This is a genomic window from Exiguobacterium sp. SH3S1, from assembly GCF_004337105.1.
Taxonomy (GTDB): Bacteria; Bacillota; Bacilli; order Exiguobacteriales; family Exiguobacteriaceae; genus Exiguobacterium; species Exiguobacterium aurantiacum_A.
This window is the reverse complement of record NZ_SJUW01000005.1, coordinates 112,991-168,236: the sequence shown is the minus strand read 5'-3', so window position 1 is coordinate 168,236 and position 55,246 is coordinate 112,991. Positions and strand designations below refer to the sequence as shown.

Annotated in this window: 63 protein-coding genes and 1 pseudogene (2 of these 64 cut by a window edge); 51 read left to right on the top strand and 13 right to left on the bottom strand. The window is 53.6% G+C overall.

From position 1 onward, the window contains the following. Both EVJ26_RS07660 and EVJ26_RS07655 read left to right on the top strand, forming a co-directional pair. Positions 1–279, top strand: the end of a protein-coding gene (locus EVJ26_RS07660; protein WP_131470191.1) for a metal-dependent hydrolase. Its footprint begins 396 nt before the window's first position; only the last 279 of its 675 coding nucleotides appear in the window; its start codon lies beyond the left edge, outside the window; its stop codon occupies positions 277–279. Next, positions 279–866: an HD domain-containing protein gene (locus EVJ26_RS07655; protein WP_131470199.1), complete on the top strand. Its 588-nt coding sequence runs from the start codon at positions 279–281 to the stop codon at positions 864–866. The genes EVJ26_RS07660 and EVJ26_RS07655 overlap by 1 nt, the downstream gene beginning before the upstream one ends. Before the next feature lie 33 nt (positions 867–899). Here EVJ26_RS07655 and fadH read toward each other — a convergent pair whose 3' ends face one another. Beyond that, entirely contained in the window at positions 900–1,670 is a 771-nt protein-coding gene (gene fadH, locus EVJ26_RS07650) for a 2,4-dienoyl-CoA reductase (protein WP_201738350.1), read from the bottom strand. An 88-nt stretch (positions 1,671–1,758) separates the two neighbouring features. Next, positions 1,759–2,841 (bottom strand): N-acetylglucosaminidase, encoded by a 1,083-nt coding sequence (locus EVJ26_RS07645; RefSeq protein ID WP_236635532.1) that lies wholly within the window; start codon positions 2,839–2,841, stop codon positions 1,759–1,761. A 67-nt stretch (positions 2,842–2,908) separates the two neighbouring features. Here EVJ26_RS07645 and EVJ26_RS07640 point away from each other — a divergent pair, with 67 nt between their 5' ends. Continuing rightward, a complete protein-coding gene (locus EVJ26_RS07640; protein ID WP_131467868.1) occupies positions 2,909–3,907 on the top strand; it encodes an aromatic acid exporter family protein in 999 nt (332 codons plus the stop codon). A 171-nt stretch (positions 3,908–4,078) separates the two neighbouring features. Then, positions 4,079–5,209, top strand: coding sequence for a M20/M25/M40 family metallo-hydrolase (locus EVJ26_RS07635; protein WP_131467870.1), 1,131 nt, complete (start codon positions 4,079–4,081; stop codon positions 5,207–5,209). Positions 5,210–5,254: 45 nt separating this feature from the next. On the opposite strand, the gene EVJ26_RS14470 is transcribed toward EVJ26_RS07635, so the two are convergent. Then, positions 5,255–5,428: a hypothetical protein gene (locus tag EVJ26_RS14470; RefSeq protein ID WP_173647369.1), complete on the bottom strand. Its 174-nt coding sequence runs from the start codon at positions 5,426–5,428 to the stop codon at positions 5,255–5,257. Between the two features lie 74 nt (positions 5,429–5,502). On the opposite strand from EVJ26_RS14470, the gene rnz reads away from it, so the two are divergent. From rnz to EVJ26_RS07600, 7 genes are read left to right on the top strand one after another with little or no spacing between them, the layout of a single operon-like run. Further along, on the top strand, positions 5,503–6,408 hold the full coding sequence (gene rnz, locus EVJ26_RS07630) for a ribonuclease Z (RefSeq protein WP_131467872.1): 906 nt from the start codon (positions 5,503–5,505) through the stop codon (positions 6,406–6,408). 1 nt (position 6,409) lies between these two features. After that, entirely contained in the window at positions 6,410–7,300 is an 891-nt protein-coding gene (locus EVJ26_RS07625; protein WP_131467874.1) for a hypothetical protein, read from the top strand. After that, positions 7,297–7,710, top strand: coding sequence for a DUF4430 domain-containing protein (locus EVJ26_RS07620; protein WP_131467876.1), 414 nt, complete (start codon positions 7,297–7,299; stop codon positions 7,708–7,710). Before EVJ26_RS07625 ends, EVJ26_RS07620 begins: the two co-directional genes overlap by 4 nt. A gap of 7 nt (positions 7,711–7,717) precedes the next feature. Next, positions 7,718–8,365 (top strand): hypothetical protein, encoded by a 648-nt coding sequence (locus EVJ26_RS07615; protein ID WP_236635530.1) that lies wholly within the window; start codon positions 7,718–7,720, stop codon positions 8,363–8,365. Continuing rightward, positions 8,325–9,287 carry an ATP-binding cassette domain-containing protein gene (locus EVJ26_RS07610; RefSeq protein ID WP_131467880.1) on the top strand — a complete coding sequence of 321 codons (963 nt, stop codon included), beginning with the start codon at positions 8,325–8,327 and terminating at the stop codon, positions 9,285–9,287. Before EVJ26_RS07615 ends, EVJ26_RS07610 begins: the two co-directional genes overlap by 41 nt. Beyond that, positions 9,260–9,805, top strand: coding sequence for a hypothetical protein (locus EVJ26_RS07605; protein ID WP_131458471.1), 546 nt, complete (start codon positions 9,260–9,262; stop codon positions 9,803–9,805). Before EVJ26_RS07610 ends, EVJ26_RS07605 begins: the two co-directional genes overlap by 28 nt. A gap of 2 nt (positions 9,806–9,807) precedes the next feature. Then, positions 9,808–10,164 carry a hypothetical protein gene (locus EVJ26_RS07600; protein WP_236635529.1) on the top strand — a complete coding sequence of 119 codons (357 nt, stop codon included), beginning with the start codon at positions 9,808–9,810 and terminating at the stop codon, positions 10,162–10,164. 59 nt (positions 10,165–10,223) lie between these two features. Here EVJ26_RS07600 and EVJ26_RS07595 read toward each other — a convergent pair whose 3' ends face one another. Next, positions 10,224–11,021, bottom strand: a complete 798-nt coding sequence (locus EVJ26_RS07595; protein ID WP_070327908.1) for an SDR family NAD(P)-dependent oxidoreductase — start codon at positions 11,019–11,021, stop codon at positions 10,224–10,226. A 146-nt stretch (positions 11,022–11,167) separates the two neighbouring features. Between EVJ26_RS07595 and EVJ26_RS07590 the strand changes: the two genes are divergently transcribed. The 3 genes from EVJ26_RS07590 (at position 11,168) to EVJ26_RS07580 (ending at position 14,804) form a co-directional block, all read left to right on the top strand. Continuing rightward, entirely contained in the window at positions 11,168–12,070 is a 903-nt protein-coding gene (locus EVJ26_RS07590) for a peptidase U32 family protein (RefSeq protein WP_131467883.1), read from the top strand. A 10-nt stretch (positions 12,071–12,080) separates the two neighbouring features. Continuing rightward, positions 12,081–13,334 (top strand): peptidase U32 family protein, encoded by a 1,254-nt coding sequence (locus EVJ26_RS07585; RefSeq protein ID WP_131467885.1) that lies wholly within the window; start codon positions 12,081–12,083, stop codon positions 13,332–13,334. 81 nt (positions 13,335–13,415) lie between these two features. Further along, positions 13,416–14,804, top strand: coding sequence for an MATE family efflux transporter (locus tag EVJ26_RS07580; protein WP_131458465.1), 1,389 nt, complete (start codon positions 13,416–13,418; stop codon positions 14,802–14,804). Here EVJ26_RS07580 and EVJ26_RS07575 read toward each other — a convergent pair. Beyond that, positions 14,799–15,668 (bottom strand): DMT family transporter, encoded by an 870-nt coding sequence (locus EVJ26_RS07575; RefSeq protein ID WP_236635528.1) that lies wholly within the window; start codon positions 15,666–15,668, stop codon positions 14,799–14,801. The two genes, EVJ26_RS07580 and EVJ26_RS07575, sit on opposite strands and share 6 nt — an antisense overlap. A 127-nt stretch (positions 15,669–15,795) precedes the next feature. On the opposite strand from EVJ26_RS07575, the gene EVJ26_RS07570 reads away from it, so the two are divergent. Then, on the top strand, positions 15,796–17,922 hold the full coding sequence (locus EVJ26_RS07570) for a DNA topoisomerase III (RefSeq protein WP_131467887.1): 2,127 nt from the start codon (positions 15,796–15,798) through the stop codon (positions 17,920–17,922). Positions 17,923–17,993: 71 nt separating this feature from the next. Here EVJ26_RS07570 and EVJ26_RS07565 read toward each other — a convergent pair. Together EVJ26_RS07565 and ytzI are read right to left on the bottom strand one after the other, a co-directional pair. After that, positions 17,994–18,830, bottom strand: a pseudogene (locus EVJ26_RS07565) (RNA-guided endonuclease TnpB family protein); the annotation flags it as partial. Between the two features lie 65 nt (positions 18,831–18,895). Next, positions 18,896–19,063 (bottom strand): YtzI protein, encoded by a 168-nt coding sequence (gene ytzI / locus EVJ26_RS07560; RefSeq protein WP_131458459.1) that lies wholly within the window; start codon positions 19,061–19,063, stop codon positions 18,896–18,898. A gap of 161 nt (positions 19,064–19,224) precedes the next feature. Here ytzI and EVJ26_RS07555 point away from each other — a divergent pair, with 161 nt between their 5' ends. Beyond that, a complete protein-coding gene (locus EVJ26_RS07555) occupies positions 19,225–20,337 on the top strand; it encodes a PP2C family protein-serine/threonine phosphatase (RefSeq protein WP_070327094.1) in 1,113 nt (370 codons plus the stop codon). A 47-nt stretch (positions 20,338–20,384) separates the two neighbouring features. Here EVJ26_RS07555 and EVJ26_RS07550 read toward each other — a convergent pair whose 3' ends face one another. Further along, on the bottom strand, positions 20,385–21,320 hold the full coding sequence (locus EVJ26_RS07550) for a magnesium transporter CorA family protein (protein ID WP_070327095.1): 936 nt from the start codon (positions 21,318–21,320) through the stop codon (positions 20,385–20,387). Positions 21,321–21,466: 146 nt separating this feature from the next. On the opposite strand from EVJ26_RS07550, the gene EVJ26_RS07545 reads away from it, so the two are divergent. Next, entirely contained in the window at positions 21,467–21,838 is a 372-nt protein-coding gene (locus EVJ26_RS07545) for an Hpt domain-containing protein (RefSeq protein ID WP_236634051.1), read from the top strand. Between the two features lie 37 nt (positions 21,839–21,875). Here the strand turns inward: EVJ26_RS07545 and EVJ26_RS07540 are convergent, their stop codons facing one another. Further along, positions 21,876–22,754 (bottom strand): chemotaxis protein CheV, encoded by an 879-nt coding sequence (locus EVJ26_RS07540; protein ID WP_131458499.1) that lies wholly within the window; start codon positions 22,752–22,754, stop codon positions 21,876–21,878. Positions 22,755–22,982: 228 nt separating this feature from the next. Here EVJ26_RS07540 and EVJ26_RS07535 point away from each other — a divergent pair, with 228 nt between their 5' ends. From EVJ26_RS07535 to EVJ26_RS07495, 9 genes are all read left to right on the top strand, one after another. Then, positions 22,983–24,419: an NADP-dependent glyceraldehyde-3-phosphate dehydrogenase gene (locus EVJ26_RS07535; RefSeq protein WP_131458497.1), complete on the top strand. Its 1,437-nt coding sequence runs from the start codon at positions 22,983–22,985 to the stop codon at positions 24,417–24,419. 101 nt (positions 24,420–24,520) lie between these two features. Then, positions 24,521–25,498, top strand: coding sequence for an MBL fold metallo-hydrolase (locus EVJ26_RS07530; protein ID WP_236634052.1), 978 nt, complete (start codon positions 24,521–24,523; stop codon positions 25,496–25,498). Then, a complete protein-coding gene (locus EVJ26_RS07525) occupies positions 25,495–26,241 on the top strand; it encodes an SDR family NAD(P)-dependent oxidoreductase (RefSeq protein WP_071397674.1) in 747 nt (248 codons plus the stop codon). Before EVJ26_RS07530 ends, EVJ26_RS07525 begins: the two co-directional genes overlap by 4 nt. A gap of 19 nt (positions 26,242–26,260) precedes the next feature. Beyond that, positions 26,261–27,433 (top strand): ABC transporter substrate-binding protein, encoded by a 1,173-nt coding sequence (locus tag EVJ26_RS07520; RefSeq protein WP_131470188.1) that lies wholly within the window; start codon positions 26,261–26,263, stop codon positions 27,431–27,433. Continuing rightward, a complete protein-coding gene (locus EVJ26_RS07515) occupies positions 27,420–28,196 on the top strand; it encodes an ABC transporter permease (protein ID WP_131470187.1) in 777 nt (258 codons plus the stop codon). Before EVJ26_RS07520 ends, EVJ26_RS07515 begins: the two co-directional genes overlap by 14 nt. Next, positions 28,193–28,894, top strand: a complete 702-nt coding sequence (locus tag EVJ26_RS07510) for an ABC transporter permease family protein (protein WP_131467893.1) — start codon at positions 28,193–28,195, stop codon at positions 28,892–28,894. The genes EVJ26_RS07515 and EVJ26_RS07510 overlap by 4 nt, the downstream gene beginning before the upstream one ends. Further along, a complete protein-coding gene (locus EVJ26_RS07505) occupies positions 28,891–29,775 on the top strand; it encodes an ABC transporter ATP-binding protein (RefSeq protein WP_131470186.1) in 885 nt (294 codons plus the stop codon). The genes EVJ26_RS07510 and EVJ26_RS07505 overlap by 4 nt, the downstream gene beginning before the upstream one ends. Then, positions 29,775–30,356, top strand: coding sequence for a CDP-alcohol phosphatidyltransferase family protein (locus EVJ26_RS07500; RefSeq protein ID WP_070327104.1), 582 nt, complete (start codon positions 29,775–29,777; stop codon positions 30,354–30,356). The genes EVJ26_RS07505 and EVJ26_RS07500 overlap by 1 nt, the downstream gene beginning before the upstream one ends. Then, complete coding sequence (locus tag EVJ26_RS07495; RefSeq protein WP_131470185.1) at positions 30,353–31,288, top strand: NAD(P)/FAD-dependent oxidoreductase; 936 nt, start codon at positions 30,353–30,355, stop codon at positions 31,286–31,288. Before EVJ26_RS07500 ends, EVJ26_RS07495 begins: the two co-directional genes overlap by 4 nt. Before the next feature lie 26 nt (positions 31,289–31,314). Here EVJ26_RS07495 and EVJ26_RS07490 read toward each other — a convergent pair whose 3' ends face one another. Beyond that, the gene (locus EVJ26_RS07490; protein WP_071397668.1) at positions 31,315–31,629 is read right to left on the bottom strand and encodes a thioredoxin family protein; all 315 of its coding nucleotides are present in this window, start codon (positions 31,627–31,629) and stop codon (positions 31,315–31,317) included. A gap of 126 nt (positions 31,630–31,755) precedes the next feature. Between EVJ26_RS07490 and EVJ26_RS07485 the strand changes: the two genes are divergently transcribed. Further along, the gene (locus tag EVJ26_RS07485) at positions 31,756–32,295 is read left to right on the top strand and encodes a PadR family transcriptional regulator (RefSeq protein ID WP_131458442.1); all 540 of its coding nucleotides are present in this window, start codon (positions 31,756–31,758) and stop codon (positions 32,293–32,295) included. Positions 32,296–32,298: 3 nt separating this feature from the next. On the opposite strand, the gene EVJ26_RS07480 is transcribed toward EVJ26_RS07485, so the two are convergent. Beyond that, positions 32,299–33,129, bottom strand: coding sequence for an aldo/keto reductase (locus EVJ26_RS07480; RefSeq protein WP_236635527.1), 831 nt, complete (start codon positions 33,127–33,129; stop codon positions 32,299–32,301). 77 nt (positions 33,130–33,206) lie between these two features. On the opposite strand from EVJ26_RS07480, the gene EVJ26_RS07475 reads away from it, so the two are divergent. Then, entirely contained in the window at positions 33,207–33,737 is a 531-nt protein-coding gene (locus EVJ26_RS07475; RefSeq protein WP_131458438.1) for an NUDIX domain-containing protein, read from the top strand. A 112-nt stretch (positions 33,738–33,849) separates the two neighbouring features. Then, positions 33,850–34,329, top strand: coding sequence for a ferric iron uptake transcriptional regulator (fur, locus tag EVJ26_RS07470; protein WP_016509373.1), 480 nt, complete (start codon positions 33,850–33,852; stop codon positions 34,327–34,329). A gap of 55 nt (positions 34,330–34,384) precedes the next feature. On the opposite strand, the gene EVJ26_RS07465 is transcribed toward fur, so the two are convergent. Then, a complete protein-coding gene (locus EVJ26_RS07465; protein WP_131458436.1) occupies positions 34,385–34,765 on the bottom strand; it encodes a VOC family protein in 381 nt (126 codons plus the stop codon). A 207-nt stretch (positions 34,766–34,972) separates the two neighbouring features. Between EVJ26_RS07465 and xerD the strand changes: the two genes are divergently transcribed. The 6 genes from xerD (at position 34,973) to EVJ26_RS07435 (ending at position 40,192) form a co-directional block, all read left to right on the top strand. Beyond that, positions 34,973–35,857, top strand: coding sequence for a site-specific tyrosine recombinase XerD (xerD, locus tag EVJ26_RS07460; protein ID WP_016509359.1), 885 nt, complete (start codon positions 34,973–34,975; stop codon positions 35,855–35,857). Between the two features lie 21 nt (positions 35,858–35,878). Further along, positions 35,879–37,045: a phosphopentomutase gene (gene deoB / locus EVJ26_RS07455; RefSeq protein WP_131467899.1), complete on the top strand. Its 1,167-nt coding sequence runs from the start codon at positions 35,879–35,881 to the stop codon at positions 37,043–37,045. Positions 37,046–37,058: 13 nt separating this feature from the next. Further along, complete coding sequence (locus tag EVJ26_RS07450; RefSeq protein WP_131458432.1) at positions 37,059–37,868, top strand: purine-nucleoside phosphorylase; 810 nt, start codon at positions 37,059–37,061, stop codon at positions 37,866–37,868. A gap of 28 nt (positions 37,869–37,896) precedes the next feature. Continuing rightward, a complete protein-coding gene (locus tag EVJ26_RS07445; protein ID WP_131439774.1) occupies positions 37,897–39,198 on the top strand; it encodes a pyrimidine-nucleoside phosphorylase in 1,302 nt (433 codons plus the stop codon). A gap of 107 nt (positions 39,199–39,305) precedes the next feature. Next, the gene (locus EVJ26_RS07440; protein ID WP_035386247.1) at positions 39,306–39,746 is read left to right on the top strand and encodes a peptidylprolyl isomerase; all 441 of its coding nucleotides are present in this window, start codon (positions 39,306–39,308) and stop codon (positions 39,744–39,746) included. Between the two features lie 89 nt (positions 39,747–39,835). Next, entirely contained in the window at positions 39,836–40,192 is a 357-nt protein-coding gene (locus EVJ26_RS07435) for a GCN5 family acetyltransferase (RefSeq protein WP_131458428.1), read from the top strand. Positions 40,193–40,202: 10 nt separating this feature from the next. Here the strand turns inward: EVJ26_RS07435 and EVJ26_RS07430 are convergent, their stop codons facing one another. Further along, positions 40,203–40,673: a DUF309 domain-containing protein gene (locus EVJ26_RS07430; protein WP_131458426.1), complete on the bottom strand. Its 471-nt coding sequence runs from the start codon at positions 40,671–40,673 to the stop codon at positions 40,203–40,205. Between the two features lie 79 nt (positions 40,674–40,752). On the opposite strand from EVJ26_RS07430, the gene EVJ26_RS07425 reads away from it, so the two are divergent. From EVJ26_RS07425 to EVJ26_RS07350, 16 genes are all read left to right on the top strand, one after another. After that, the gene (locus EVJ26_RS07425; RefSeq protein ID WP_070327115.1) at positions 40,753–41,520 is read left to right on the top strand and encodes a segregation and condensation protein A; all 768 of its coding nucleotides are present in this window, start codon (positions 40,753–40,755) and stop codon (positions 41,518–41,520) included. Continuing rightward, positions 41,498–42,091, top strand: a complete 594-nt coding sequence (gene scpB / locus EVJ26_RS07420) for an SMC-Scp complex subunit ScpB (protein WP_201738345.1) — start codon at positions 41,498–41,500, stop codon at positions 42,089–42,091. Before EVJ26_RS07425 ends, scpB begins: the two co-directional genes overlap by 23 nt. Continuing rightward, positions 42,092–42,850 carry a pseudouridine synthase gene (locus EVJ26_RS07415; RefSeq protein ID WP_071397662.1) on the top strand — a complete coding sequence of 253 codons (759 nt, stop codon included), beginning with the start codon at positions 42,092–42,094 and terminating at the stop codon, positions 42,848–42,850. Between the two features lie 136 nt (positions 42,851–42,986). Then, the gene (locus EVJ26_RS07410; protein ID WP_071397661.1) at positions 42,987–43,568 is read left to right on the top strand and encodes a redoxin domain-containing protein; all 582 of its coding nucleotides are present in this window, start codon (positions 42,987–42,989) and stop codon (positions 43,566–43,568) included. Positions 43,569–43,587: 19 nt separating this feature from the next. Then, entirely contained in the window at positions 43,588–45,135 is a 1,548-nt protein-coding gene (resB, locus tag EVJ26_RS07405; protein WP_236635526.1) for a cytochrome c biogenesis protein ResB, read from the top strand. Further along, positions 45,135–46,319 carry a c-type cytochrome biogenesis protein CcsB gene (gene ccsB / locus EVJ26_RS07400; protein ID WP_131470183.1) on the top strand — a complete coding sequence of 395 codons (1,185 nt, stop codon included), beginning with the start codon at positions 45,135–45,137 and terminating at the stop codon, positions 46,317–46,319. Before resB ends, ccsB begins: the two co-directional genes overlap by 1 nt. 160 nt (positions 46,320–46,479) lie before the next feature. Then, positions 46,480–47,196 (top strand): response regulator transcription factor, encoded by a 717-nt coding sequence (locus EVJ26_RS07395; RefSeq protein WP_070327120.1) that lies wholly within the window; start codon positions 46,480–46,482, stop codon positions 47,194–47,196. Further along, complete coding sequence (locus EVJ26_RS07390) at positions 47,196–48,899, top strand: ATP-binding protein (RefSeq protein WP_131470182.1); 1,704 nt, start codon at positions 47,196–47,198, stop codon at positions 48,897–48,899. Before EVJ26_RS07395 ends, EVJ26_RS07390 begins: the two co-directional genes overlap by 1 nt. Positions 48,900–48,952: 53 nt before the next feature. Further along, positions 48,953–49,504, top strand: a complete 552-nt coding sequence (locus EVJ26_RS07385; protein ID WP_131470181.1) for a cob(I)yrinic acid a,c-diamide adenosyltransferase — start codon at positions 48,953–48,955, stop codon at positions 49,502–49,504. A gap of 7 nt (positions 49,505–49,511) precedes the next feature. Beyond that, positions 49,512–50,750, top strand: coding sequence for an EF-P 5-aminopentanol modification-associated protein YfmF (yfmF, locus tag EVJ26_RS07380; RefSeq protein WP_131470180.1), 1,239 nt, complete (start codon positions 49,512–49,514; stop codon positions 50,748–50,750). Beyond that, the gene (gene yfmH / locus EVJ26_RS07375; protein WP_131470179.1) at positions 50,747–52,006 is read left to right on the top strand and encodes an EF-P 5-aminopentanol modification-associated protein YfmH; all 1,260 of its coding nucleotides are present in this window, start codon (positions 50,747–50,749) and stop codon (positions 52,004–52,006) included. Before yfmF ends, yfmH begins: the two co-directional genes overlap by 4 nt. Beyond that, positions 52,003–52,698: an elongation factor P 5-aminopentanone reductase gene (gene ymfI / locus EVJ26_RS07370; protein ID WP_131470178.1), complete on the top strand. Its 696-nt coding sequence runs from the start codon at positions 52,003–52,005 to the stop codon at positions 52,696–52,698. The genes yfmH and ymfI overlap by 4 nt, the downstream gene beginning before the upstream one ends. 99 nt (positions 52,699–52,797) lie before the next feature. Continuing rightward, positions 52,798–53,574: a DUF3388 domain-containing protein gene (locus tag EVJ26_RS07365; RefSeq protein ID WP_131458417.1), complete on the top strand. Its 777-nt coding sequence runs from the start codon at positions 52,798–52,800 to the stop codon at positions 53,572–53,574. Positions 53,575–53,622: 48 nt separating this feature from the next. Beyond that, positions 53,623–54,477, top strand: a complete 855-nt coding sequence (locus tag EVJ26_RS07360; RefSeq protein WP_236634057.1) for a helix-turn-helix domain-containing protein — start codon at positions 53,623–53,625, stop codon at positions 54,475–54,477. 29 nt (positions 54,478–54,506) lie between these two features. Next, the gene (gene pgsA, locus EVJ26_RS07355; protein ID WP_035386389.1) at positions 54,507–55,085 is read left to right on the top strand and encodes a CDP-diacylglycerol--glycerol-3-phosphate 3-phosphatidyltransferase; all 579 of its coding nucleotides are present in this window, start codon (positions 54,507–54,509) and stop codon (positions 55,083–55,085) included. Between the two features lie 62 nt (positions 55,086–55,147). Next, positions 55,148–55,246, top strand: the 5' end (the start) of a protein-coding gene (locus EVJ26_RS07350) for a competence/damage-inducible protein A (RefSeq protein WP_131458414.1). The gene runs 1,128 nt beyond the window's last position; 99 of the gene's 1,227 nt are visible here — the first part of the coding sequence; the start codon lies at positions 55,148–55,150; the stop codon falls past the right edge of the window.

Here is a 55,246-nt window from a genome sequence, read left to right as displayed (position 1 = left end):
TCGCTGACGCTTTATCATGCGGGTGATACGGCATTGTTCTCGGACATGAAACTGTACGGTGAACGGTTCGAGATCGACGTCGCCTTCCTGCCGATCGGGGACAACTTCACGATGGGGCCGGTTGACGCGCTCGATGCCGCCCATTGGCTGCAGGCGAAACGGATCGTCCCGATCCATTTCGATACGTTCCCACCGATCAAACAAGATGCACGTGCTTTCTGTGACCAGTTACATCAGCGCGGTCTGTTGATCGAACCGAACACGACGATCGAGATTTGATGACGCGTCAAGCGATTCAAGCTACTGAACGTTTCGTGACGAAGCTTCATACCGGGGATCATACCGGGCATGACATGAGTCATCTCGAACGGGTGCGTCGGCTCGCCGAACATCTCGCTGAAGGGATGGCGGTCGACCCGCTCGTCGTCACACTCGCGGCGCTGCTTCATGACGTCGAGGACGCGAAACTCGGTCGAGCCAAAGGGCTCGTCCGGCATCATCTCGAGACGATCGCCCTCAGTACAAGCCAGACGGACCACGTACTCGCCGTCATCGCGGAGACGTCGTTCTCGCAAGGCAGACTGCCGACGACGCTCGAGAGTGCGATCATTCAAGACGCGGACCGGCTCGATGCGGTCGGTGCGATCGGCATCGCCAGGACGTTCCAGTATGCCGGATCACGTGGCACACCGCTCTATGATCCGGACGACCCGTCGAGCGCCATCGCGCATTTTAGTGACAAGCTGCTCTTGCTCGCGGACGGGATGCATACGGACCGGGCGAAAGCGATCGCCCGCGACCGTCACGCGTTCATGACGTCTTTCTTGAAGCGGTTCGAGGCGGAATGGGTTGGCGAAGATATGTAAAACGGCCGAGGAGGGATCCTCGGCCGTTTGGCGTTAAAATGGATGTTTATTGAGCCAATGCCCGCCGTCGAGCGAGATGCATTCACCGTTCAAGTAACGCATCTCATCCGACGTCATCCAGAAAGCGAGGTCGGCGATCTCTTCCGGTGTCCCGAAGCGGCCGAGCGGGACGTTGCGGCGGATGCGTTCGACTTCTTTGACGTGGACGGCGAGTTTGTCGGCCCCGCCGGTCCGTTCGATCGGCCCCGGGCTGATCGCGTTCACGCGGGCCCCGAACTGATAGCCCCATTCGACGGCGAGCGTCCGGGTCAAGTTCAGGACGCCTGCTTTAGCGGCGGCGCTTGGTGCGACACCAGCACCCGCCTGCCACGCGTACGACGCGACCATGTTGATGATCGAGCCGTCACGTAGTTGTTCGCGCTCCCAGTGCTTTCCGAGGACGTGCGTACAGTTGAACGTGCCGTTCAAGACGATGTCGATGACACTCGTCCAACCGTTCGGTGTCAAATCGAGCATCGGACAGACGAAATTGCCGGCGGCGTTATTGACGAGCGCATGCACCGGACCGAATCGTTCGACAATCTGATCGAGCGCTTGGGCGCACGCCTCGTAATCGCGGACGTCGTGTTGGACGGGTAACGCTTGTCCCGCACCGATCGCCTCGAGTTCAGCCATCGTTTCTTGCAGGCGCTCCTCGTTACGGCCGCTGATGGCGACGTTCCAGCCTTCGCTTTTAAATTTTAGCGCCATCGCTTTCCCCATGCCGGACGAGCCGCCGGTAATCCAAATCGTTTTCAAATGAATCTCCCCCTTTGAATGAATGGTCGTTCATTTTTAGTATTCGGGTTTGACTCTAGGGATTCCTGCAAAAAAAACGACGGCCGTTTGGCCGTCACTGGAGCTGTTTCAAATAGTTTAATCCGAGCTCGCGGTCGATGCGATACATCGTCCCGGCGACTTTCTCGCCCCAATACGGATCCGAGGCGTAGAAGACGTTGACACCTTCCTGTTTGTTGCCGGGGAACGGGCCGCGGTCGTACGATCCGGTCACATACTTCTCGGCGAACAAGCGGGCCGCAGCATCGACACTCGCCTCGACTGAAGCGAACGTCGAGGCGTTTCCGCTCGGGTCGTCATCCGTCGCTTTGAACCCGAAGAGATTATTTTTATCGCGGGCGATCGCGGACGTCCCGTATCCCGATTCGTGACCGGCGACGGCGAGTAAGAACAGGGCGTTAATACCGAACGCGGCTTCAGCGTCCTTGAACGCATCACCTTTTCCGGTGAGCGGACTGTCACCGAGCGTGGCAAGAAATTGATCGAGTTCGCGGGCCGAGTACGGGGATTTGGACTGAATCGAGGCGAATTGGTACGGTGAATCGAAGACGTCCCGGACGTTTTCTGTATAAAACCGGTCCGACGCTTCCTGCGGGGCCGGTCCGACCAAAAACGTCCCAGCCAAGTTCCCGTTCGCTTCGACGGTATGGAGTACTTGTCCGTCCCGCATCTCGTAATAGCCGCGTTTCTCGACGACGGCGTCCGGGTAGAGCGTCATGTCGGCCAGCGGTACGTACACGTCGGCACCGGAGATGGTGACTCGCAAATGGTCGGAACCCTTTCCGACGAGCCTAAGCCGGGTGCCGCCGGCGACGTACGACTGCCGCTCCTTGAACTCGGCATCTTTATACAGGTTCGTGACCCGGTCGGTCGGCGTGACGGCGATCCCGGTACCGGTAAAGTCGATGACTTCGCCGGACGGGCCGAGCAAGGCGCGATTGTCGCCGCGTTCCATGTAGGTGCGGGCTTCAGCGAGCGACTCGAAGTGACGGGACGAGACGTCACCATCAGCGAACGTCTCGACGGTGTACGTCCCATTGCCCCGCTCTTGTAACCAAAGAAAGCCGAAGATGGCAAGTGCTAAGGTGAGCAGGGCGGGCAAGAGCCGGCGTCGTTGTTTTTTCTTCAATAGGATCACTTCCAAACTTGAGGATTGCCAAACAGAGAAAACTAGTAAACAATTTTGTATGAGAGGAGGGAATGATATGAAAATTGGTACACGTACGTTAAAGACGGCGGTCGCGGCGGGGATCGCGATGCTCATCGCTGAGACGATCGATCTCGATTACTACGTCTTCGCGGCCATCATCGCCATCCTCAGCATCCAAGAGACGCGCAAGAAGTCATTCCGGGCCTCATATGAACGTGTCATGGCAAGCTTGCTCGCCATCGGGATGGGCGCGTTGATGTTCACGTTACTTGGCTATTCGCCGGCGACGCTCACACTTTATTTTGTCATGTTCATCCCGCTCGTTCAACAGCTCAAACTGCAGGACGGCATGATCACGAGTGTCGTCATCTTGACCCATCTGTACACCGAAGGACGGTTCTCGCTCGACTTGTTCTTGAACGAACTCCTGTTGATCGCGATCGGGGTTGGCGTCGGGCTCGTCGTTAACATGTATATGCCGACGCTCGATAAAGACATCGAGCGCATTAAAGAGAGTATCAACCGGGCGCTCGCGGTCCACTTCTATGACGTCGCAGCCTGTGTCGAGACCGGTGTGTACAATAACCATTCGATGATGCTGTTGAAGACGCGTGACTATTTAAAGAACGGGAAAGACTTGGCGCTCCGCCGGATGGGAAACTCGATCGGGAAGCGCAACGAAGACATGGACTATCTATACTTTCGGATGCGCGAGCGCCAGTACGATATTTTGAAGCGGATTGCTGATAATGCGCGGGAAATCACGATGGTCGTCAATGAGGCGAAACCCGTCGCCGCGTTTTTACGCCGCGTCGGCGACAACGTCAACGAGCAGGCTGACGCCTCGGCGTTTCTTCGCGAGCTCGAGGACATCATCGACCATTATCGAAAAAACGTACCTCTCCCCACATCGCGTGAGGAATTTGAGGTACGCTCGTCGCTGCTCAATATTTTGTCAGATGTGAAGAGTTACTTGATCTTGAAAGAACGGTACATTCTCCTGTTACAGGAACATGGCCATCCCCGACAAAAACGTGCTAAGCAAGAAGATTGATACGATGACGACGACGCCGATTTGAATGATGCGTTGTCGTTTCTGTTGTTTTTTTCTCATGAGGATCCTCCAAAACGTGTTTGACCTCATTGTACAGAATGGAAAAGGTTCGTGCAAACGACATGAGTTTGTTATAATGACCAAGAAATGTTTGGATGGAGGGATGTTTTTATGGTAAACGAGACACGTGTGCTGGACACATTTTTACAGTTGGTCAGCATCGATTCAGAGACAAAAGAAGAAGCAGTCATCTGTGAGCATTTAAAGTCGGTCTTCACAGAACTCGGATGTGACGTCTACGAAGACGACGCATCGACAAAAACTGCACATTCAGGAAACAATCTTATCGTCACGTTGGCTGCGACGAAACAGGGCGTTGACCCGATTTACTTCACGGCCCACATGGATACGGTCACACCAGGTAAAGGCATCAAAACGAGTATTAAAGACGGTTATATCGTCACGGACGGGACGACGATTCTCGGTGCCGATGACAAGACGGGGCTTACGGCGATGATCGAACTCGTTCGGGTCTTGAAAGAGGAGGCGATCCCACACGGTCAGATCCAGTTCGTCATCACGGTCGGTGAAGAATCGGGTCTCGTCGGTGCGAAAGTGCTCGACCTCTCGAAAATCGATGCGAAATTCGGTTTCGCACTCGACTCGGACGGATCGGTCGGCGATATTATCGTGGCAGCTCCAACCCAAGCAAAAGTGAACGCGAAAATTTACGGGAAGACGGCCCACGCCGGCGTCGCCCCAGAAAAAGGCGTCTCGGCGATTCAAATCGCAGCGAAAGCGATCGCAAAAATGAAGCTCGGCCGGATCGATGAAGAGACGACGGCTAACATCGGACGCTTCGAAGGCGGCCGCGCGACGAATATCGTCTGTGATTACGTCGAAGTGCTCGCCGAGGCCCGTTCGCTTATCCACGATAAGATGGAAGCGCAAGCCGAAGCGATGAAACAAGCGTATATCGAAGCGGCTGAGACGCACGGCGGTCGTGCTGAAGTCGAGATTGACATCATGTACCCGGGCTTCAAGTTCGAAGAAGGCGACGAGGTCGTCGAAGTGGCGAAGTCAGCCGTGACAGCAATTGGACGTCCGATTCGTATCCTTCATTCGGGCGGGGGCTCGGATGCGAACGTGATCGCCGGTGGAGGAATTCCGACGGTTAACCTTGCGGTCGGGTATGAAGAAATCCATACGACGAACGAACGCATGCCGCTCGTCGAACTGTATAAGTTGATTGAACTCGTTGTTGAAATTGTCGGGCAAGTCGCAACACCGGAAACAAACTAAAAAAAGAGCCGACGCTAAGTCGGCTCTTCCTATGTGTTCGTGTGTTTATGCGGCGAACTCCAACGATTCTAAAACGAGTTCGTCTGAGCAGTGAAGTTCGGTCGCTATGTCGTGAATTCGGATCGAGGTGCCTGCTTCTTGTTGGTGTTTGCGATTCATTGAAGTCGCTCGTTCCCGAATCACTTCATACAAAGCGTCGGAATGTTCAACTTTATTCATCACGGATCACATCCTTTTCAACGAGTGACTCAAGTATAGCATGGATTAGGCTAGCAGAAAGGACAAATATATTTATGAAGTTACATTTTTTAGGAACTGGTTCAGGCATGCCTTCGAAACAACGGAACGTTTCCGGGCTCGCACTCACATTGCCTAAACAGACGTGGCTGATCGATTGCGGGGAGGCGACCCAGCACCAGATTCTCCATACCACGATCAAACCGCGAAAAGTATCGGCTGTTTGGATCACGCATCTACACGGGGACCATGTCTTCGGGTTGCCAGGTTTCTTATCGACGCGTTCCGCCCTCGACGGAAAGGATCCGCTCACGCTGTACGGGCCGCGTGGCATCAAGCAATGGCTCGAGCTGACGTTGAAACTGACCGGTTCATATTTAGGCTATGACCTGACGATTGTCGAATATGAGGACGGGGACACGTTCGAGCAAGACGGTCACCTCGTCACGGTGCGGAAGCTCGCGCATCGCTTTCCATCTTACGGGTTTCGCATCGAGGCACCGGCGCGTCCGGGGACGCTCCTCGTCGACAAAGTGAGAGCACTCGGTATTCCGAGCGGTCCAATCTATCGGACAATCAAACAAGCAGACACGTTTGAATTTGCAGGGAAAACATACGCGTCTAAAGAATATGTCACAGAATCGGTCCGTGGAGCGATCGTCGCCATCTTAGGGGATACGACTCCGTGCGAGAATGCATTCGTGCTCGCACAAGCTGCCGACGTCCTCGTCCACGAGGCGACGTTTATGCAAGGGGAGTCAAAACTTGCGAGACAGTACGGTCACTCGACGACGATCGAAGCTGCAATGCTCGCGAACAAGGCGGGCGCGGGCCGATTGATCGTCACCCATATCTCAGCCCGCTACCAAGGCCGGGAAGCAGAATTTGAGGCCGAGGTCGTGTCTGGGTTTGCGGATAGCCATGTGGCAACCGACTTTTCCGAGTTTATAGTGGGGGATTGATGTGACAATACAACTATACGTTTGGCTAGGTTTCATCGTCATCAGCATGTTGCTAGGTGTAAGATTGAATCAGTTGAAAGAGCCAGAACCGAACTTTTTCGCCAAGTTCTTATTCTACTCGTTGCTCGGAATCGTTTCGTTTCCGATCGGCGGGTTTCATATCCCAATCGGATTTTTGATGTCATTCTTGTTCTTTCCGAAACGAAACAGCCGGTATAAATGGTACGGGGCGCTCGTCGGCTTCTTCTTCTTCATCGTTTTACTGTTCGTACCTTTGTTCGACCAATCCGAATTCCGGGCCGAATCTCAACAAATCGGGCCGGTGTCGGTGCAAGACGAGTCGTTCGACCGGATGACAGATACGATTTTACGCCGGATCAACGGCGAGGTGATCAAGCTCGATCGTAGCAAAATGATTGTCGACCGGGACGGTGAACTGCAATCACTCGAGTATTTGCTCATGGTCGAACGCAACAGCTCGTTCCAGCAAATCCGCATCAACTATGACGACTCAGGGGAACTTGAATATCGTCAAGTCGATGAGATGAACAAAGGTTCTGGCCGAGCCTTTTTCGAGAAGCTCGTCGACTTCGAACACGTGATCGAAGCCGTACGGGGGACAGTGTGGGAAGACTTTGCCAAACAAGTCGAGGCACCGCTCTTACAGTTCTCATTTGATGGACTGTACGACATGTACACGTTCGAGAACGAAGCGATGCTCATGATCAACCGGGACGGACGAATCGTCAAATTCTGGCTCCAGCGAGAACCTGTGCTCGCCAACAGTATTCAATTGACCGGTTTGACCCGTGAAGGCAGAGCGACAGGCGAAAAATATACGATTCTTTACAACTATTCCATCCACCAACGAGAGGATTTGACGGATCAATGAAAAAATTGCTCATCATGAGTGTGATGATACCTTTATTGGCAGCTTGTGCCGGAGAAGAGACGTCGAACGGACAAAGTGAGTCTTGTGACGTCGAACCGACGATTTCCGTTTATGACGCGTCGACGGAAGAGACGTTGTACCATGAGAAAAGTGTCTGCCTAGAGGATGGGGCGACGGTGCTCGATGCCCTCAAAGCGACAGAATTACCGATTGATTCTGTCGGAAGCGGGGAGATGACCTACGTCACGGCAATCGGTGGGATACAAGAAAAATCGGCCGGTCAGTCATCTGGCTGGGTGTATGCCTTTAACGGCAGCCCTGGCGATGAAGGGGCGGCTGCAAAAGAAGTCGAGTCCACCGATATTATCCAATGGCGGTTTGAAGAAGATGCGATTTCTTTCTTCGAATGAGGCGGATTTGGAGCGTAGACATGCTGTCACGCTCCTTTTCTTTCTACTCGTCCATCTGTACGTCTTGATTCATGTGAACGGTTCGTTAAGTCTGCTCGCCGGGCTGGTCGGGTTGTTACTGTTGGAGCGGCGCTTTCCCGTCGCGATGCTCGGTCTGCTTGTCGCGTTCGCGCTGATCTCGCTCGCACCGATCCTGTTCCAGTGGGACGTCTCCATCCGTGCGCTCAGCGACCAAATTGTCCGCTTGGCGACGTTTTTATTCGGAATGGTTTGGGCGAGCCGTTTCATGCGATTAGAACGGCTATTGCCGCTCTTGCGACGCTTTCCGCAATCGACCCGGTTGCTATACGGTGCTTGGGCGCTCGTCCCGTCCATGGAACGGGCCATCCGTTTGTCGCTCCGCAGTCACCAGCGACAAGACTGGCGAGAAGCGATCGTCGTCGGGATTGACAGCCAGCGCCGTGAACCCGTTTACGCGTTGCCGCGCCTACGTTCATTCCAAGGCGATGATCTCGTTCATCTGTTCATCCTGTTTATTTGCTTTGTGGCGGCGCTTAAGTGGTCACCACTCATCTGGTTGCTTTACCCGTATTTGACGAAAGGAGGTGTGCGAGATGCGTTGGTTATCCTCAGAGCACGGACGTCAGCAAATTGAGGAGTGGGTCGCTTCAGAGCGGGCCCATATCGTCAATCTCGATGACCCGCTCGCCGGTTCGGTCGCCTCACTGCTCGCCGGTGATGATGCGATGCGCGGCGCCGAACTGGCAGCGCTCTTACAAATCGATCATCTGTCCAAAAAACGATTTGATGAATGCTCGAGCGGAGAACAACAGCTCGTTCGAATCGCTCATGTGCTCGGCGAAAATCCCGATGCGCTCGTTCTCATCGAGCCGTTCCGTTATCTCGATCGATTCCGAAGCGAACACTTATCGATGCTACTTCGGCGGCTAGGACAGCTCGGGATTAGCGTTGCTTATACGGACCGGTCGCGTGAAGGCGGTGCAACACATGCGTTCACGGTCGTTAAGTCGTCTAGTGAAGCATCGATTAACGTCAAAGACGTGTCCTATCGTCATCCGTTGCAACCCGCCTACGCGGTCGAACACGTGTCGTATCGGTCTGACGGACCAGGGTTAACCGTGTGCATCGGGACGAACGGCAGTGGCAAGTCGACACTCCTAGAACTGATGGCGAAGAGCCTGCATCCGTTATACGGGAAAGTGAAGTTATCAGAGCGGCCGCTCTATCTTCCGGCAGACCCCGAGTACGGGCCGTTCCCAAAATCATTGAATCGACGGGTCGAACAGTTGCAGGCGGTACTCGCGTCCACGTCGTCACTCATCGTCCTCGACGAGCCGACGGTCGGACTGTCGGAGAACGAACGCGACGCCTTCGTTGCGGCAATCGTACAAAAAGCCGAGACGGCGCGTGTTTTATGTGCGACCCACGATGAACGCTTGATTGCGGCGGCAGGTCATGTCTTATGTATGGCGAGCGGAGCGGTCGTGTTTGACGGCACGCGCGAACAGTACGTGGATCGGAGTACGTTATGGTCACTTACGTCCTCGCCCTCATAACCGCATTCGCACTTTTGTCGAAGTTTGAGCGGACGAAGTCACCTATTTCCGTATTGACACAGCTTCTCGCGCTCGCCGTCATCGGACGGTGGCTTTTCATGGCCATCCCGAACGTGCAACCGACGACCGCACTATTGATGCTGACCGCGCTCTATTTTGGATGGACGAGTGCAGGCATGCTCGCTTTATTCGTCCCGCTTCTATCGGGACTTTTACTCGGCCTCGGTCCGTTCGTTTTGTATCAGTTTCTCGGTTGGTTGCTCGTGATCACGCTCGTTTACTTGTTACGACCGATCTTGTTGCGGTCGCGCATGTTACTTTGGTCAATCGGGCTCGGCTCTGGTTTTTTATTCGGCTGGACGACGAACTTGTCGTTCGCGGAAGTGATTGGAGCCGACTTTATCAAATTGCTCATCCTTAGCTTGCCGTTCGATTTGGCGCACGGAATCGCAAACGTCTTCTTTTTGATCGTCCTACATGATTTATTCGTTCGCATATTTGTCCGCGAAGACGGGTAAACATGAGTACTACTCGAGTGAGGTGGTTGAGCATGGGCGGATACGTCAATATGTATGAAATCGGTTTGTTCCTCTTCATCGGACTATTGTTTATGGCCGTCAATATCTTCTTGATGTCGCGTCGGCTCATTCGGACACGATACGCGATGTTGAGCATCCTCGCTTCGAGCGTCTGGCCGGCACTGATGATCGTCTTGTCCGTTCAAAACGTCAATCTTCTCGAGGAGATGCGAGCCCGAGCGGCGACACTTGAAGCTGTGTTCGCCTGGTCTCTCGTCGTCACGACGGCGCTCATGACGGTTATACCAGCTTTTATCTTTATTCGACGTCTGATTCAGCTGTCACGCCATGGCGGCTGATTCCTCAACCTAAAAAAGCAGAGCGACTCAAACGTTTGAGTCGCTCTGCTTTTTTAGGTTCAAGATGTCGGGAGCTGTTCGACCGAGGCATCTGTCGGTTTTTGGAATCGACGTAAAATTTCGAGACTGACAGCTCGCGGCATAATTTTCGCGAGTCCGACGAGCGCTTGGTTCGACAAGCCCGGGATGATGACCCGTTTATTTTTCATGACGCCCTTATAACCGAAGAAAGCGACGAGATGAGACGGCATTTTCGATACCATCATTTCGCTACCGGCCCGGTTAAAGAAACCGGTGTCGGTCGGACCCGGGCAAAGGACGCTGACGTTTACGCCTGTGCCTTTCGTCTCGGCATGGAGCGCTTCTGTGAGTGATAAGACGTACGCTTTCGTCGCGTAATAGACGGCCATATACGGTCCCGGCTGGAATGCGGCGACAGAGGCGACGTTTAAGACGTAGCCGTGATTGCGGGCGACCATGTCAGGCAAGTACGCTTTCGTCAACTCGGTCAAGGCGTTGACATTCAACCGGACCTCTTCGGCCTCGGTTTCCGCATCGAGCTCGATAAACTCGCCGGCTGTACCGAAACCAGCGTTATTGATTAAAAAATCGACCGTGAGCCCGGCATCGTCAATCGCGTTCGTCAACCGCTTCACGGCGTTGTGTTCAGATAGGTCGAGGGCGAACACGTGCACGTTAATTGTGTATCGTTTTTCAAGTACTTTTTTGAGTTCATGTAACCGTGGCTCGCTACGAGCTACGAGAATACAGTCAAATCCATCTCGGGCCGCTAAGACGGCGAGATCTAGACCGATGCCAGTCGAGGCACCGGTAATCAAGGCTGTTTTTGTCAAAATCGTCCACTCCTTCGATTAAAAAGTCATACATTGTTACTGATTTCTTCACCAGTTGTTAAATTCCTGCTTCGTCGACACGCTTGAACGTGTGCTAAAGTATATCAAGAATATGTGATTAGACTCACAAAGTCAGGAGAAGAAGCGAAATGATGATTCAGCTAGTGACTACGGCACAAAGCGTCGACCAAGCAGAGGCGCTGATCATGGCGGGCTCCGACCGCATTTATATCGGAGAATCGAAATACGGGTTACGCCATAAAGGCGACTGGTCGTTACCGGCTGTGAGAGAAGTCACAGCGCTCGCCCATCGTTACGGCAAAGAAGTGACGGTCGCCGTCAATAATTTGATGCATAACGATCAAATCGAGGCGTTACCGGATTATTTACACACGCTCAAGCAAATCGGGATCGACAGTGTGACGGCGGGCGACCCAGGTGCCATCCGCTTGATCCGTAATGCCAATATCCCCTATTGGTACGATGCTCAAACGCTCGTCACGTCGGCGCGACACATTCAATTTTGGGGTAAGCGCGACGCCATCGGGGCAGTCGCGGCCCGTGAAGTGACACTGACCGAACTCGGGATGATTCAACAGCAGATCGGGCTCCCCGTCGAGGTTCAAGTGTACGGACCAACATGTATCCATCACTCGAAACGACCGCTATTGACGAACTATTTCAATGAGATCGGCCGGTCGAGAGAGGAGGCGGAAGTGCGCGAGTACTATATGAGCGAACCGTCTGATGCGGACAGTCGCTATCCCGTCTACCAAGACGACAACGGGACGCACGTCTTCTCCGAAGATTTGACGCTCATGGGTCAATTGCCGGCGCTCTTAAAAGGCGGACTGCATACGTGGAAACTCGAAGGGTGGCATGCCGGGGACGCGTTCGTCGACATCGTCCGTCTGTTCGACAAAGCCCGATCGGATTTGTTGAACGGCCAGTTCGACCGCACGCTCATGGAACGGCGTCTCGCCGAACTCCAACCTGAACAATTCCGGCTTGGGACCGGACTGTTGTTACGAAATCCAGAAGAGATCAAGTGAGGGGATCAAGATGAAAAAACGTCCAGAACTACTAGCTCCGGCAGGAAACTTAGAAAAATTAAAGATGGCGATTCTCTACGGGGCCGATGCGGTCTTTATCGGTGGTCAACAGTTCGGGCTCCGCTCGCGGGCCGGTAACTTCGGATACGAGGAGATGGCCGAAGGCGTCGCTTTCGCGCACGCGCGCGGGGCGAAAGTGTATGTCGCCGCGAACATGGTGACCCATGAAGGGGATATCGATGGCGCGGGCGATTTCTTCTGTCGACTCCGTGACATCGGCATCGACGCCGTCATCGTCTCGGACCCGGCCATGATCGAGGTCTGTCTCACGGACGCGCCCGGTCTTCCGGTCCATTTATCGACGCAGGCGTCGGCGACGAACTACGAGACGCTCCGTTTTTGGCAAGAGGAAGGGCTAGAGCGAATCGTCCTCGCCCGTGAAGTGTCGATGGAAGAGATCAAAGAGATGAAACGTCAAGTCGACGTCGAGATCGAGGCGTTCGTCCATGGCGCGATGTGTATCTCCTACTCGGGACGTTGCACGCTGTCGAACCATATGGCGCTCCGCGATGCGAACCGCGGCGGCTGTGCCCAGTCGTGCCGCTGGAAATACGGCTTCTTCGAGGCGGATGAGCTGTTGACAGACGACATGGCAGCGCGCGATGAGGAACCGTTCTCGATGAGTTCGGTCGATCTTGCGATGGTCCGGCACATACCCGATTTGGTCGATGCCGGCGTCGATAGCTTGAAAGTCGAGGGACGGATGAAATCGATCCATTACGTAGCGACCGTCTGTAACGTCTATCGTCAAGTCATCGACGCCTACTGCGGGGATCCTGAAGGATTCGTCTTCGACCCGGCATGGGAAGAAGAGATTTGGAAAGCAGCGCAACGAGAGCTCGCGAGCGGGTTCTATTACGGCATCCCGACCGAGAAAGAGCAACTGTTCGGCAAGCCGCGCGCCATCCCGCAATATGCGTTCGCAGCGCGCGTCATCTCGTATGAAGCGTCGACAGGCATGGCGACGCTCGAGCAGCGTAACCATTTCCGCCGCGGAGAAGAAGTCGAATTCTTTGGTCCCGGGTTCGTCCGCTTCACGCAACGGATCGACGAGTTGTTCGATGAGACCGGGATGCCGCTCGAGACGGCGAACCAGGCGATGATGACGGTACGCGTCAAAGTCGACCAACCTGTCGCGACCGACTTCATCATGCGAAAACGAAAAGCGGCAGCAGTGAAAGTTCCCGCTTCGAGTGCCCGTTGACACATCCGGCAAGGCAACATAGTCGACCGTTCCATCCAATCTTGCTACCCTATTAACATATACGAAAAAGGGGATGGAAGGATGAATCAGAACACGGAGCAACTTCGGACCGATCCGATCGGACGCCTGCTGTTTAAGCTGTCGCTGCCGGCGATGATCGGTATGCTGGTGACGGCGCTCTATAATATAATTGACACGATTTTCGTCTCGCGTGGCATCGGACCGGCTGCGGTGGCCGCGATCGGGATCGCGTTCCCGATTCAAATGATTCTGATGGCCGTCTCGAGTGCGGTCGGTCTCGGCGGGGCCTCGATCAGTTCGCGGAAACTCGGCAAAGGAGACGACGCCGGTGCCGCCGTCACGTTCATGAACGTGCTCGTGCTCGTTGGTGTGTTCGCCGCGTTCGCGGTCAGTTCGGCCATCTTCATGCTCGATTCGATCTTGACCGTGTTCGGGGCGACGTCGGAGATCATGGAATTGAGTCGTCAATACTTATCGGTCACGCTGATCAGTTCGCCGTTCTTCATGTTCACGCTCGCGGCGAGCGCGATGGTACGGGCCGAAGGACAGGCACCTTATCAGATGAAAGTGATGCTCACGACCGTCGTCGTCAACTTGGTGTCGACGCCGCTGTTCATCTTCACGTTCGGATGGGGTATTTACGGGGCGGCCTGGTCGACGGCACTCGCTCAAGTCGTCGGGTCGGTGCTCATGTTACGCTTCTTTTTCGCAAAAAATCGCCGAACCGAGCTCGACTTCCAATGGCGGAAGTTTCGGCTGCGGTTCGGCGAATTGAAGGAGATTATGGCAATCGGGTCATCCTCGTTCGTCATGATGGTGTCGCAATCGATCTTGTTCGTCTTCGTCAACATCATGCTCGGGACGTATGGTGGGACCCAAGAATTGGCCACGTTCGCCATTTTGAATAAGTTCATGGCGCTCGTCGGAATGCCGATCATGGGCATCGTCCAAGGCATGCAACCGATAGTCGGCTATAACTTCGGGGCGCGACAGTTCGAGCGGATGCGCGAGACGATTTGGACGGCGCTACGGGCTGGGATCGCGATTGCGGTCTTCATCTGGCTGACGCTCCAGCTGTTCCCAGAACCGCTCATGCGCATGTTCACGTCCGACGCGAACTTGATTGCTGGCGGGGTGACGGCGATTCATGTCCTGTTCGCTGTCTCGTTCTTAACGAGCGTCCAAATGCTCGTCAACGGCATCTATCAATCACTCGGGAAAGCCCGGGTCGCGATGTTCTTGTCGTTGTCTCGGCAGACGCTTTATACGATTCCGCTCGTCTTTATCTTACCGAACTTCTTCGGTGTGTTCGGTGTGTGGCTCGCCTTCCCAATCGCCGACGGCTTGACCTTCCTGACAGCGATCGGCATGGCGATTTGGGACCGGAAACTGCTGTTCCGTCCGTCAGAAGATGAGGTGGAAGCGAAAGCGAAAGCGACCAATTTATGAAACGACGTCCGTTCTTGTTGAACGGGCGTCTTCTTTTAGGAACAAGTAAATCCCACCGAGCAAAACGGCCGCGCCGATCCATTGCATCACGCCGAGCCGTTCCTCGAAGAAGACGAAGCCGAATAGCATGCCCCAGAGCGCCTCGCCGAGAATGGTGATGCTGACGACGGTCGCACTGACGCGGGCGAGGGCGTAGTTGAACAAGTTATGGCCGAGGAGCGTCGGGAAGAAGGCGAGGGCGATGAAATACCACCAATTCACTCCTTCGAAGCCGACGAACGTCGTGTCCCGAACGAGCAACATGAAACCGAGAACGAACGTGGCGACGAAATAGACGCTGAACGAGTAGTCGTTCGTCTTCATCTCGGTCCGAATGTGTTGACCGACGAGCCAGTAGCCGGCGATCAACAAGGCGGCGAGAAGCGCGAGCACATCCCCGTAGAGCGCGTCGCGACCGATTTGGATATCACCGGCCGCGACGAGCATGCCGCCGAGGACGGCGACGAGTGCAAATGCCAAACCTTTTCGGGTCGGATGTTTTTTAAAGAACAGGGCGTTCCCGATGAGGACGAAAATCGGGCTCGACGTCACGAACAACGTCGAACTCGCGACGGTCGTGTAGTCGAGCGATAAAAACCAGAGCCAGAAATGGAAGGCGAGGAGCGTCCCGCTGAACAAGATCGCGTAGCGGGTGTTCGAGCGTAACGAGAAGAGCGAGCGGTAATCGAGAAACGGTAACAACATGAGGCTCGAGAACAGCATGCGGTAGAAAGCGGCCGTCTCCGCCGGAGCGGACGTCCATTTGACGAACAAGACGCTCGTCGACAGGAAAAAGACGGCGGCAAATAAAATTAAATAAGACAACAGGCATCCCCCTTTGGTTTTGTACATATTCCTCTAATGATATAATGAAACATACGAGAAAAAACATTCTTTTTCGAAAGTGTCGTTTCGACGAGATCGTTCGAACGACAACGAAAGTAGGGATCACATGAGATTAATCATTGCGGAGAAACCGTCGCAGGCACAAAAGCTGGCGGCGCCGTATCCATCAAAAAAGAGAAAAGACGAGATTGAAATCGCAGCATGCCAACGTTTCCCGGAAGGTGCCATCGTCGTTTGGGCAGTTGGCCACTTATGTGAACTCCAAGAGCCGTCCCACTACCGCCCGGAGTGGAAGTCTTGGAAGTATGAATCACTTCCGATTGTCCCAGACCGGTTCGACTATCGCATCTCGAAGGGCAAGTCGAAGCCGTTCCAGACAATCAAAAAATGGCTCCACGACCGCTCGATCACGGACGTCATCATCGCTTCTGACGCCGAGCGGGAAGGAGAGGCGATCGTTCGTCTCATCTTGCGCCTTGCCGGCAACAAAAAACCGCTCGAGCGCTTATGGATCTCGAGTTTGACCGAGCAGGCGGTCGACCGCGGCTTCGCGCAGCTGTTGCCGGGAGAGCAGACGATTCCGTATTACCATGAGGCGATGAGTCGTGCCTGTGCCGACTGGCTCGTCGGTATGAACGCATCGCGCGCATATACGACGCTCTTGAAGACGATTGGCATCGAAGACGTGTTCTCACTCGGCCGCGTCCAGACACCGACGCTCGCCTTGATCGTCAATCGAGAGCGCGAGATCAAACAGTTCGTCCCGGAGGCGTACTTCGAGGTCGAAGCGACGCTCCAAAAAGGACGGGGCACGTTCAAAGCGAAATACACACTTGGAAAGACGACGAAACTGAAGACGCGTGAACAAGCTGACGCCGTCGTCGACCGATCGACCGGAACGGCGGTCGTGCGGTCGATTGATAAGGAAGACAAGACGGAACACCCACCGTTCTGGTTCAGCTTATCGGGTCTCCAGGCCGAGGCCGGCAAACGGTTCGGCTTCGGGGCGAAGAAGACGCTCGATATCGCCCAAAAGTTGTATACGAAAGGGTGGATCAGTTATCCGCGGACAGATTCTAGTTTCGTCACGCCCGACGAGGCGACGCTGTTCCCGCAGACGAAAGCACGGCTGTTGAAGTCTGCGGCATATGCTGGACTCGCTGACGTGTTGACCGAGAACCCGTCCCGGAACAGCCGCTACGTCAACGCGAAAAAAGTGAGCGATCACTATGCGATCATTCCGACCGAAGCGTGCGGCGATGTGGGTCGACTTAGCGGGGATGAGGCGAAACTGTATGACTTGATCAACCGCCGCTTTCTGGCGGCGTTCGCCCCCTCGGCCAAACTCGAGAAGACGACCGTCGACTTGATGGACGGGGAAGACTTATACCGGGCAAAAGGGACGGTCGTTGTCAGCCCCGGGTACCGTCAAGTCGTCGAGATGAAGTCAAAAGACGTCGAGCTTCCGGTGCTGACAACCGGTGAGCCGTTGACTGAAAAGAAAGTCGAAGTGTTATCGAAACAGACAGAGCCTCCAAAACGGTATACGGAAGGCGCGCTCATCATGGCGATGAAAGTCGCCGGGAAACAGCTCGACGACGAGGAACTGATCCATATCATGAAAGAAGTCGAGGGGCTCGGCACGGAAGCGACTCGGGCGAACATAATCGACGGCTTGAAGAAGCGGGGTTATGTTGAACTTCAAAAGAAAGAGCTCGTTCCGACCGATAAAGGCCGTCTGTTAATCGATGTGCTCGGCGACAGCATTCTCGCCTCGCCGGCCATGACCGCGAAATGGGAGAAGCGGCTCCATGAGATCGGACAGGCGTCTGCGTCTGCGGCCGAATTCATCGACCAGGCGAAAAAGATGTCGATTCATCTCGTCGAAGAAGCCAAAGCGAGAGTCGCGGCGGCGAATCCGGAAGGCTATACGATTGAACCGAGACGATTCGGGAAGAAATCTGCCTCGCGGCCAAAAGCGTCGTTTGGCGTCTGTCCGAGCTGTGGAAAAGGACTCGTCGAGCATCCGAAGTTCATCGGTTGCAGCGGCTACCGCGAAGGGTGCAAATTCACCGTGTCAAAACAAGTGCTCGGTGTCGGACTCGCGAAAGATGAACTGAAACAGATGATCAACGGCGGGCAGTCAAATGTTCATGCGTTCAAAAAAGGCGACAAGACGTTTGAGGCCACGCTCTATCTTGAAAAAGGGGCGATACGCTTCGAGTTCAATTGAACTACCCCCACCTACGCTTCGCTTAGAGGGGGAGGATTCCTGAGTTATCCGACCTAACAGTCGAAACCTGATCAGGCTAGCCCCGTCGTCCCGACGGTTGAAGAGGCGAAGATACGCCGAGCCTCTCGTTTGAGGTTCAGTCCTGCGTTCACATCGCGGTCGTGGTGGGTCCCGCAGCCCGGGCATGTCCACTCACGCAGACCAAGATGCTTCACGTCTTTGTGTCGATGACCGCAACTCGAACAGAGCTGGCTCGAGGCGAAGGTCTTCCCGACCTTCACGACGGTCTTGCCGTACCAGTCCGCCTTGTATTCGAGCATGCGGAAGAACTCCGACCAACTCACCTCCGAGATGGACTTGCTGAGCGCGCGGTTCTTCTGCATGTTCTTCACCTGCAAGGTCTCGATGCCGATAATGTCGTGGTTTTTGACGATCTCGGTCGATACCTTGTGCAGGAAGTCGGTGCGCTTGTTGGCGATCTTCTCATGGATGCAGGCGACCTTCCGTTTCTGTTTCTGATAGTTCTTCGCCTCCGACAGCTTGATGTTCCGGTTCAGGGCGATGAGCCGACGACGGGAGAGCTTGCGCTGCTCACGTGCCAGTTTCTTCTCGAGCGTGCGAAAGTAGCGGTCGTTTTGGTACACCGTGCCGTCGGACAGGATGGCGAAGTTCTTGAGCCCGACGTCGACGCCGACGGTTGAGCCGGTCTTCGGCAGTTCGTCGATTTCCTGCTCGACGAGGAGGGAGACGAAGTATTTGCCTGAGGCGTTACGTCGGATCGTGGCGTTCAAGATACGGCCCTCGACCTGCTTCGAGTTGGCGAACCGGACCCACTTCAACTTCGGCAGCTTGAGCCGGTTGCCGACGATCGACACCTCAGGAAGTTGAGACTTGCCCTGGATGTTCGTCGTTTAGAAGTGGGCGTATTCTCGCCTAATTTTGATAAAAATAGAGCCATCCGTCGTGGATGGCTCTATTTGTCCTGCTGATCTTGTTCGGTGATGCGACGATTAATCTCATCGTAGTCGAGAACGATGTCATCTTTGTTGTCTTTGTAGGCGTATCCTTTTTGGATGACGACGACAGAGGCGATCAAGACGAGCAAAATGATCAATCCACTTACGGCAAATATCCATCCCATGGCGCATTCCTCGCTTTCTTTCTTTTAGTATGACAAAAAGCTGAGACGTTCTCCATGTTTGAGCCTCTCACAACTGTTACAGGTTTGAAATGGTTGGTCTCTTGATTAGATATGATACAATAACATATAGAAGAACACTGACAGAGAAGGTAGGGATGACTATGGCGATTTTGATTGTCGACGACGAACCGGTCAATACGATGGTTCTCGAACAATTATTGCATCAACACGATTATGAGACGGTCTCGGTCTCAAGTGGTGAAGATGCTCTCGCGCTCCTCATGGACCCGCAAGCCCCGTCGCTGTATGACCTCGTCCTGCTCGATGTCGAGATGCCCGGCATCTCAGGGATTGAAACGTGCAAACGGATTCGACAAATGACAGGATATGAAGAACTGCCGGTAATCATGGTGTCGGGCCGGACCGAAGAGAAGCAAATTGCCGAAGGGCTAGATGCTGAAGCGTCCGACTATACGACGAAGCCGATCAAAATCACCGAACTCCTCGCCCGGATTCGCTCGGCGCTCCGTTACAAAGCGGCCGTCGATGAACGGAAAAAATATGAGGCTCGTCTCCAATATGACCTGGATTTGGCCCAAAAGATTCAGCAGAGCGCACTGACCCCACCAATCAGTAGCGCGGAAATCGATATGCGGGCGCTGTACCTGCCATCTAAAAAATTGGCGGGTGACATGTACGCCTGGTTCCAAGTCGCGCCTGATCGTTACGGTGTCATCATTTTCGACGTGATGGGTCACGGCGTGTCTTCAGCCTTGATCACGATGGGAATCCGCTCGATCTTGCCAGGCCTTGTCGCCAACGTCCAGTACCCGGTCGACGTCATGACCGAACTGAACCGACAGATGACGTTCCTGTTTTCAGGCGACGATATGCAAAGTTATTTCACGGCCGTCTATTGTTACATCGATACGACGAATCAACGCATCGAGTATGTCAATGCCGGCCATCCGCCTGTGATCGTGACGTCTCCGGAAGGGATGACTCGTCTCGAGACGACTGGGGTGCCGGTCGGCATGTTCGAGGAACCGAATTATGAATCGAAAGAAATCAAGATCACGCCAGGTATGGTCCTGCATATGTACACGGACGGACTGATGGAATGTTATAGCAAAGACATCGATGACGGCATCCGTTGGCTTGAAAAAGACATCGCCACGTACGGCTTAGATTATGCCCGTCACGTTGCCGAACGGCTCGTCCCGAAAATCGAGATTGACGACGACTTGTGCCTCGTCACGGTAAAGCTAACTTAAACGACAAAAGGATGAGACCGTCGCTCATGACGATTTCATCCTTTTGTCTAGAAATAACGTTTCCGCCATAAAATATAAAAGGCGAGACTCGAAAAACCGACCATCATGGCAAGTGCGAACACGAAACCGATTGATTGACCTTCGAACGGGACTTGGACGTTCATCCCAAAGATCCCGGAAATCATCGTCGGAATGCTGAGCACGATCGTGATCGACGCCAAGAACTTCATGACGAAGTTGACGTTGTTCGAGATGATCGACCCGAACGCATCCATCTTAATGCTGATGATGTCGTTATAAATCGAGGCCATCTCCATCGCCTGACGATGCTCGACGAATACGTCTTCTAACAAGTCTTCGTCCTCTTCATGCTTCTCAAGACTCGGCGTCTTGACGATGCGGTCGAGGACGCTGTCATTCGCTTTGAGCGATGTCATGAAGTAGACGAGCGACTTCTGTAAGTTCATCAACTGGAAAATTTCCTGATTTCGCATCGAACGTTGAAGTTCTTGCTCTAGCTCTTCCATTCGCCGGTCGATCTGGCGAAGGAACCGCAAGTACGTCATGCTGACTCGGTGCAAAATCTGGAAGACGAACCGGCTACGATAGTTTGTCCGGAACAAGCGGGCTTTGCCGTTAGCGAACAAGTTGAGTACATCGAGGTCACGCGAACAGACGGTGATGAAATGTCGTCCCGTGACGATGATACCGAGTGGGATCGTATTATAGGCACGTCCCGTATCGTCTTCTTCAACGTATGGAACGTCAATGATCATGAGCAGGCCTTCGTCATCTTTCTCAAAACGCGGCTTTTCTTCGATATCAAGTGGGTCATACACGAAGTCTTCAGGAATGCCGGAGGCGGCAATGACTTGATCGGCCTCGTCTTTCGTCGGGTTGACGAGTTGGATCCAGCTTCCTTTGTCAAAGTCTTCGATCTCGTGAACGCGACCAGATGCGTCGGTACGGTAAATCGTTAGCATAATCTTCCTCCTACCTTAGCTCAACTTTATTATAGGTAGGCGAGTAGGAGAGTGCAATCGCAAAGAAGGAGATTTTTTGTTTTCTCTCGAAAACATCCTACAGTGAGTTAGAATGTCAGAAGGAATGAGTAGAAGGAGGGATGGAGATGACTCAAACACCCCAAAACGCTCTGTTTAACGAAGATAAATTAGCAGAGCTCCATCAAATCGCAAGTGGAAATAAAGATTTTCTGAAAAAGATTGCCGAGACTTACGTCGCGCAGTTCGAGGCGAAGTTTCCTGAATTAAAGCGCGTGGTCGAGACGAAAGATCATGAACAAATCGAACAACTCGCCCACTTGTTAAAGGGAGCCTCTTATTCGGTCGGACTTGACGAGACGGCGTCGCGTTTCCAACAACTTGAACTCGCCGGTGAGACGAACGAAGTCGAGAACCTTGAACCGGTGCTTGAGGACATCGAGCGTCAAATGCAACGGTTCGCTGTCGAATGGGACGCCTATTTCAATCGATTGGTGTAATGAAAGAGGGGCCGCAATTTTGCGGCCCCTCGGTTTGTCATTTGGCTAAAAACTCATCGAGCGTCGCAATCAACATGCCGATTTCAGGCTTCGTGATTTGTGCGTTCGCGCCGACGGCATCGCCTTTATGTTTCAAGTCGTCTGAGATGAGTGACGAGAAAATTACGATCGGCAACGCCGCGTAGCGGTCCATTTCGCGTAGTCGTCTCGTCAAATGCAATCCGTCCATTTGTGGCATCTCGATATCGGTGATGAGCAGATCGCATTCGACACCATCTTGCTCGAACGCATCAAGCGCTTCTTTCCCGTTGTTGAAGATTGTCGTGTTGAAGTAGCCTGCATCGTCGAGCGTGTCGATGATCAAGGTGCGGAGCATCTCCGAATCTTCTGCGATCCACACTTGTTTGTTCGAGCGTTCCCTTGCACCGAGTCGTTTGACGGATTCACGAGCCATGATGTCTTTTCGTGACAACTCGAGAGCGATGCGCTCATAGTCGAGAAGAATGATCATTTGGTCTCCTGTTTTGACGACGCCGTTCGTGATGCCTTGGACACCGCGGGCAAGATCTGACGGTGTGTCGATCTGTTCCCATGAGATGCGCTTGATCTCCGTCACTTGGTCGACCCGGAGCACTGATTTCTCGCCGTTAAACTCACAGACGATCAAGCGGTCCCCGTCTCCGGCTTCACGAGGATGACCGATGACCATCGGGAGATCGATGACCGTCATGACTTCGCCGCGCAATTCGATCAATCCCATGATCGCCTCAGGCGTTCCGGGTAACGGGGTAAGTGGAAGCATCGTGATGATCTCGCGAACCTTCATGACGTTAATCCCGAAAATAAACGGGCCTGACTGGAAAATGACGATTTCTAACTCGTTCGTACCTGCTTCAAGTAAAATATTATGATCCATGCTCAATGGTGGTCCCTCCTATATCGCGTTCTCTCTTCCTTTCTATCGGTCAAATCGACCAAAGTCTTCAGTTGAAAAGTGTCAAAGTCGGGTCAAAAATCACGAAAAGTCATTGAGTAACCGCTTACATTACACAAACTGAATCTTTATAGTTGTTCAACGGAATTGATTTTGCATACAATGAGGGTGGCAACGAGATATCACAGCTTACTCAGGAGGCAGATAGAGATTATGAGTATGAACACGTATCCATATTTAATTAACGGGCAATGGCAAGAATCAACAACAAATGAAACGATCGAACTCGTTTCACCTTATACAGAAGAAATCGTCGGACACGTCCAAGCGATGTCGCGCGACGAAGTCGACGAGGCGATTCACGGTGCCAAACGTGCACAACAAGAGTGGGCGGCGCTTCCGGTCAACAAGCGCGCCGAGCTGTTGTACGCATGGGCGGACAAACTCGAAGAGCGCGTCGATGAGATCGGTCAAATCATCATGCGCGAAGTTGGGAAGAACTTGAACGACGCGAAAAAAGAAGTCGTCCGCACAGCTGAGATTATTCGTTATACGGCTGAGGAAGGACTTCGTTTCACAGGTGGATTCATGCAAGGCGATTCGTTCCCGGGCGGATCAAAGAACAAAATGGCGATCATCAAAAAAGAGGCACTCGGTGTCGTTCTCGCGATCTCACCGTTCAACTATCCGGTCAACTTAGCCGCTGCTAAAATCGCCCCGGCCCTTATTACGGGGAACGCGGTCGTCTTCAAACCGGCGACGCAAGGTGCGATCAGTGGCGTCAAAATGGTCGAGGCACTGCAAGACGCCGGTCTTCCGAGCGGATTGTTGAACCTCGTGACGGGTCGCGGTTCGGTCATCGGCGACTACTTGACGTCGCACCCAGGTGTCGACATGATCACATTCACAGGCGGTACAGGAACCGGTCAACATTTGTCACAACAGGCATCGATGGTCCCGGTCGTCTTAGAGCTCGGCGGCAAAGACCCGGCGCTCGTCTTAGAAGACGCGGACATGACGCTTGCGGCGGATCAAATCGTCAGCGGTGCGTTCTCTTACTCGGGTCAGCGTTGCACAGCGATCAAACGCGTCTTCGTGCTCGAAGATCAAGCGGACGAACTCGTCGCCATGTTGAAACAGCGCGTCGAGAAACTCACGGTCGGTTCGCCGGTTGACAACAGCTTCATCGTCCCGCTCATCGACAAGAAGTCGGCTGACTATGTTCAAGGCTTGATCGACGACGCCGTCAACAAGCGTGCGACGGTCGTCCACGGCAACGAACGCGATGGCAACCTGCTCCACCCGACGCTGCTCGACCACGTCACGCGTGAGATGCGTGTCGCTTGGGAAGAACCGTTCGGACCTGTTCTTCCGATCATCCGTGTCAGCTCACTCGACGAGATGATCGAACTGACGAACGAGTCAGAGTTCGGTCTTCAAGCGAGCGTGTTCACGCAAAACGTGAACAGTGCGTTCACGGTCGCCGACAAGCTCGAAGTCGGTACGGTCCAAGTCAACGGTCGAACGGAACGCGGTCCTGACCACTTCCCGTTCATCGGTGTGAAACAATCAGGTCTCGGTGTCCAAGGGATTGGACGCAGTCTTGAAACGATGACACGTGATAAAGTGACCGTCATCAACTTATAAACGATTGGAGGGGAGACATCCCCTCCTTTTTTTGTGCCATTGAAATCCCTTCATTCTGACAGGTATAATGAATGAAGATAGGTGGAAGGGGTTGTGTGGACGTGGCGAACTGGATTTCAAGTCAACTGGCAAGACTCGATATTCCGACACCGTTTGAGGTCGGTAACGTGAACGTATACATCGTAGAGCATGGGGGCCGGTTTTTCATGGTCGACTGTGGGCCAGATACGGAAGAGGCATGGGCGTCCTTGAACGACGAATTGGCTGAACTCGAACTGACGCTCGCGGACATCGATTTTCTATTTTTAACGCACCATCATGCTGACCATGCCGGTCAAGCTTGGCGGCTGCGGGATGTCTCGATTCCAGTCTATGGTCACGAGAAGCTCGTTCGTTATTTGGAACAGACACCGAACTTTATTAAAAAAGGCAATCACTTCTTATATGAACTGGCTCATTGGTTTGGGGCACCGGAGTCGATCATCACCAAGTTGCCGGACTACCGGGAGGCGCTACGTTGGATCGGTCCGACGACCGTCACGATGACGTTCGAAGAAGGACAAGACGTGACGAGCGACGGGGCTTGGAAGACGATTCATCTACCGGGACACGCGAGCGATCAACTCGGACTGCTCGGGCCGGGCGGCGTCTTGATCGCCGGTGATCATTTGATCGATGCGGTCGAACCGAACCCGTTGATCGAACAACCGTATGAGGACGAAGGGTTTGCGTCACCGGTCTTACTTTATCTCGATTCGCTTAGAAAGTTACAGGCGCTTGATATTAAGCTTGTCGTGAGCGGACACGGCAATCCGATTCAGCATCCGCGGGTACTCATCGAATCAAGGATCAGTCAACGCTATGAACGGAGCGAGCAGCTGCTGAACGACTGGGCCGACGGCTTGAGTGTGTTCGATTGGTCGATGCGGCTGTACGGGCGGAAGATGCGCCGGGCGATGCCGCTTGTCTTCAGCGAAGTGTTCGCGCGGTTGACATTGCTCGAGGAACGCGGTCATGTCGTCAAGCAGTTAGCCGATGGCAAATGGATTTATGTGAGAGTGGAGGAAGCAATGGAATGAGACATATTGTGATCACAGGTGCGTCGAGCGGCTTTGGTGCCGCTTTGGCGCATTCTTTTTCGGCAGCGGGCTATAAGCTGACGTTAATTGCCAGAAACGAGACGCGCCTTCGAGAGCTCGGGACGAAACTATCTGCAGACTGGATGGTCACGGATGTTTTGACAAGTTATGAGACGCTCGTCGACGATGTCGTACAGAAATATGGACCGATCGACGGTTGGGTCAACAACGCCGGCGTCGGTGAGTTTGACCGGGTCGTTGATCAAACGACGGACGTCATCGAAGAGACGATGCGCTTGAACGCGATCGCACCGATGGTGATGTCGCGTGACTGTGGGCGCCGGATGAAGCGAGGCGGGACGATCATAAACGTCTGCTCGCAAGCTGCCAAAGTGCCGACCCCGAAGTCGGCCGTGTACGCCGGATCGAAAGCAGCGTTGCTCCAGTTTTCAAACGCGCTCCGGCTCGAGCTGAAGCCGGCAGGTGTCCACGTACTGACAGTCAATCCTGGTCCGATCAACACGCCGTTCTTTGACCGGGCTGACAAGACGGGTCGCTATGAACAGAGTGTGCGTCGTATCATGCTCGACCCAGATCAGTTGGCACAGCGGGTCGTCTCAGCGTTTGAACAGTCGAAACGCGAAGTCAACGCCCCGTGGTGGATGGACTTAGGCGGGAAACTGTACGCAATGTGTCCGATTTGGTTCGAACGGTTGGCAAAACGGGGATTTGACAAAAAGTAATAGAAAGAGGGGAAGCACAATGCGGAATTTACAACGATTAGGGCTGCTGTTTGCGCTTGTTTTCCTCAGCGCCTGCGGGACGACGGGAGCAGACCTGGCCCCGACGTTTGACGAGGCGGTTCAAGAGGCTGAGCAAACGACGGTCAACTTTTACTTGTGGGGCGGGGACGACGGCATCAACCGTTACATCGATGACTACGTCGCACCGCGCCTGAAAGAAACATACGATATCGAGTTGAATCGCGTCCCGATGGACACGGCCGAATTCATTCGCCAACTGTCACTCGATAAACGTTCGAACCGAGAGGCGGGCACGATCGACCTCATGTGGATCAATGGTGATAATTTTAGAAACGCGGCCGAGGCGGAGCTTCTACAAGGCGACCTGCTCGATAAAATCCCGAACGCAGCACTTTTGAACGAGACCGCGCAAGCGATCGACGCCGGGACGCCGACCGACGGACTCGAAGTGGCGTGGGGCAACGTTCAGTTCGTGCTGCACTATGATGCCGACAAAGTGACGAATCCTCCGGCAACGTTCGAAGAATTGCATCGTTGGACCGAAGCAAATCCGGGTCGTTTCACGTATCCTGAAGTGACAGACTTCACCGGTAACGCGTTCGTCCGCCATCTGCTCTATGCCGAGTACGGGGAAGCGATCCGGAGCGATCAAACGATCCCGGATGCATTTTGGGATGAACTCGCGACGTGGTCACCGAATCTGTGGAAACAAGGAGCGACGTATCCGAAGTCACTCGCTCAACTCGACCAACTTTATGCGAAAGGTGACGTGTGGATGACGATGGGATTCAATGAGCGTCGTGCTGAGGCCGAACGAAACGACGGCGTGTTTCCAGACGGGACGCGCGCGCTCGTCCTCGACCATTCAATCGCCTCGACGCATTTTCTCGCGGTCCCGTTCAACGCAAGCAATCCGAACGGTGCCATCGTCGTGATCAATGAATTGTTGTCACCGGAAGCCCAACTCGCCAAACAAGATGCGACGTATTGGGGTGACGGGACATCGCTCGATTTGACGAAGCTTGAACGAGCGGACCGGGAAGCCTTCCTCAAACTGGACACGGGCGTCACGTATCCAGACCCTGAACAACTTGCCGAACGTTCGATTGCCGACTTCGGGCCGAGCGTGATCGATCAAGTTCGTGAAGGATGGTCCCGTGTCGCGAGGTAGCGTCGGCTTGAGCGTCATCGTCTTATTGCTACCGCTCGCCGGTCTTGTATTTCTAGCCGGTGAGACCGCTTCGTTCGAATGGACGTCACTTTGGCGCGATGCGGCGTGGCGGGAAAGTTTAGCCGTCACGCTTTACGTGACGCTCGTCTCGACGACGATTTCGCTACTCATCGGGACGTGGTTGGCACGAACAGTCCGGATTCGAGAGGCGGTTTGGCTTTCAGCGCTGCTCAAATTGCCGATGTTCGTGCCGCATGTCGCAGGTGCGTATTTATTTTTGTTGTTGTTCTCGGGCGGTTTTCCGTTTTACGGGCTTGTGGAAGCGAACGAGCGCCATCACTTTGTCGTCATATTGACGTATGTGTGGAAAGAAGTGCCGTTCGTCTTTTTGATGATGCTCGGCACATACGGGCAACTGAATCGCGGCTATCTCGATATGGCGAAGACGCTCCAACTCACACGGTTCGAGCAGTTCAAAGTCGCGGAGTGGCCGTTTTTACTGAAGCCACTCTTGGACTCGTTTTGGATTTTAGTGGCGTTCATCTCGTTCGCTTACGAGGTACCGGCCCTGCTCGGGGTCACATTCCCGGAGCTGCTCGGGGTGCTCGCATACGAACGGCTGACGACAGGGTTGTTTTTAAACGCGAATGAATCCTACGCGGTCGCACTCGTTTGGACACTATTGATCTCAGTCGGGGCTTTTGTATCGTATCTCGTTACGGCCAAACGAAGACGCCGGATTGAAAAAGGGGTGAGGCGATGAGTCGGGTCCTTATCATCAGTTTCATCTTGTTCCCGTTTCTCGGCTTACTCTTCGGTTTGCCTTCTCCGATCCGATTGGATGAAGTGCTCATGAACACGGTGTTCTACGTCGTCAGTTTGGCCGTCATCAATGTCTGGCTCGGTCTCGGGACAGCGTGGTGGCTGATTTTTACAGAGTCGAGATGGCGGACACTCGTCGAGTGGCTCGTCTTTATCCCGTTGTTCATTCCGGTCATGGCGAGTATGTTCGGTATGTACATCGTGCTCGCGAACGTCGGGCTCGTCGGGACGTATGCCGGTGTCTTGCTCGTCTTGCTCGTCTCGACGCTCCCGTACTCGATCCGGCTCGCCTACAATGCGATGTATGTGATCGGACGCCCGCTCCTTGAGCAGACGATGACACTGCCGCCGCTGCCTCGATTTAGCATGGTGCTGTTTCCTTTGTTGGCGGCGACGATGCGGGCGATCGTCTTGTTCTCGACGGTCATCGTTCTCGGTCAGTTCGTGCTCGTGCAATTGATCGGTGCGGGGCTCATCCCGACCGTCACGACACAACTGTATCAATCGTATGCGGGAAATGACGTTTCATTGGCACTACAAAACACGTGGGTCCTCATCTTGTTGCCGGTCTTGTTGTATATCGGTCTCGGAGGATTGTTCCGCGTAGCGGTACGAATTATGAAGGAGCGGTTAAGATGAGTTTAGTCGTTACAGGAATACAAAAGAACTTCAAACAACGCGACGTATTGAACGGGGTCGACCTGATCGTTGACAAGAAAGAGATCCATGCGCTTGTCGGGGTGAGCGGGTCCGGGAAGTCGACGTTACTGCGGATTATCGCCGGACTTGAGACGGCAGACACGGGGACGGTGACGTGGGACGAAGAGCCGCTCCTCGGGACGCCTCCTCACAAGCGGCGCATCACGATGCTGTCACAATCACCGCTTCTGTTCCCGCATTTGTCGGTCGGGGAGAACGTGACGCTCGCGACTCAAAATCGGTCACGGGAGCAGGCAGAGGCGTGGCTTGCCCGTGTCCGCCTTCCGGGCCGATATGACGATGACATCCACGAACTTTCCGGAGGCGAGCAACAGCGTGTCAGTTTTGCCCGTGCCCTTGCGGCCGAGCCGCGGCTCATTTTGTTAGATGAGCCGTTCACGAATCTCGATCCGGATTTGAAATACGAGTTGCAGCGGCTGATCCGGGACCTCGTCCAACAACTCGAGTTGACGGCGTTGCTCGTGACCCACGACCGGGAAGAAGCGATGCTCGTCGCCGATCGGGTGACGTTGCTCGAAGACGGAGAAGTCCTGGCGACGGGGACACCAGGCGAACTTTACGAGACTGAGCCGGCGTTTGGAGACTTTATCGAGCTTTCAGGTTCGTCTTATCCGGCGACGATGATGGAAGTGACGAAACAAGCAGGCGAACCGGTCGTACTCGTCCGACAGTTGAATCGCTTCGGCAATCGGCTAGGCGAGTATCGCCTCGCGACCGGTACGTACGTCATTCTCCCCCGGGACGAATCGTTTCAGATCGGGGAGACCTACTATTTGCGGAAGAAAAAAGGAGTGGTTTGATGCTAGACACGTACGGAAGCCGCTGGGTTCGTCCCATCGTTGAACGAGGGGCCGATCGGCTTCTAAAATGGAATTTCACACCGAACGAAGTGACAATCCTTGGAGGGATCATCGGGATCTCGGTCGGGTTCTTTATTTATAATGACATGCTTTGGACAGCGGTCGCCCTGCTTTGGTTATCGGGTCTTCTCGATGTCATTGACGGGACGATGGCGCGCCGCTCTCGGAAGACGGGGTTTGGCACAGTGCTCGACCTCGTCTTCGATCGCATCGTCGAGATCTCGGTCGTCGTCGCGCTGGCGCTTCGTTATCCTGAGCACATGCCGGTCTTTCTCTTCTTGCTCGGATCCTTCGTCGTTGCGATGACGCTGTTTCTCGCCGTCGGAGCCAGCAGTTCAAAACGTTCTGAGAAATCATTTTATTATCAACCGGGTCTCCTTGAACGGACGGAGTGCTTCATCTTGTTCACGCTCATGATTTTGTTCCCGTCGTGGATCGGGGTCGTCGCGACGCTGTTCCTCATCCTTGAAGTGTTCACGATCAGCCAGCGCCTGTTGGAAGCACGGCGGATTTTACGATGAAGCCGCGGCTCGTCCTAGTCGGGCTCGGTCACGGGCAACTCGAAATTTTAGCGCGGATCGAACAGTTGCGTGAACGGTACGAGGTCAGTTATGTCGGACTTGAGGAAACGATTTATACCGGGGCGTTCCCCCAAGTGATCGCAAATGAGATGGCTTCGGCAGTCGTCAACTTGCGACCGGACGTCACACCGGTCGCGAGCAGACTCATCTCGCTCGACCCGGTCAAACGAATCATCGAGACCGATCGAGGTATGATCGCTTATGATCACCTCGTGCTCGCGACAGGTGCGAAGAGCCGAGGGATCGGAACGGGCTTGAAACCGATGACGGACGTAGCGATCGAACATATTCAAGCGAGCCGTGCGGTCACGATCGTCGGAGGGGGCAAAGCTGGCGTCGAGCTCGCTTTCGCTTGCGTGAGGTCGAAGCAACACGTCACGCTCTATGCGAAGCAGATTTTGCCCGACTTGCCGAACCGGGTCGGCCGTCATATTGCCCGTCGTCTCGTTGCAAGCGGGGTGACGCTGATCGCGCAACAGTATGAGGGTGGGGACGCGCCAGACGGTCTTGTCCTTGACGCGACTGGAGTCGTGCCGGTCGAGTGGTGGCACCGCTCAGGCCTTGCCGAGGAGGGGTCGTTTATTCCGACCGACGCTTATTTGCGTCACGCGACGTATCAAGATATTTACATCACCGGGGATATGGCAATGGGCTTGAACGGAGGCGTCGACGCGGTCCGATCGGGCCGTCACGTCGCGTCGGCGCTCCTCGGTGACCAAAAGCCATATAAACAGCGGACGTCGCTCAATATTTTATTGACGACTCCGGGACACGCCTTACTCACGTTTGGGCGCTTGACGTGGCACGGCCGGTGTTCGTATTGGATCAAGCGTCAAATCGACAGGCGCTACATGCAGAAATTCACGCACTAAAAAAGACGACCGCGGTCGTCTTTTGATTAGGCGTTCAACGTGTCGAGGAACGACCGAATTTGCATTTCCGTCTTCGCATGCGCCGAATGAAGGTGTTCTTGTTTGACGCCTTCTTTATAGAAGAGCAGTGACGGGATGCCACGGACTTCCTGCGTGTCAGACAGTTCAGGCAGTTCGTCGCGATCGACGACGTACCAGTTGAATTGCGGGTAGTCTTTGACGAGTTCGTCGACGTACATGTCGAGGCGGCGGCAGTCTGGGCACCAAGACGTCGTGAAGATGACCATTCCTTTATCTTGAATGGCAGTTTGGAATTGTTGTTCAGATTGTATTGGTTTCATGATTGATCACTCCTTTCTCTCATTGTCTGTGTCTTCGGTGCGCCCGTCAACCGATTGACATTCTCGGACTTACAAGAGATTGTGCTACACTTAAAAAAACTGAACTGCAAGGGAATGGTGATGGTTATGGCGTTACGTCATGCACTACTCGGGTTGTTGACCCATCAGCCTGCGACCGGCTACGCCTTGAACGCGACGTTCAAAGCGCAAATGATCCACTTTTGGCACGCCCATCATACACAGATTTATCGGGAACTGTTAAAGATGGAAGACGAGCACCTCGTTTCGTCAGAGCATGTGACCCAACATGATCTTCCCGATAAGAAGATCTATTCGATCACAGCGGCGGGACGTCAAGAGTTGATTGACTGGCTCAGACAACCGACGTCGTTTCAGCCGAAGATGAAAGATGAGAACCTGTTGCGCGTCAGCCTGCTGCAACTGCTCCCGCTCGACGAGGCGATCCGTTACGTCGAGGAGACGAAAACGCATCATGAACAAGTCGCACATCAAATTCGTGCGTTCCAAGCAGCCCATCAATCGGAAGCGGACACGCTCGGGTACTTATTGACGAGTGAATATGCGATCCGCATGATGGAAAACTATGCCGATTGGGCCGATTGGGCGATCGAACAAATGAAACAGCGCGGTACACATACGACCTGACGTTCAGGTCGTATGTTTTGTATACGGATGAATCGGCAGACGAGCCAGCAGTTTATCGAGTGCACGCTCATTGATGTCACCATGATATGCGTCAATCGTCTGCTGCAACTGCTCGACAGAAGAAGCGCCAGGCAAGACGACGGCACACGTCCGTTTCGCAGCAGCGAGCGCATACGCTTGAATCGGGTGTGGCAACGTCGACAGGAGGTTGCGTAACTCGGGTTCGCTCCAAGACTCGAAGCCCTTAGCGCTCAAGCGATCGGACCATTCATCGGTCAACAACCCTTTAGCGAGCGGTCCCCGACCGACGAGCGGAACGTCTTGCCCGAGCGATTCGATTCGGCGGTCGAGCAGTGAGTACGGTGTCATCAAGACATCGAGCCCCCCGTGCTCAAGCCAGTAGCGGATCACGTTCGGACGAATCGAGGAGAGCCCGATTTGACGGATGACCCCGGCCTGCTTTTGTCGGCGCATGAAATCGATCGTCGCGTCAAGGTCGTCTTCCATCGTTCCACCATGTACGTAATACAAGTCTAAGTAATCCGTCTGTAGTCGTTCGAGAGAACCGTGAAGCGCCTGTTCTAAATAAGAAGGGGCTGGGTTCCAGCGCATTCCGTCTTCGGTCCATTCATTTCCACCTTTGCTCGTCAAAAACAAGTCGTCCCGCCGACCGGCGAACGTCTCACCGACGAGCCGTTCGACATCGTGACGGTCATAGACGTCAGCCGTGTCAAAATGACGGATCCCTGACGCATAAGCCGCTTCGAGAATCCGTCGGCCCTCATCGTCTCCTTGTTTTAAAATCGACATCGTTCCTAGTCCAAGTTCTGCCATCGATAATTCCTCCTTGTTCCGTCCATTGATTTGACTCATAATTACAGTATATAAGAAAACGTGAGGAGTACATAACCATGGAAGAGAAAACGATTGAACGGGAAGTCATCTATCAAGGGAAGATTTTCGATGTCGAGAAGCATGTCGTCGCGCTCCCGAACGGAGGAACGTCGGTCCGAGAGCTTGTGTATCATAATGGGGCCGTCGCGGTATTATTGATCGATGAGGACGACAAGATCGTTCTCGTCGAGCAATACCGGAAAGCGTTCGAATCGATGTCACTCGAGATTCCGGCCGGTAAACTCGAGGTCGGAGAAGAGCCGCTCGCGAGCGCGAAGCGTGAACTTGAGGAAGAGACCGGTTATAAAGCTGAGTCGCTTGAAAAGATATTCTCGTTTTACGGTGCACCCGGATTTTGCAGCGAACGCGTCGACGTGTTCGTCGCCAAAGGGTTGACGGCGGGAGCGATGAACCTAGACGAGGATGAATTTTTACAAGTCGAGCGTTACACGTTCGAAGAAGCGAGCGAACTTTTAGCGAGCGGGCGGATCACCGATGCCAAGACGATTATGGCGATTCAGTGGTGGCAATTGTCTAAATTGAAATAATTCTAATCTGAAGTAGGTTGTGATAAACTTACATAGTAATAATTTTAATTTGAAAAAACGACGGAATTTCGGTATGCTTTGAATAGTGAATTATGTAAAGAGGGGGCGCCTTATGGAAACGCGAATTGAACGGATCAAACAGCAATTGAGCGCCAAAGGATATAAATTGACACCGCAACGAGAATCAACGGTCCGTATCTTGCTTGAGAACGAGACGGACCATCTAAGTGCAGAGAACGTGTTCATGCTCGTCAAGAGTATCGCACCCGAAATCGGTCTCGCGACCGTGTACCGGACACTCGAACTGTTGACCGAGCTCGGCGTCGTCGACAAAGTCAACTTCGGTGACGGTGTCGCCCGGTTCGACCTCAGACCAGAAGGGGCGAACCATTCGCACCATCACCTCGTCTGTGTCGAGTGTGGATCAGTCGAAGAGATTATGGAAGACCTGCTCGTCGACGTCGAGAAGAAAGTCGAGAGCAAGTATGAATTTTTAATCAAAGACCATCGTTTGACGTTCCATGGCATCTGTAAAGTGTGCCAAGCGAAAGGCGTCACGCTCGAAGGGCATAAAGCCGTCATTAACGGTTAACGAAACAAAGGAGGACAAGCCGAGCGGCTTGTCCTCCTTTCTGTTCATCATGCCGTCAAATCGTCAGTTCGATTTTGTTTCGTTCTGGATCGTGGACGACGCTCTCATAATAGCCGTCCCCGGTCAGGCGCGGTCCATCGACGAGTTCATAGCCATCAGCCTGCAAGCGCGCCGTCAATTCGTCGACGGCCTCGGCGCTGCCTAGCGCGAACGCCACATGCGCCCAGCCGAGTGTCGGCATCGCTTCGCTTTGGATGTCGGATCGGCACATTAGCTCAAGTCGGCACGCTGATTCCGGAAACGTTAAAAAATACGATGTGAACTGTTTGTGCCGATTCGTGTATTTGTCGTTGGCGCTGGCACCAAAATACGTCTCATAAAAGTGGCGCATCCGTTCGAGGTCGTGGACCCATACGGCAACGTGTTCGATGTTCATCGTCATCACTCCTTTTCAACTACGTTCATCTTACCAGTGATGCAGCGGGATTGTCAGTCGATTTCCTGGAGAAAACGGGCGTGGAATCGATGACAAAAAACTGTCAAAAAAACTTACAAAAAAATGAGGTCAGACGTCTTCACAACGGTTTACATAAGTGATATGATGTAAGCGTATTCAGGTGTAGCGAGGAAGGAGGGGGATGTCATGCGTTCGCAAGTCGAGTCGTTTTTACAATATATGACGGTTGAGAAAAGAATGTCCACCAACACGAGACAAGCCTATGCGAGCGATTTGACCCAGTACTTATCGACACTAACCCAACTTGGGGTGACCGAGTGGAATGAAGTCACGCGCTCACATATCGTCAAGCATTTAGAGGAACTGTCGCAAGCGGGTCGGGCCGCCTCGTCACTGCGACGAGCCGTCAGTTCGATTCGCACGTTTCATCACCATCTGAAGATGAGCGGCGGCGCCTCGACCGATCCGGCACTTTATTTAGAGACGCCGAAAGCGGAGCGGCATCTGCCGGACACGTGGTCGCAAGACGAAGTCGAGCGGTTGCTCGATAGCGTCCCGACGAACGATCCGCTCGCGCTTCGGGATCGTGCCATGCTCGAACTGCTCTACGGGACAGGCATGCGCGTCAGCGAACTTCTCGGTCTTGATTTGGATGATTTACAGTTTGAACTGGGGTATTTACAGTGTGAAGGCAAAGGCGAGAGCGCCCGGATCATTCCGGTGTCGTCGGTCGCCCAAAATTTTGTCGAACGTTACATCCAGCAAGCGCGAAACGGCCTCGGTGGTCGGGAGACCGAGGCGTTGTTCTTGAACGGACGTGGCGGTCGGCTTAGCCGCCAAGGCTTTTGGAAGATCATTAAGCGACGGGCGAAAGACGCCGGTATCCCGAAAGAGATCACACCGCACGTGCTGCGTCACTCGTTCGCGACGCACTTGCTCGAGAATGGTGCCGATCTGCGCGCCATCCAGCAAATGCTCGGCCATGCCGATCTCTCCACTACTCAAATCTACACACATGTCAACAAGGCGCGGCTCCACGATGTGTACCGTAAGCATCACCCGCGGGCCTAGACACTTAAAGGAGGAACTTTTGTGAAGAAATTTAAACGTATATTCTTAGTCGTCATGGACTCAGTCGGGATCGGGGAAGCCCCAGATGCCGACCAGTTCGGAGACGTCGGTTCAGACACGTTAGGTCACATCGCTCGTGCGCATGGCGGCTTGAACATGCCGAACATGGGCAAGCTTGGGTTAGCGAACATTAAACCGATCGAAGGCATCGAACCGTCAAGCGCGCCGAGCGCGTTCGGCCGGATGGAAGAAATTTCGGCCGGGAAAGATACGATGACTGGTCATTGGGAAATCATGGGTCTCCACATCGATACGCCGTTCCGTGTGTTCGAGGAATTCCCGGACGATTTGATCAACCGGCTTAAAGAGTTCAGTGGACGCGACATCATCGGCAACAAGCCGGCGTCAGGAACGGAAATTTTAGACGAGCTCGGTGAAGAGCATGTCGCGACAGGTGCGTTGATCGTCTATACGTCGGCCGACTCGGTGCTTCAAATCGCGGCCCACGAAGAAGTCGTCCCGCTCGAAGAACTGTACCGCATCTGCGAATACGCGCGCGACATTACGCGCGAAGATCCGTACATGCTCGGACGGATCATCGCCCGGCCGTTCCTCGGAACGCCTGGTGCTTGGGTCCGGACGTCAAACCGTCACGACTATGCGCTCAAACCGTTCGGCAAGACGGTCATGAACACGCTCGAAACAGCTGGTAAAGACGTGATTGCCCTCGGGAAGATCAGTGATATCTATGACGGAGAAGGCGTGACGAAAGCGGTCCGTACGAAGTCAAATATGGACGGAATGGACAAACTCGTCGCTTCGCTTGATGAGGAGTTCGAAGGGCTCTGCTTCTTGAACCTCGTCGACTTTGACGCATTGTTCGGCCATCGCCGGGATCCGGAAGGATATGCGGTCGCGCTCGAAGAGTATGACGCCCGTCTTCCTGAAGTGTTTGCTCGCTTGCGTGAAGACGACTTGCTGATCATCACGGCCGACCACGGTAACGATCCGACGGCACCAGGGACGGACCATACGCGGGAATATGTCCCGCTCATCGTCCATCACCACGGTTCGACTGCGGTCGACCTCGGCGTTCGCGCTACGTTCGCAGATATCGGCGCCACGGTGGCGGATAACTTTGACGTCGACGCACCAGCAATCGGAAACAGTTTCTTAAACGAAATTTGAGGAGGCACTACACATGGTAAATTGGAACGAAACAAAAGCATTTTTACAGGAACGCATGAACGGAACGCCAGAAATCGGACTCATTCTCGGATCGGGTCTTGGCGTGCTCGCCGACGAGATCGAGAATCCGGTCGCGATTCCTTACGAAGATATTCCGCACTTCCCGGTCTCGACAGTCGAAGGCCATGCCGGACAGCTCGTCTTTGGTGACCTTGAAGGGAAACGTGTCGTTGCGATGCAAGGACGGTTCCATTTCTATGAAGGATATTCGATGGAACAAGTCACGTTCCCAGTCCGTGTCCTCAAATTGATCGGTGTCGAGACGCTCATCGTCACGAACGCCGCTGGTGCTTGCAACGAGGCGTTCAACCCGGGCGACTTGATGATCATCACGGACCATATCAATTTCTTCGGCACGAGCCCGCTCATCGGCAAGAACGCGAGCGACTTCGGGACACGCTTCCCGGACATGTCAGAGGCGTATGACAAACAACTCGTCGCGTTGACAGAGCGGGTCGCGTCAGACCTCGGTCTCAAGATTCAAAAAGGCGTTTACTTCGGGAACACCGGTCCGACATACGAGACACCGGCTGAAGTCAAGATGGCCCGTCTGCTCGGCGGCGACGTCGTCGGCATGTCGACCGTACCAGAAGTCATCGTGGCTCGTCACTCAGACATGCGTGTCCTCGGAATTTCGTGCGTCTCGAACATGGCCGCAGGTATCCTTGACCAACCGCTCAACCACGAAGAAGTCATCGAGACGACAGAGCGCGTCCGCCAAGACTTCCTTTCACTCGTACGTGGCACGATTAAAAGCATGTGACTAAAACAATTCTAGGAGGACAAAACTTATGCGTATGGTCGACTTGATTTTGAAAAAACGTAACGGTGGAGAATTAAACGAACAGGAGATCCGCTACGTCGTGGAAGGCTTCACGAATGAGACGATTCCAGACTATCAAATGTCTGCTTTGTCGATGGCGATTTATTTCAACGGCATGACCGAGAAAGAGACGGCGGCGTTGACGATGGAAATGGTCAAGTCAGGTGACGTCATCGACCTTTCTAAAATTAAAGGGAAAAAAGTCGATAAGCACTCAACAGGTGGCGTCGGCGACAAGATCAGTTTGATCGTCGCCCCACTCGTCGCCTCGATCGGTATCCCGGTCGCTAAAATGAGCGGGCGCGGGCTCGGTCATACAGGTGGGACGATCGACAAGCTCGAATCATTCCCAGGGTTCAACGTCGAGCTGACGGAAGCGCAGTTCACGAAGCAAGTGAACGACATCAAGATGTCGATCATCGGGCAGACGGGCAACTTGACGCCGGCCGACAAACGTCTTTACGCGCTCCGCGACGTGACGGCGACGGTCGAGTCGATCCCGCTCATCGCGAGCTCGATCATGTCGAAGAAGATCGCTGCCGGTGCCGACAGCATCGTCCTCGACGTCAAGACAGGCTCTGGTGCGTTCATGAAGTCGTTCGACGACGCGAAAGCACTCGCTGAAGAGATGGTCGCCATCGGGAAGAACGTCGGTCGCAAGACGATCGCCGTCATCACCGATATGGACCAACCGCTCGGCTTTGAGATCGGGAACGCGAACGAAGTGAAAGAGGCGATTGAAGTATTGTCTGGGAAAGACGTCAAAGACTTGAAAACGATCGCACTCACGATCGCCGGTCATATGGCCGTCCTCGGTGAATTTTATAAGACGTTTGACGAAGCATACGCCGATCTTGAACGCCGGATGGCCGACGGTCACGCGCTTGAAGTGTTCCGTCAGTTCGTCGCGGCACAAGGTGGGGACGCCTCACTCGTCGATGATGTGACTAAATTCCCGCAAGCGAAATTTGAGACGACGTTCGTCGCGAAGACAGCCGGTTACGTCGAATCGATCATCGCGGACGAGGTCGGTGTCGCAGCGATGCTCCTCGGAGCGGGACGGGCAACGAAGGACGACTTGATCGACTTCGCGGCCGGTATCACGCTCGAGAAGAAAGTCGGCGACAAAGTCGAGGCGGGTGACGTCATCGCGGTCCTTCGTTCAAACATCGAAGACATGTCTTCGGCACTTGAACGCATGGATCATGCTTACACGATCGGCGCCACTCAACCAGAGGCACGTCCGCTCGTCCACGCGGTCATCCAGTAAGTCAGAACGTCTGTTTCCACAAAACAGTGGAGGCAGACGTCTTTTTTTGATAAGATGGGTAATGTGAGTGATTATTGACTATATGAACATAAAAGGGGTATTTCCATATGAAAAAAGGATCAATGAAATTAGAGAACGGTGAAATGATTGAATTTGATTTATTCCATGACGCAGCACCGATCACGGTCGACAACTTCGAAGAGCTCGCGAACCGCGGCTTCTACGACGGATTGACGTTCCACCGTGTCATCCCAGGCTTCGTCAGTCAAGGCGGATGCCCGGACGGAACAGGTATGGGCGGTTCAGGTAAAACGATTCCTTGTGAGACGTCGACTTCGTTCCCGTACAAACATGAAGCCGGCTCGCTTTCGATGGCACACGCCGGGCGCAACACGGGCTCATCACAATTCTTCATCGTCCATGCGCCACAACCGCACCTTGATGGGGTTCATACTGTGTTCGGTAAAGTGACGTCAGGTCTTGAGCATGCGGTCAAACTTCGCCAAGGCACGAAGATGGCTGAAGTCAAAGTTTGGGATGAGAATTGATTTCTGCCTAAACGTTATGGCACAATGAGCTATGTCTCTCACGTGTTCACTTCGTGAAACATGTCTGACTAAAGGTGGTGAGACCAGCCATGCTGGTGAAGTATAAACAATCGCACGAGAAGACGGCAATGGGGCTGCTCGCATTTGCATGTAGCGACAAGTCTCCGCTCGCCCTTCTCGAACTCGTACGGTCTTACGAGGAAGACGCTTCGAAGTTCCTCTACTTGTGGAAAGTCGAAGAAGACTTCGTCGGGATCATCGGGATGGAACAGCTTGAGACGACGATGTGCATCCATCATATCGCCTTGTCGCCTTCGTTCCGTGGCGAGAAACGTTCATATGAACTGCTCGATGAGACACGGAACTTGTTACCGTTCGACTTGACACTTGTCGGTCACGGGAAGACGAGCGACTTGCTCGATAAATGGAATCAAGTCTCGATATAAAAAGCTAGGCTCAGCGCCTAGCTTTTTGTCGTTGTTCTAGCGCGAGCAGACGCTCTTTAACGACGGGCGTCCGGTCACGGTGGATATGTTTATGGACGAGCTCGTCGAAAGTCAGGGAGGTCGGCTCGAACGTGGGTTTCAACCGGTCGATTTGTCGGCGTGTCGGCTCGTCTAGCGGGAGTGTGTCCGGGAGCGGCCAACGTTCCAAGTCACGTGTGAACGCCTCCATGTCGATGCCGAGCGGTTCAAGGGCGCTTGCGGCCAAAGGAAGCTTTTGCTTCAACGCAGCGACGCTCTTGACGGCCCCGGCCGTGTTGCCCCGACGGAAGTGATAGTGGGCGACGGCGTACTGGATCAAGACGGCATAGCCGAGATGTTCGCGGTTCCCATCCTGCCACGCCTCTTCGAGCACCTCGTGGCACTCGAAATAATCGGCATGACATTCAAACAGCAACGTATACTGATAAAAAGGGGTAAGCATCAATTTTCTCCTTTCGTGGTCACTGTACTACAAAACATGTTATACTAAAGCGCAAAAATGTTAAATGGCAGGTGTCTCTATGGAAGCGTATAACGTCAAAATCGATACGTTCGAAGGCCCGCTCGACTTGTTGCTCCACTTGATCGGCAAGATGGAGCTCGATATCGCCGACATCTCTGTTTCGGAAGTCACGGACCAGTATGTCGCCTTTATCCGGACGATGCAAAAGTTTGAGCTCGATGTGGCCAGTGAATATTTGGTCATGGCGGCGACGTTGCTCCAATTAAAGAGCAAACAACTGTTGCCACCGGTCCCGATCGAGGACGATGAGATTCCGGATTTCGGCGAAGAGCCGACTCGGGAAGGGTTGATTCGACAGTTGATTGAATACAAAGCTTATAAAGAAGCGGTCGTCTTCATGCGTGAGCAAGAAGAGCAACGGCTCGAACTATATAGCCGTCCCGGCGAAGATTTGACACGGTACATGTCTGAACTGGTCCAACCTTACGATGGGCCGCTCAACTTTTCGGATTTGTTGCACGCCTATTCAAAGATGGTCGAGCGGAAGCGTTGGAAAGAACGGCGTAAAAAGACGATCAAGCGGGAAGAGCGGACGCTCGAACAGCAGATGACCCGTCTGCATGAACATGTGTCGGCGAACCGGAACACGTCGTTCTTTGCATTCTTCGAAGAACGGCCGGACGTGTCCGACCTTGTCGTCACGTTCATGGCGCTGCTTGAGTTGATTAAGTTACGAGTCGTCACGACAAAGCAAGTCGACCGAGATATTCACATTTCGTTTGTCGAAGCGTCAAAGGAAAGGGATGAAGCCGTTGTTGTCTTATGAAACGATCATTGAAAGCCTATTGTTTGTCGTCGGAGAAGAGGGCATGGAAGTCCGGGCGCTAGCAGACACGCTCGATATTTCTGAGGCCGCTGCCCGCGAACAATTGAATAAGCTCGAGGCGTCGTTCACGGACTCGGGGCGCCCGTTTCAATTGATCGAATCGGGCGGTGTGTATAAGCTCGTGACGATCCCGGACGTGTCCGAGTACATTCAACGGTATGTCGGGACGATGGCCGAACAGGCGCTGTCTCGTGCGGCCATGGAGACGCTCGTCATCATCGCCTACAAGCAGCCGGTCACACGGGCCGATATCGAGGAAGTCCGTGGTGTCAAAGTCGAACGCGTCATTCATACGTTGTTGTCAAAAGGGCTGATTGAATCAGCCGGCCGGGCGAAGACGATCGGGCGCGCGAAACTGTACCGGACGACCGAGCATTTCCTTGACCATTTCGGATTCAATTCACTCGAGGAGTTGCCACCATTAACGTTTGTTGACGAGCTGGCAGACGAAGGCGATCTGTTCTTCGGCCAGCCAGCTTCGATTACGGAAGATAGATTGGAGAATGATTAAATGGAACGTTTACAAAAAGTGATTGCCCAAGCGGGTATCGCCTCACGGCGTAAAGCCGAAGAAATGATTTTAGACGGACGGGTTCGCATTAACGGCAAAGTCGTTCGTGAACTCGGGACGAAAGTCGGACCGAAGTCGGAGATTGAAGTCGACGGCGTCAAAATTGAACAGGAAGAACACGTCTACTACGTGCTCTACAAACCGAGCGGCTACGTGTCGACGGTCGACGATGATAAAGGACGCAAAGTCGTTACCGATCTCGTTCCACCAGGGTCACGCGTTTTCCCGGTCGGTCGTCTCGATTACAATACGACGGGACTCATCATCTTGACGAACGACGGAGAGTTCTCGAACATGATGACTCATCCGAAGTTCAAAATCCCGAAACGTTACGTCGCGAAAGTGAAAAACATCCCTTCGTATATCGCCATCAAGCAGCTCGAGTCAGGCTTAGAGCTCGATGACGGTTATAAGACGGGCAGCGCGAAAGTCAGAATGAAGACAGTCGACCATAAGAAGAACTCGGCGATTCTTGAAATCGTCATCTCGGAAGGGCACAACCGTCAGATTCGCCGCATGCTCGAAGCAGTCGGTTCGGAAGTCATCAAACTGAAGCGCGAACAGTTCGGTTTCTTGACGCTCGATGGACTCACGACAGGCGACTGGCGCGAGTTGTCACGCAAGGAAGTGAGCAAGCTCCGTGAGCTAGCGAACCCGGTCGTGCCAAATGAACCACGAGGCAAGAAAAAGAAAAAATAACAAGCTAAAAATCGTCCTTACACAGGATGATTTTTTCTTTTGTGGAGATTCTGTGACAAAAAGATGAAAAAAGTCTGTTAATGTGCGTTATCGTTGTTTTTTCAGTACAATAGCAACTGAAGGATGGTGTGAAATCATGACGAAAGAGACAAAACAAGGCGATCGGATGAATCAAGCGATGGCCCATAAGAAAAAACGGTCATTTTGGCGCCTCATGATTATGACGATGGTGCTGTTTGCCGGTGCGGTCGTCATCATGCAATTGATCGAGCAGGCCGGGAACGATGGCCGGGTCGAGGCCGGAGACGACGCGCCGAACTTTAAACTCGTCAGTCTTGACGGGGCGACGATGGTCGAGCGCGAAACGTATGATGGGAAAGGGATGCTGTTAAATTTCTGGGGTACGTTCTGTGAACCGTGCGAGAAAGAGATGCCGGTCGTACAAGACAACTATGCCACGCTTCAAAATATGGGCGTGGACTTTTGGGCCGTGAACGTCGGTGAGACGCCGCTGCGGGTCGACAACTTTATCAATGACCTCGGCGTCGAGCTCGACTATCCGATCTTGATGGATACACGTAGCGAAGTCGAGAAGGCGTACGGCATTTATAACTTACCGGTGACGTTTGTCATCGATGCCGACGGAAAAGTCATTGAAAAGTATGAAGGTGAACTCACGAAAGAGAAACTGTTAGAGTTAGCCGAGAAGTCATTGTAAGCGAACGGGGGGCGCACACATGCTAGATATGAAGTACGACGGCGCCGATTTACGGTCGAAGCGTCGTCCGAGATCTTGGATTGACCGTGCCTGGAGTTTCTTTGCATCGGTCAAAGTCGGTCTTTGGTTGATTGGACTCATTATCGTCGGCTCTGCGGTCGGGACGACTTTTCCACAAGAGATGTATATTCCGCAACAATTGCCGGCGAGTCAATACTATACCGAAGAATATGGTACGCCAGGAACGATTTATTACACGTTAGGATTCCATAACTTATATACGTCGTGGTGGTACATCACGTTGATCGTGATGCTGACGTTGTCACTGATCGTCGTCTCGATCGACCGATTCTTTCCCCTGTATAAAGCGTTGAAATATCAACCGGTCCGACGCACCGACCGCTTCATGCGCGGGCAACGCTTGATCGGTGAAGGTAAAGGAACGGACGAACAGATCGACGCGCTCGGTGAGGCATTGAAGTCTAAGCGTTACCAGGTGAAACGCGACGGCGATGCATTACTCGCCGAAAAGTATCGGTTTGGTCGTTGGGGCCCATACATCAACCACATCGGGCTTGTCATCTTCTTTATCGGGGCGATGCTCCGCGTCTTCCCGGCATTTCACACCGATACGCTCGAATGGGTACGGGAAGGCGAGACGGTGGCGCTCGAGGCGACCGACGACACGTATTACCTTCGCAACGATCAGTTCATCCTCGAGATGTATGATCCAGAAAATAATCCGGAGGACGCCAAGTTCGCCGAGGCGATTGAAAAAGCCGGGGCTGTCCCGAAAAACTATGAGACGGAACTGACACTGTTCAAGAAGACCGGGACGAACGAGGACGGATCGCCGCAACTCGAGGAAGTCGAAACCGGTTCGACGAAAGTGAACCATCCGTTCAAATTCGATCAGTACGAAGTGTATCAGGAGCAGTATTCAAGCCGACCCGAGTTTTTGTCGATGTCGTTTAACGTCGGTGACAAACAGACAGGTGACGTGTACGGGCCGTTCACGGTTGATTTGACGGACCCTGAGACGACGTACGATCTCGGTGAGGTCACGGTGACGCTCAACGACTTATATCCGGACTTTGAAGTTCGAAATGGGCAACCGGATACGAAGTCACCACGGGCGTTGAACCCTGCCTTCTTCTTAGCGGTCGAGAACCCGGATGGGACGACCGAATCGAACTTGATCGGGATTCGACTGAACGTTGCCGATGAAGACAATCGTTACGCGATCCAGTTCGCCGGAACGGAAATGGCGAGTACGAGCGGACTTCGGGTCAAGAGCGACTCGACGTATCCGATTTTAATTGTCGGTGGGACGATCTTCATGATCGGGATCGTCATGGGGATGTATTGGCCGCACCGCCGGGTCTGGATTCGACGTCATAACGAGACGGACGTGCTCGTGGCTGGATTCACGAACAAGAACCCGTCGTCGCTTCACCGCGAGATCACACCGCTCCTAGAAAAAAATGGGCTGCCGATTTGGGAAGACCAGGCTCGGTTCGAACAAAAGGCAGACATCGACTCAACTAAAGAAAGAGGGGAATCATAATGGAGTGGATTCAGTGGAGCAGCCGCCTGCTCTTGATCGCGTTCATTCTTTACGCCGTGGCGACCGTGTTGTTCACAATCGCGGTCAGTGGCATGCGCAAAGACCGAAACGTCAACCGGATCGCTTACGGTAAGTACGCGTTCACGCTAGCCGTCATCGGCTTTGTCGCCCAAACGGGATATTTTATCATGCGTTGGATCGGGGTCGGCTACGCGCCGGTCTCTAACCTTTATGAGTACACGACATTCTTCGGAATGATGATGGTACTCGGTTTTCTCGTCGTCTATGGGATTTATAAAAACGATGTGCTCGGCTTGTTCGCCATGCCGGTGGCGCTTCTCGTCATCGCTTTCGCATCGATGTTCTCAAGCGAAGTGGCACCGCTCATTCCGGCACTGAACAGTGTCTGGTTGAAAATTCACGTCACGACGGCCGCGCTCGGTCAAGGGATTCTCGCCATCAGTTTCGCCTCAGGTCTCATCTTCTTACTCAACGAGACGTCGATGCGCGAACGATCGAAATCGCGCACATGGCTAGAAGTGACGATGTTCGTCCTCATGTGCACGCTCGGCTTCATCCTCGTATCGATGCTGTTTAAAGCAATCGGTGCCGGCGGTGTCGTCGAATTTACGAATGACCGGGGTACGCAAGAGTCGTACGAATATTTCATGCCGATCTTGTTCGTACCGGAAGGCGCACAACTGTTATCAGGTGCGAGTGGACTATCGCTCGAATTGCCGACGTTCATCAACACGTTGAAGTTGAACACGTTGCTCTGGTCGATTATCGCTGGAGCCGTCATTTACCTCGTGTTCCGGTTCGTCGTTTTACGCAAACGTATTGCGGAAGCGTTGCAACCGCTCGCGAAGAAAGTCGATCTTGACCTCGCGGACGAGATCAGCTACCGTTCGGTCGCGATCGGATTGCCGGTCTTCATCCTCGGGGGGCTCATCTTCGCCATGATTTGGGCGCAGATTGCCTGGAACCGTTTCTGGGGCTGGGACCCGAAAGAAGTATGGGCGCTCATCACGATGCTCATCTATATTTATTACTTGCATATGCGCATCCAGCGGGGCTGGACGGGGACGAAAGCAGCATGGCTCTGTGTCGGCGGATTCGCCGTCATCATGTTCAACTTAGTGTTCGTCAACCTCGTCATCGCCGGATTACATTCATACGCTTGATGAAAAAGAAGTCACTTCGGTGGCTTCTTTTTCGTAAGGGCATACAACTCACCGTTGTTAAGCGAAATAATAGAGTGGTATAGTTATGAAAGAGAGCGAAATGTTCACAATTGTGCAACATTCGCTACATCTTGTAATGGTTCTCTGGGAGGTTTAGTTGATGGCTGATAAAACAAAAATTCTAGTAGTCGACGACGAAGAAAGAATTCGTCGACTGTTAAAAATGTATCTAGAACGGGAGCAATACGTGATCGAAGAAGCGACGAACGGTGAAGAAGCACTTCAACTCGCACTTGAAGGCGACTTTGACGTCATCTTGCTCGACTTGATGATGCCGAAGATGGACGGGGTCGAAGTGTGTACCGAACTCCGTAAAACGAAAGCGACACCTGTCATCATGCTGACGGCGAAAGGTGAGGAGATTGACCGGGTTCAAGGGTTCGAAGTCGGCGCGGACGACTACATCGTCAAACCGTTCAGTCCTCGTGAAGTCGTCTTGCGCGTCAAGGCGCTACTCCGTCGCTCAGGTTCGACAAAATTTTTGCAAACGGCCGAAAAGTCGAAAGACTTGATCGTGTTCCCGCATTTGACGATCGACAATGACGCACACCGTGTCACGGTCGACGGGGAAGAAATCGCCCTCACGCCGAAAGAGTATGAGCTATTATTCTTCCTGGCCAAACAAGTCGATAAAGTGTTCTCGCGGGAGCAACTGTTAAAAGAAGTATGGAACTATGAATTTTTCGGAGACCTTCGAACGGTCGACACGCACGTGAAACGGCTTCGTGAGAAATTGAACCGTGTCTCTCCATCCGCGGCCCAAATGATCACGACGGTATGGGGTGTCGGGTACAAGTTTGAAGTCGTCAGTGAGTGATGATTCGCCGCAATAGTATTGTCACGAAGCTGTGGCTGACGATCCTCGTGTTGGTCAGCCTGATTTTGTTCATCGTATCCGTCCTGATGCTCGAGTTCTTCAACTCGTTCCATATCGATCAGGAACGTGGTCATTTAGCGAAACTCGGTGGGCAAGTCCAGTCTGTCTTGCTAGAAGAAGGCGATTCGTCACGGACGGTCGACCAAATCATCGAAGTGTACGGAGCGAACTATATTTTAGAGAACGGGTCGGTCCGTTCGAACTTCGGCACGGAAGTCGATGGTTTGATGACCGAACTCGGACGTCAGTCATGGGGTCCTTATCAAGCTGTAGGGGAGACGGCGATCGGGAACTTCTCGTCGTTCGATGACCAGGCTGCCTTGGCGTATCGGACGACGTTTTCCCTTGAGACGGGCGAGTATACACTCTATTTGATTGAGCCGCTCAATGCGATCTCAAGCGCGAATGAAGGGGCGCGGACGATCATCTTTTGGACGGTCGCCTCGGCGATCATCGTCACGACCGTGTTCGCTTTCTTCTTATCGACCCGGATCACGGCCCCGCTGCGTGAGATGAGGGACGCCGTCAATAAGACGGGTGAAGGACAGTTCGATCTGCGGCTCGTCCAGAAGACGAACGACGAAATCGGTGAACTTGCCGGCTCATTCAATGCGATGAGCAGCCAGCTGTCAACATACGTGAACGCGCTCGACCGTGAACGGTTGCAGCTCGCTTCGATTCTGCGTTCGATGGCAGACGGTGTCATCACGCTCGATCGCCATGCGAACGTGATCGTGACGAACCCGCAGGCACAGCCGTTATTGAACGATGATCAACCGCACGAAGTCGTGCTCGCGCTTTACGAAGACGTCGTCGGTGGTGCGCCTGAAAAGACGATTGAAGTGAAACAAGACGATCGTTACTACACGTTGACGGTCACACCGCTCCTCGGGGAGGAAGATTTCGAGGGAGCGGTCGTCGTCATCCGTGATACGACCGAAAGTCACCGCCTCGACAAGATGCGGACCGACTTCGTCGCCAACATCAGCCACGAGCTGCGAACACCGCTCGTGACGCTCCAAGGCTATTCCGAGGCCATCATCGACGGCATGACCGAGAGTGACGAAGCGACGAAAGAATTCGCTTCGATCATTTACGACGAGTCGTTACGGCTTGCCCGGCTCGTCAACGATTTACTCGATTTGGCGAGAATCGAATCAGGGAAAGAGACGATGCAGTTCGCGGCGTTCGATTTCGGCGAATTTTTACCTCGGGTGATGCGCAAGTTTAACCAGATGGCGAACGAGAAAGGGATCACGTTGTCGACCGTGGCTCCGAAGCGGATGATTGAAGCGGATGGGGACCGGTTAGAACAAGTGTTCACGAACTTGATCGGTAACGCCATCGCCCACACCGAGAGCGGAGCGATTCGGCTCGAGGCGACCGAAGAAGCGGACGGCTTCTTGATCCGTTTGACCGATACCGGCAGCGGGATCCCGAAAGAGGACTTGCCGTTTGTGTTCGAGCGGTTCTATAAAGCGGACAAGGCTCGGACGAGCGGCGGGAAGACCGGAACAGGCATCGGACTCGCCATCGTCAAGAACGTCATCGACGCCCATCATGGCACGGTCGACGTCACGAGCGTGTACGGCGAAGGGACGACGTTCACGATTCGGCTCCCTTACGACCAACCGCAATCATAACGACAATGGTGACTCCTATGGGTCACCATTTGTGGCATAGAGGAGGAAATGACATGAAGCGATATACACGTGGAGGCGACAAGGGTGAAACGTCATTGATCGGCGGACGCGTCTTGAAAGTACATCCGCAAATCGAGGCGATGGGGTTGTTAGATGAATTGAACAGTCACATCGGTCTCGCGCTCGCGCACCAGACGGACGCGACGTTACGGCATCAACTGACGAAAATCCAGCACGATCTGTTCGACCTCGGTTCAGAACTGATGTACAAACAAAATCCGCCGCAGCAAGTCGACTTAGCGATCGTCACCGAGCTCGAGACGTGGATCGATGAACTAGAGACGAAGTGTCCAGAACTCGTCCGCTTCATTCTGCCGGGGGGCAGCGTGGCCTCGGCGAGTCTGCACGTCGCCCGGACGGTCTGTCGTCGCGTCGAACGCGAGCTCGTCAACATCGATGCGGCCGTTCGTCAATTGTCTTACTATAACCGCTTAAGCGATTACTTGTTCACGGCCGCCCGTTATGCCAACGTGGTGGCGGGCGTACCCGATCAAGAGTATGCGCGCGGTGCGTCCGTGTTCCAACCGAAAACGAAAAAGGAGTAGATGATTCATGAAAGGGATCGAACAATTCCGTAACCAGCTCCACTACTCGGTCTACCCGACCGATAAATTTAAAACGACGACGTGTCTCGTCTCGTTCGCGGCGCCGTTGTCTGCAGAGACGATTGCCGACCGGGCGCTACTGCCGTACGTCATGGAAAAAGCGACGGCGGCGTATCCGTCGATTGAACTGTTTCATACACCGCTCGAGCAATTATATGATGCTAGCCTATTCGCTGGTGCGTCAAAAGTCGGGAAAGAGCATGTCATCCAGTTCCAACTAGAAGTCGTGAACGACCGGCTCGTCGGGGAACCGGTCCTGTCTCAGGCGATCAAGCTATTAGAAGAAGTGTTGCTCCGCCCGAACGTTTACGACGGCGCGTTCCAACCGCTCATCGTCGAACAAGAATCCCGTCTGCAGCGTCAACGCATCGAGTCGGTATACGATGATAAAATGCGCTTCGCCCAGCAACGATTGCAAGAACTGCTCGGCGGAGAGCTCGCGATCCCGTCGCTCGGGACGCTCGAACAACTCGACCAGGTGACGCCGCGATCGCTCTATGAGGCGTACACGTCCATGATCAAGCACGACCGCATCGACGTCTACGTCGTCGGGGACGTCACGCGTGACCAAGTGACCGAGGCGTTTTTGCCACTCGAGACGCTCGGCTCGCCGCTCGTCCGAGAGTATCCTGAACCGGTCGACCGAGAGTTTCAGCGACTTGAGGAACAGCAGGACGTGAAGCAGAGTAAACTTCACCTCGCCTATGAGGCCAACGTTGACCCGCGCAGCGAGGACGCGATCAAGATGCAAGTCGTCAACGGCTTGTTCGGTGGGTTCCCACACTCAAAACTGTTCATGAACGTCCGTGAAAAGGAGAGCTTGGCCTACTATGCGGCGTCGCAATACAGTTCGCTTAGCCGGATGTTGTTCGTCTACGCCGGGATCGATGCCTTGAACCAAGTGAAAACAGAACAAATCATTGCCGCACAACTTGCCGACCTGCAAGCAGGGGAGTTCGATGACATGACGCTCGAACAGACGAAAGAGATGTTGTTCCATCAACGGCGCCAACTCGGTGACAGTCCGCGTCAACTGATCGCCTGGATGAGCGGCTCGGACATCCGCCCGTTCTCACTCGAAGAAGAGATGGCCATCCTTGCCCGGACCACGCGAGAAGACGTGGCCGCGCTCTCGAGTCAAATCAAACTGAAGGCGATTTATTGTTTAAAGGGGGGGACAGCATGAAACTAGATTTTCCAAACGTCGGTGAGACGATTCACCACGTCGTTCTCGATAACGGGCTGACGGTCTACTTGCTGAAGAAAGTTGGATATGAAAAGACGTACGCCACATTCACGACAAAATACGGTTCAATCGACCGCCGCTTCAAAACGGACGACTGGATCGAAGTACCCGACGGCATCGCTCATTTCCTTGAACATAAAATGTTCGAAAAAGAGGACGGCGATGTGTTCCAGAAGTTCGGACAGCTCGGGGCGTCGGCGAACGCTTTCACATCATTCACCCGGACCGCCTATTTGTTCGGTGCCACGTCAAACGTCGAGGCGAACTTAAAGACGTTGATTGATTTCGTCCAAGACCCGTACTTTACAGAAGCTTCGGTCGAGAAAGAGAAAGGCATCATCGGCCAGGAGATTCAAATGTATCAAGACAACGCAGGATGGCGTCTTTATTTCGGTTTGATCGAGGCGATGTATGAAGCGCATCCGGTCAAGATCGATATCGCCGGAACGATCGAGTCGATCAGCGCGATCACGGCCGCTGACCTTTATGCGTGTCATCAAGCGTTCTATCACCCGAGTAACATGACGCTGTTCGTCGTCGGCAACATCGACCCTGACATCGTGCTCGAACAGATCCGTTCGAATCAGGCCGCGAAAACGTTCGAACCGCCTGTACTCACTGAACGCGAACACGTGCAAGAGCCGAGAACGGTCCGCTTAGCCACGCGGGTCATCGAGATGGACGTATCGGTCCCGAAAGTCATGATCGGCTACAAGGACACGCCGCGCGCCGGGGAAGACGGGATGAAACAAGAACTGGCCGTCGAACTGCTCATGCACGCCTTGTTTGACACGACGGCGCCGCTCTATGCAGAGCTTTACGCCGAAGGGTTGATCGATGATGCCTTCTCGTTCGACTATACGTCGGAAGAATCGTTCGCCTTCGCCGTGTTGTCGATGGAGACACCGCATGTCGATGCGTTCGTCGCCCGCATCACCGAGGTGCTCGAGCGTCCGCTCGACATCGGAAATGAGACACTCGACCGTAAGAAGCGGATGATGAAAGGGCAGTTTTTGAAGGCGCTCAACTCACCCGAGTTCATCGCCAACCAATTTTCACGCTACGCGCTAACGGGCGGGAACATGTTCGATTTGCCTGAGCTGCTAGACGCGGTCACGCTTGAAGAGCTATACGACACGTATGACCGATTGTTCAAACCGGATCAACGGACCGTCTGTGTCGTCAAAAAACCATGACGACACTCATCACCGGGGCGAGTGGGGCGATCGGTCGTGCCGTCGCCCTTTCCTTTCGCGATGATGAGCTCATCTTACATGCGCACGCGAACACGGAAGCGCTCGAAGCGTTCGTGAAGACAGAAGGTTTGTCAGGCCAAGTCGTCACGTGCGACCTCGGCGACGACCAGGCGCTAGACGCCTGGCTCGCTACGGTCGGCGCGGTCGATCGGATTATTCACGTCGCCGGTAACCACGCCTACGGGCTGCTCGTCGACGCGGACATCACTGAACTCGATCGTCTCTATCGCGTTCATGTGCGCGCGATGGTTCGACTCGTTCAACACGTCGTCGGGCAAAAAGCTTACGATCGCCCGCTCGACATCGTCATCGTCTCGAGCGTCTGGGGGGAAGTCGGAGCGGCCGGAGAAGTGATGTACTCGACCGTCAAAGCGGCACAGCTCGGCTTCGTCAAAGCGTTCGCGCGCGAGTCCGGCCCGTTCAATGTTCGCATCAATGCCATCACGCCGGGGTGGATTGAGACGCCGATGAATGATACGGTAGAAGAGACGAAACAAGACGTTAGAGATGAGATTCCGCTCGGCCGTCTCGGTCATGTCACAGAAGTTGCCGAGACGATCCGTTTCCTCTGTTCACCGTCCGCGTCCTACGTGACCGGCACGGTGTTACGGGTCGATGGCGGTTGGCAGTGAAAACTTTGTCGCCTCGGTTGAAACGAGTTCTTTTCAATTCTTCTAAAATAATTTAGAATGAACAAGGTAGCGAGCCTACATTCGGAAAGGGTGGACGAGATGGATCATAAGTTCGAAGAATGGTATCTCGAATATGAACTTTGCCAAAATCGCCCCGGTATCCTCGGCGATATCGCCTCGCTGATGGGGATGCTCCAAATCTCGATCGTGACCATCAACGGGGTCGATCTTCAACGTCGCGGGATGTTGCTCAAGGCACCGGCCGCCGATCACGTCCATCGGCTCGAGCATATTTTGCGGAAGATGGAAGCGATCGTCGTCATCAAACTCCGCCGCCCGAAACTGAGGGACCGGATTGCGATCCGTCACGGCCGCTATATCGAACACGACAACGACGACAAAAAGACGTTTCGCTTCGTGCGCGAAGATCTAGGGGTACTCGTCGATTTTGTCGCTGAACTGATGAAAGAAGAACGACATCTGTTGATCGGTGTCCGGGGTAACCCGCGCGTCGGCAAAACGGAGTCGATCGTCGCGGCGAGCGTCTGCGCAAACAAGCGTTGGCTGTTTCTCTCGTCGACACTCATGAAACAGACGGTCCGGACGTCACTGTTTGAAGAAGAGCGAGAAGGTGATCACATCTACATAATCGACGGCGCCGTTTCGACGCGGACGATGGACGAACGTCATCGTCAGTTGATCCGGGAAGTCATGCGTCTGCCTGCCGTCAAAGTGATCGAGCATCCCGACCTTTACGTCCGTAATACCGATTGTGTGTTTGAGGACTTTGACTATATTATCGAACTGCGAAATAACCAAGATGAAATCATCATCATTCCGCAAGAAACGAATCGTGAAGCAGAATGGTTTGAATAATTAATTGAATGGAAGGTGTGGACCCCTTTGACAGAACTAGGGACTTTTTTGAAACAAAGGCGTGAGGCGAGCGGTCTGACGCTTGACCAAATTCAGCAGACGACGAAGATTCAAAAACGCTATATCATCGCGATCGAGGAAGGTGATTACAAAAATCTCCCTGGTTCGTTTTATGCACGGGCGTTCATCAAAACGTATGCGGAATCGCTCGGGCTTGATGTCGATGAGCTTTACGAGACATATGCCAAAGATTTACCGAAAATCGAACCGCAACCGACCGCTCAATTATCACGTAAGCAAACTTATTCAAAAGCTTCCGAGACGTCGAGCCGCGTCTCAAGATGGGTGCCGAAAATCATGCTCGTGCTTGTCGCCTTCTTGCTTGTGACAGCGGTCTACTACGTCGTTAGAAATCTCGATTTCGGAGGTGGACAGGACGCGACACCGGCTGAACCACCGGCTTCAGGCGTGACGATCAACCAAAATGAAGACGTTCCTGAAGAAGAGCCGACGGAAGAAGCACCGGTCGAAGAAATACCGGCCGAGGAAGAGCCGCCAGAAGAAACCGGACCGATCGCGGTGACGGAAACGAACGGGGCCGACCTCACGTATGAGATCGCAACAGCTGACAAGCTGACGACCGAGATTCACGTCAAAGAATCACCGGCGACTTATGTCGGCGTTCGCGATACATCGCTTGAAGGAGCGTTCCTTGCACCGGAATATCCGAACCAATCGAAACAAAACCCGATCGTCATCGAAGGTGCCGAAACGGATACGCTTCGGATTCGGATCGGTTTGATCGGTGGCGTCGAGAAGATTGTCGTCAACGGCCGTGAGCTTGAGCTTGCTGATTCTCCGGTCACACAAAATATATTTGTGAAGAGAGTCGACGCTGAATAAGTCGACGTCTTCTAGAGGAGGAGTTCTCGATGAACCTACCTAACCGCCTGACGATGTTGCGGGTTTTGCTCATCCCCGTATTCGTCGTCTTGCTCGCTGTAGATTTTAACTGGGGAGACATCGCTTTCCTCGGGGCGGAAGTACCGCTTCATCAATTCATCGCCGCGGTCGTGTTTACGATCGCAGCGATTACCGATTGGCTTGACGGGCACTTGGCCCGTAAGCACAACTTGGTCACGAACTTCGGCAAGTTCATGGACCCGCTCGCTGACAAGTTACTCGTCACGGCGGCGCTCGTCTTGCTCGTCGAGATGGACCTCGTCGCGGCATGGGTCGTCGTCGTCATCTTGTCACGTGAGTTCGCGGTGACGGGGCTTCGTCTCGTCGCGGCTGATGAAGGGATTGTCGTGGCGGCCGGTAAGTCGGGTAAAGCGAAGACATGGGTCCAGCTCTTTGCCATCATCTTCTTATTGTTCGGCAACCCGATTTTCAACTATATCGGCATCCCGTTCGGGGAGTGGGCGATGTGGCTCGCACTCGTCTTGACGATTTATTCTGGGGCCGAGTATTTCGCACAAAACTATAAGATCATTGTAAAATCGATGTAAATCGACGACAGGCGAGTTGTGGGAGCAACTCGTCTTTTTTTTGAATCAAAGGAGGAACTTCGATGAAACGGACCGAAATCATTGCGGTAGGTTCTGAACTACTCTTAGGGGAAATCTCGAACACGAACGCCCGTTACTTATCAGAGCAGTTGTCGAAATAT

What these genes read in the sequence shown, in the direction of transcription:
- EVJ26_RS07655 (WP_131470199.1), top strand. Translation starts at nt 279, where the DNA reads ATGACGCGTCAAGCGATTCAAGCTACTGAACGTTTCGTGACGAAGCTT.
- EVJ26_RS07640 (WP_131467868.1), top strand. Translation starts at nt 2,909, where the DNA reads ATGAAAATTGGTACACGTACGTTAAAGACGGCGGTCGCGGCGGGGATC.
- EVJ26_RS07635 (WP_131467870.1), top strand. Translation starts at nt 4,079, where the DNA reads ATGGTAAACGAGACACGTGTGCTGGACACATTTTTACAGTTGGTCAGC.
- EVJ26_RS14470 (WP_173647369.1), bottom strand. Translation starts at nt 5,428, where the DNA reads ATGAATAAAGTTGAACATTCCGACGCTTTGTATGAAGTGATTCGGGAA.
- rnz (WP_131467872.1), top strand. Translation starts at nt 5,503, where the DNA reads ATGAAGTTACATTTTTTAGGAACTGGTTCAGGCATGCCTTCGAAACAA.
- EVJ26_RS07620 (WP_131467876.1), top strand. Translation starts at nt 7,297, where the DNA reads ATGAAAAAATTGCTCATCATGAGTGTGATGATACCTTTATTGGCAGCT.
- EVJ26_RS07610 (WP_131467880.1), top strand. Translation starts at nt 8,325, where the DNA reads ATGCGTTGGTTATCCTCAGAGCACGGACGTCAGCAAATTGAGGAGTGG.
- EVJ26_RS07605 (WP_131458471.1), top strand. Translation starts at nt 9,260, where the DNA reads ATGGTCACTTACGTCCTCGCCCTCATAACCGCATTCGCACTTTTGTCG.
- EVJ26_RS07600 (WP_236635529.1), top strand. Translation starts at nt 9,808, where the DNA reads ATGAGTACTACTCGAGTGAGGTGGTTGAGCATGGGCGGATACGTCAAT.
- EVJ26_RS07590 (WP_131467883.1), top strand. Translation starts at nt 11,168, where the DNA reads ATGATGATTCAGCTAGTGACTACGGCACAAAGCGTCGACCAAGCAGAG.
- EVJ26_RS07585 (WP_131467885.1), top strand. Translation starts at nt 12,081, where the DNA reads ATGAAAAAACGTCCAGAACTACTAGCTCCGGCAGGAAACTTAGAAAAA.
- EVJ26_RS07580 (WP_131458465.1), top strand. Translation starts at nt 13,416, where the DNA reads ATGAATCAGAACACGGAGCAACTTCGGACCGATCCGATCGGACGCCTG.
- EVJ26_RS07570 (WP_131467887.1), top strand. Translation starts at nt 15,796, where the DNA reads ATGAGATTAATCATTGCGGAGAAACCGTCGCAGGCACAAAAGCTGGCG.
- ytzI (WP_131458459.1), bottom strand. Translation starts at nt 19,063, where the DNA reads ATGGGATGGATATTTGCCGTAAGTGGATTGATCATTTTGCTCGTCTTG.
- EVJ26_RS07555 (WP_070327094.1), top strand. Translation starts at nt 19,225, where the DNA reads ATGGCGATTTTGATTGTCGACGACGAACCGGTCAATACGATGGTTCTC.
- EVJ26_RS07550 (WP_070327095.1), bottom strand. Translation starts at nt 21,320, where the DNA reads ATGCTAACGATTTACCGTACCGACGCATCTGGTCGCGTTCACGAGATC.
- EVJ26_RS07545 (WP_236634051.1), top strand. Translation starts at nt 21,467, where the DNA reads ATGACTCAAACACCCCAAAACGCTCTGTTTAACGAAGATAAATTAGCA.
- EVJ26_RS07540 (WP_131458499.1), bottom strand. Translation starts at nt 22,754, where the DNA reads ATGGATCATAATATTTTACTTGAAGCAGGTACGAACGAGTTAGAAATC.
- EVJ26_RS07525 (WP_071397674.1), top strand. Translation starts at nt 25,495, where the DNA reads ATGAGACATATTGTGATCACAGGTGCGTCGAGCGGCTTTGGTGCCGCT.
- EVJ26_RS07520 (WP_131470188.1), top strand. Translation starts at nt 26,261, where the DNA reads ATGCGGAATTTACAACGATTAGGGCTGCTGTTTGCGCTTGTTTTCCTC.
- EVJ26_RS07510 (WP_131467893.1), top strand. Translation starts at nt 28,193, where the DNA reads ATGAGTCGGGTCCTTATCATCAGTTTCATCTTGTTCCCGTTTCTCGGC.
- EVJ26_RS07505 (WP_131470186.1), top strand. Translation starts at nt 28,891, where the DNA reads ATGAGTTTAGTCGTTACAGGAATACAAAAGAACTTCAAACAACGCGAC.
- EVJ26_RS07500 (WP_070327104.1), top strand. Translation starts at nt 29,775, where the DNA reads ATGCTAGACACGTACGGAAGCCGCTGGGTTCGTCCCATCGTTGAACGA.
- EVJ26_RS07495 (WP_131470185.1), top strand. Translation starts at nt 30,353, where the DNA reads ATGAAGCCGCGGCTCGTCCTAGTCGGGCTCGGTCACGGGCAACTCGAA.
- EVJ26_RS07490 (WP_071397668.1), bottom strand. Translation starts at nt 31,629, where the DNA reads ATGAAACCAATACAATCTGAACAACAATTCCAAACTGCCATTCAAGAT.
- EVJ26_RS07485 (WP_131458442.1), top strand. Translation starts at nt 31,756, where the DNA reads ATGGCGTTACGTCATGCACTACTCGGGTTGTTGACCCATCAGCCTGCG.
- EVJ26_RS07480 (WP_236635527.1), bottom strand. Translation starts at nt 33,129, where the DNA reads ATGGCAGAACTTGGACTAGGAACGATGTCGATTTTAAAACAAGGAGAC.
- EVJ26_RS07475 (WP_131458438.1), top strand. Translation starts at nt 33,207, where the DNA reads ATGGAAGAGAAAACGATTGAACGGGAAGTCATCTATCAAGGGAAGATT.
- fur (WP_016509373.1), top strand. Translation starts at nt 33,850, where the DNA reads ATGGAAACGCGAATTGAACGGATCAAACAGCAATTGAGCGCCAAAGGA.
- EVJ26_RS07465 (WP_131458436.1), bottom strand. Translation starts at nt 34,765, where the DNA reads ATGAACATCGAACACGTTGCCGTATGGGTCCACGACCTCGAACGGATG.
- xerD (WP_016509359.1), top strand. Translation starts at nt 34,973, where the DNA reads ATGCGTTCGCAAGTCGAGTCGTTTTTACAATATATGACGGTTGAGAAA.
- EVJ26_RS07450 (WP_131458432.1), top strand. Translation starts at nt 37,059, where the DNA reads ATGGTAAATTGGAACGAAACAAAAGCATTTTTACAGGAACGCATGAAC.
- EVJ26_RS07445 (WP_131439774.1), top strand. Translation starts at nt 37,897, where the DNA reads ATGCGTATGGTCGACTTGATTTTGAAAAAACGTAACGGTGGAGAATTA.
- EVJ26_RS07440 (WP_035386247.1), top strand. Translation starts at nt 39,306, where the DNA reads ATGAAAAAAGGATCAATGAAATTAGAGAACGGTGAAATGATTGAATTT.
- EVJ26_RS07435 (WP_131458428.1), top strand. Translation starts at nt 39,836, where the DNA reads ATGCTGGTGAAGTATAAACAATCGCACGAGAAGACGGCAATGGGGCTG.
- EVJ26_RS07430 (WP_131458426.1), bottom strand. Translation starts at nt 40,673, where the DNA reads ATGCTTACCCCTTTTTATCAGTATACGTTGCTGTTTGAATGTCATGCC.
- EVJ26_RS07425 (WP_070327115.1), top strand. Translation starts at nt 40,753, where the DNA reads ATGGAAGCGTATAACGTCAAAATCGATACGTTCGAAGGCCCGCTCGAC.
- scpB (WP_201738345.1), top strand. Translation starts at nt 41,498, where the DNA reads ATGAAGCCGTTGTTGTCTTATGAAACGATCATTGAAAGCCTATTGTTT.
- EVJ26_RS07415 (WP_071397662.1), top strand. Translation starts at nt 42,092, where the DNA reads ATGGAACGTTTACAAAAAGTGATTGCCCAAGCGGGTATCGCCTCACGG.
- EVJ26_RS07410 (WP_071397661.1), top strand. Translation starts at nt 42,987, where the DNA reads ATGACGAAAGAGACAAAACAAGGCGATCGGATGAATCAAGCGATGGCC.
- resB (WP_236635526.1), top strand. Translation starts at nt 43,588, where the DNA reads ATGCTAGATATGAAGTACGACGGCGCCGATTTACGGTCGAAGCGTCGT.
- ccsB (WP_131470183.1), top strand. Translation starts at nt 45,135, where the DNA reads ATGGAGTGGATTCAGTGGAGCAGCCGCCTGCTCTTGATCGCGTTCATT.
- EVJ26_RS07395 (WP_070327120.1), top strand. Translation starts at nt 46,480, where the DNA reads ATGGCTGATAAAACAAAAATTCTAGTAGTCGACGACGAAGAAAGAATT.
- EVJ26_RS07390 (WP_131470182.1), top strand. Translation starts at nt 47,196, where the DNA reads ATGATTCGCCGCAATAGTATTGTCACGAAGCTGTGGCTGACGATCCTC.
- EVJ26_RS07385 (WP_131470181.1), top strand. Translation starts at nt 48,953, where the DNA reads ATGAAGCGATATACACGTGGAGGCGACAAGGGTGAAACGTCATTGATC.
- yfmF (WP_131470180.1), top strand. Translation starts at nt 49,512, where the DNA reads ATGAAAGGGATCGAACAATTCCGTAACCAGCTCCACTACTCGGTCTAC.
- yfmH (WP_131470179.1), top strand. Translation starts at nt 50,747, where the DNA reads ATGAAACTAGATTTTCCAAACGTCGGTGAGACGATTCACCACGTCGTT.
- ymfI (WP_131470178.1), top strand. Translation starts at nt 52,003, where the DNA reads ATGACGACACTCATCACCGGGGCGAGTGGGGCGATCGGTCGTGCCGTC.
- EVJ26_RS07365 (WP_131458417.1), top strand. Translation starts at nt 52,798, where the DNA reads ATGGATCATAAGTTCGAAGAATGGTATCTCGAATATGAACTTTGCCAA.
- pgsA (WP_035386389.1), top strand. Translation starts at nt 54,507, where the DNA reads ATGAACCTACCTAACCGCCTGACGATGTTGCGGGTTTTGCTCATCCCC.